At 59.0% G+C, this 56,722-nt stretch carries 60 protein-coding genes (1 of these 60 cut by a window edge); 30 read left to right on the plus strand and 30 right to left on the minus strand.

Annotated features, from left to right (window positions below; genetic code table 11):
- The 16 genes from sdhD to accD form a co-directional block, all read left to right on the plus strand.
- Window positions 1-225: the 3' portion of a succinate dehydrogenase, hydrophobic membrane anchor protein gene (sdhD, locus tag AC097W_RS11545; RefSeq protein WP_479602702.1), read on the plus strand. The gene continues 141 nt to the left of window position 1, outside the view; 225 of the gene's 366 nt are visible here — the last part of the coding sequence; its start codon lies off the left edge, out of view; its stop codon occupies window positions 223-225.
- A gap of 28 nt (window positions 226-253) precedes the next feature.
- Window positions 254-2,041: a succinate dehydrogenase flavoprotein subunit gene (sdhA, locus tag AC097W_RS11550; protein ID WP_479602703.1), complete on the plus strand. Its 1,788-nt coding sequence runs from the start codon at window positions 254-256 to the stop codon at window positions 2,039-2,041.
- 15 nt (window positions 2,042-2,056) lie between these two features.
- Window positions 2,057-2,761, plus strand: coding sequence for a succinate dehydrogenase iron-sulfur subunit (locus AC097W_RS11555; protein ID WP_479602704.1), 705 nt, complete (start codon window positions 2,057-2,059; stop codon window positions 2,759-2,761).
- A 15-nt stretch (window positions 2,762-2,776) separates the two neighbouring features.
- A complete protein-coding gene (locus AC097W_RS11560) occupies window positions 2,777-3,061 on the plus strand; it encodes an FAD assembly factor SdhE (protein WP_479602705.1) in 285 nt (94 codons plus the stop codon).
- Between the two features lie 10 nt (window positions 3,062-3,071).
- Complete coding sequence (gltA, locus tag AC097W_RS11565; RefSeq protein ID WP_479602706.1) at window positions 3,072-4,382, plus strand: citrate synthase; 1,311 nt, start codon at window positions 3,072-3,074, stop codon at window positions 4,380-4,382.
- A gap of 119 nt (window positions 4,383-4,501) precedes the next feature.
- Complete coding sequence (leuC, locus tag AC097W_RS11570; RefSeq protein WP_479602707.1) at window positions 4,502-5,965, plus strand: 3-isopropylmalate dehydratase large subunit; 1,464 nt, start codon at window positions 4,502-4,504, stop codon at window positions 5,963-5,965.
- Between the two features lie 25 nt (window positions 5,966-5,990).
- Window positions 5,991-6,122, plus strand: a complete 132-nt coding sequence (locus AC097W_RS11575; RefSeq protein ID WP_479602708.1) for an entericidin A/B family lipoprotein — start codon at window positions 5,991-5,993, stop codon at window positions 6,120-6,122.
- Window positions 6,119-6,769 (plus strand): 3-isopropylmalate dehydratase small subunit, encoded by a 651-nt coding sequence (gene leuD / locus AC097W_RS11580; protein WP_479602709.1) that lies wholly within the window; start codon window positions 6,119-6,121, stop codon window positions 6,767-6,769. Before AC097W_RS11575 ends, leuD begins: the two co-directional genes overlap by 4 nt.
- A gap of 34 nt (window positions 6,770-6,803) precedes the next feature.
- Window positions 6,804-7,871 carry a 3-isopropylmalate dehydrogenase gene (gene leuB, locus AC097W_RS11585; protein WP_479602710.1) on the plus strand — a complete coding sequence of 356 codons (1,068 nt, stop codon included), beginning with the start codon at window positions 6,804-6,806 and terminating at the stop codon, window positions 7,869-7,871.
- 224 nt (window positions 7,872-8,095) lie between these two features.
- Window positions 8,096-9,232, plus strand: a complete 1,137-nt coding sequence (asd, locus tag AC097W_RS11590; RefSeq protein ID WP_479602711.1) for an aspartate-semialdehyde dehydrogenase — start codon at window positions 8,096-8,098, stop codon at window positions 9,230-9,232.
- Window positions 9,233-9,476: 244 nt separating this feature from the next.
- A complete protein-coding gene (locus tag AC097W_RS11595; RefSeq protein WP_479602712.1) occupies window positions 9,477-12,011 on the plus strand; it encodes a motility hub landmark protein FimV in 2,535 nt (844 codons plus the stop codon).
- Between the two features lie 45 nt (window positions 12,012-12,056).
- Window positions 12,057-12,839: a tRNA pseudouridine(38-40) synthase TruA gene (gene truA, locus AC097W_RS11600; protein WP_479602713.1), complete on the plus strand. Its 783-nt coding sequence runs from the start codon at window positions 12,057-12,059 to the stop codon at window positions 12,837-12,839.
- Window positions 12,836-13,531, plus strand: coding sequence for a phosphoribosylanthranilate isomerase (locus tag AC097W_RS11605; RefSeq protein WP_479602714.1), 696 nt, complete (start codon window positions 12,836-12,838; stop codon window positions 13,529-13,531). The genes truA and AC097W_RS11605 overlap by 4 nt, the downstream gene beginning before the upstream one ends.
- A gap of 8 nt (window positions 13,532-13,539) precedes the next feature.
- Window positions 13,540-14,847 (plus strand): tryptophan synthase subunit beta, encoded by a 1,308-nt coding sequence (trpB, locus tag AC097W_RS11610; protein ID WP_479602715.1) that lies wholly within the window; start codon window positions 13,540-13,542, stop codon window positions 14,845-14,847.
- Complete coding sequence (trpA, locus tag AC097W_RS11615; protein WP_479602716.1) at window positions 14,844-15,686, plus strand: tryptophan synthase subunit alpha; 843 nt, start codon at window positions 14,844-14,846, stop codon at window positions 15,684-15,686. Before trpB ends, trpA begins: the two co-directional genes overlap by 4 nt.
- Before the next feature lie 27 nt (window positions 15,687-15,713).
- Entirely contained in the window at window positions 15,714-16,586 is an 873-nt protein-coding gene (gene accD / locus AC097W_RS11620; RefSeq protein WP_479602717.1) for an acetyl-CoA carboxylase, carboxyltransferase subunit beta, read from the plus strand.
- Here the strand turns inward: accD and AC097W_RS11625 are convergent, their stop codons facing one another.
- Window positions 16,587-17,153 (minus strand): YggT family protein, encoded by a 567-nt coding sequence (locus AC097W_RS11625; RefSeq protein ID WP_479602718.1) that lies wholly within the window; start codon window positions 17,151-17,153, stop codon window positions 16,587-16,589.
- Between the two features lie 103 nt (window positions 17,154-17,256).
- On the opposite strand from AC097W_RS11625, the gene lysS reads away from it, so the two are divergent.
- From lysS to AC097W_RS11660, 7 genes are all read left to right on the plus strand, one after another.
- The gene (lysS, locus tag AC097W_RS11630; protein WP_479602719.1) at window positions 17,257-18,804 is read left to right on the plus strand and encodes a lysine--tRNA ligase; all 1,548 of its coding nucleotides are present in this window, start codon (window positions 17,257-17,259) and stop codon (window positions 18,802-18,804) included.
- Window positions 18,805-18,846: 42 nt separating this feature from the next.
- Window positions 18,847-19,386, plus strand: coding sequence for a YgjP-like metallopeptidase domain-containing protein (locus AC097W_RS11635; RefSeq protein ID WP_479602720.1), 540 nt, complete (start codon window positions 18,847-18,849; stop codon window positions 19,384-19,386).
- 102 nt (window positions 19,387-19,488) lie between these two features.
- Window positions 19,489-21,252, plus strand: coding sequence for an acetate--CoA ligase (acsA, locus tag AC097W_RS11640; protein WP_479602721.1), 1,764 nt, complete (start codon window positions 19,489-19,491; stop codon window positions 21,250-21,252).
- Window positions 21,249-22,247 carry a pyruvate dehydrogenase (acetyl-transferring) E1 component subunit alpha gene (gene pdhA, locus AC097W_RS11645; protein ID WP_479602722.1) on the plus strand — a complete coding sequence of 333 codons (999 nt, stop codon included), beginning with the start codon at window positions 21,249-21,251 and terminating at the stop codon, window positions 22,245-22,247. The genes acsA and pdhA overlap by 4 nt, the downstream gene beginning before the upstream one ends.
- Complete coding sequence (locus tag AC097W_RS11650; protein ID WP_479602723.1) at window positions 22,244-23,215, plus strand: alpha-ketoacid dehydrogenase subunit beta; 972 nt, start codon at window positions 22,244-22,246, stop codon at window positions 23,213-23,215. The genes pdhA and AC097W_RS11650 overlap by 4 nt, the downstream gene beginning before the upstream one ends.
- Complete coding sequence (locus AC097W_RS11655; protein ID WP_479602724.1) at window positions 23,208-24,320, plus strand: dihydrolipoamide acetyltransferase family protein; 1,113 nt, start codon at window positions 23,208-23,210, stop codon at window positions 24,318-24,320. The genes AC097W_RS11650 and AC097W_RS11655 overlap by 8 nt, the downstream gene beginning before the upstream one ends.
- 39 nt (window positions 24,321-24,359) lie before the next feature.
- Entirely contained in the window at window positions 24,360-24,623 is a 264-nt protein-coding gene (locus tag AC097W_RS11660) for an acyl carrier protein (protein ID WP_479602725.1), read from the plus strand.
- On the opposite strand, the gene AC097W_RS11665 is transcribed toward AC097W_RS11660, so the two are convergent.
- Complete coding sequence (locus tag AC097W_RS11665; RefSeq protein ID WP_479602726.1) at window positions 24,565-24,813, minus strand: DUF3820 family protein; 249 nt, start codon at window positions 24,811-24,813, stop codon at window positions 24,565-24,567. The genes AC097W_RS11660 and AC097W_RS11665 overlap by 59 nt on opposite strands.
- Window positions 24,814-24,926: 113 nt before the next feature.
- Between AC097W_RS11665 and AC097W_RS11670 the strand changes: the two genes are divergently transcribed.
- The 3 genes from AC097W_RS11670 to AC097W_RS11680 are packed head-to-tail and all read left to right on the plus strand — an operon-like array spanning window position 24,927 to window position 27,546.
- On the plus strand, window positions 24,927-25,154 hold the full coding sequence (locus tag AC097W_RS11670; protein WP_479602727.1) for a hypothetical protein: 228 nt from the start codon (window positions 24,927-24,929) through the stop codon (window positions 25,152-25,154).
- 58 nt (window positions 25,155-25,212) lie between these two features.
- Window positions 25,213-25,545, plus strand: coding sequence for a hypothetical protein (locus tag AC097W_RS11675; RefSeq protein WP_479602728.1), 333 nt, complete (start codon window positions 25,213-25,215; stop codon window positions 25,543-25,545).
- A gap of 12 nt (window positions 25,546-25,557) precedes the next feature.
- Window positions 25,558-27,546 (plus strand): S8 family serine peptidase, encoded by a 1,989-nt coding sequence (locus tag AC097W_RS11680; protein WP_479602729.1) that lies wholly within the window; start codon window positions 25,558-25,560, stop codon window positions 27,544-27,546.
- On the opposite strand, the gene rrtA is transcribed toward AC097W_RS11680, so the two are convergent.
- The 16 genes from rrtA to fabF form a co-directional block, all read right to left on the minus strand.
- A complete protein-coding gene (gene rrtA / locus AC097W_RS11685; RefSeq protein WP_479602730.1) occupies window positions 27,478-28,125 on the minus strand; it encodes a rhombosortase in 648 nt (215 codons plus the stop codon). The genes AC097W_RS11680 and rrtA overlap by 69 nt on opposite strands.
- Window position 28,126: 1 nt before the next feature.
- Entirely contained in the window at window positions 28,127-29,233 is a 1,107-nt protein-coding gene (nagZ, locus tag AC097W_RS11690) for a beta-N-acetylhexosaminidase (protein WP_479602731.1), read from the minus strand.
- A gap of 77 nt (window positions 29,234-29,310) precedes the next feature.
- The gene (gene acpS, locus AC097W_RS11695; protein WP_479602732.1) at window positions 29,311-29,721 is read right to left on the minus strand and encodes a holo-ACP synthase; all 411 of its coding nucleotides are present in this window, start codon (window positions 29,719-29,721) and stop codon (window positions 29,311-29,313) included.
- Window positions 29,718-30,467 (minus strand): pyridoxine 5'-phosphate synthase, encoded by a 750-nt coding sequence (locus AC097W_RS11700; RefSeq protein WP_479602733.1) that lies wholly within the window; start codon window positions 30,465-30,467, stop codon window positions 29,718-29,720. Before AC097W_RS11700 ends, acpS begins: the two co-directional genes overlap by 4 nt.
- The gene (recO, locus tag AC097W_RS11705) at window positions 30,464-31,213 is read right to left on the minus strand and encodes a DNA repair protein RecO (RefSeq protein ID WP_479602734.1); all 750 of its coding nucleotides are present in this window, start codon (window positions 31,211-31,213) and stop codon (window positions 30,464-30,466) included. The genes AC097W_RS11700 and recO overlap by 4 nt, the downstream gene beginning before the upstream one ends.
- A gap of 18 nt (window positions 31,214-31,231) precedes the next feature.
- Complete coding sequence (era, locus tag AC097W_RS11710; protein ID WP_479602794.1) at window positions 31,232-32,191, minus strand: GTPase Era; 960 nt, start codon at window positions 32,189-32,191, stop codon at window positions 31,232-31,234.
- An 80-nt stretch (window positions 32,192-32,271) separates the two neighbouring features.
- The gene (gene rnc / locus AC097W_RS11715) at window positions 32,272-32,958 is read right to left on the minus strand and encodes a ribonuclease III (protein WP_479602735.1); all 687 of its coding nucleotides are present in this window, start codon (window positions 32,956-32,958) and stop codon (window positions 32,272-32,274) included.
- A gap of 1 nt (window position 32,959) precedes the next feature.
- Entirely contained in the window at window positions 32,960-33,313 is a 354-nt protein-coding gene (locus AC097W_RS11720; protein WP_479602736.1) for a DUF4845 domain-containing protein, read from the minus strand.
- A gap of 13 nt (window positions 33,314-33,326) precedes the next feature.
- Complete coding sequence (lepB, locus tag AC097W_RS11725; protein WP_479602737.1) at window positions 33,327-34,292, minus strand: signal peptidase I; 966 nt, start codon at window positions 34,290-34,292, stop codon at window positions 33,327-33,329.
- Window positions 34,292-36,103 (minus strand): translation elongation factor 4, encoded by a 1,812-nt coding sequence (gene lepA, locus AC097W_RS11730; protein ID WP_479602738.1) that lies wholly within the window; start codon window positions 36,101-36,103, stop codon window positions 34,292-34,294. Before lepA ends, lepB begins: the two co-directional genes overlap by 1 nt.
- 485 nt (window positions 36,104-36,588) lie before the next feature.
- Window positions 36,589-38,037 carry a DegQ family serine endoprotease gene (locus tag AC097W_RS11735; protein WP_479602739.1) on the minus strand — a complete coding sequence of 483 codons (1,449 nt, stop codon included), beginning with the start codon at window positions 38,035-38,037 and terminating at the stop codon, window positions 36,589-36,591.
- Between the two features lie 61 nt (window positions 38,038-38,098).
- Complete coding sequence (locus AC097W_RS11740; protein WP_479602740.1) at window positions 38,099-39,094, minus strand: MucB/RseB C-terminal domain-containing protein; 996 nt, start codon at window positions 39,092-39,094, stop codon at window positions 38,099-38,101.
- 8 nt (window positions 39,095-39,102) lie between these two features.
- Complete coding sequence (locus tag AC097W_RS11745; RefSeq protein WP_479602741.1) at window positions 39,103-39,729, minus strand: sigma-E factor negative regulatory protein; 627 nt, start codon at window positions 39,727-39,729, stop codon at window positions 39,103-39,105.
- A gap of 11 nt (window positions 39,730-39,740) precedes the next feature.
- Complete coding sequence (gene rpoE, locus AC097W_RS11750) at window positions 39,741-40,361, minus strand: RNA polymerase sigma factor RpoE (RefSeq protein WP_479602795.1); 621 nt, start codon at window positions 40,359-40,361, stop codon at window positions 39,741-39,743.
- Window positions 40,361-40,693: a hypothetical protein gene (locus AC097W_RS11755; protein ID WP_479602742.1), complete on the minus strand. Its 333-nt coding sequence runs from the start codon at window positions 40,691-40,693 to the stop codon at window positions 40,361-40,363. The genes rpoE and AC097W_RS11755 overlap by 1 nt, the downstream gene beginning before the upstream one ends.
- A gap of 163 nt (window positions 40,694-40,856) precedes the next feature.
- The gene (gene fabF / locus AC097W_RS11760; protein ID WP_479602743.1) at window positions 40,857-42,101 is read right to left on the minus strand and encodes a beta-ketoacyl-ACP synthase II; all 1,245 of its coding nucleotides are present in this window, start codon (window positions 42,099-42,101) and stop codon (window positions 40,857-40,859) included.
- Here fabF and AC097W_RS11765 point away from each other — a divergent pair.
- A complete protein-coding gene (locus tag AC097W_RS11765) occupies window positions 42,100-42,231 on the plus strand; it encodes a hypothetical protein (protein WP_479602744.1) in 132 nt (43 codons plus the stop codon). The two genes, fabF and AC097W_RS11765, sit on opposite strands and share 2 nt — an antisense overlap.
- On the opposite strand, the gene acpP is transcribed toward AC097W_RS11765, so the two are convergent.
- The 7 genes from acpP to AC097W_RS11800 form a co-directional block, all read right to left on the minus strand.
- Complete coding sequence (acpP, locus tag AC097W_RS11770) at window positions 42,232-42,471, minus strand: acyl carrier protein (RefSeq protein WP_087496857.1); 240 nt, start codon at window positions 42,469-42,471, stop codon at window positions 42,232-42,234. It lies immediately after the preceding gene.
- Between the two features lie 103 nt (window positions 42,472-42,574).
- Window positions 42,575-43,321: a 3-oxoacyl-ACP reductase FabG gene (gene fabG, locus AC097W_RS11775; RefSeq protein ID WP_479602745.1), complete on the minus strand. Its 747-nt coding sequence runs from the start codon at window positions 43,319-43,321 to the stop codon at window positions 42,575-42,577.
- On the minus strand, window positions 43,318-44,268 hold the full coding sequence (gene fabD, locus AC097W_RS11780) for an ACP S-malonyltransferase (RefSeq protein ID WP_479602746.1): 951 nt from the start codon (window positions 44,266-44,268) through the stop codon (window positions 43,318-43,320). The genes fabG and fabD overlap by 4 nt, the downstream gene beginning before the upstream one ends.
- A 54-nt stretch (window positions 44,269-44,322) precedes the next feature.
- Complete coding sequence (locus tag AC097W_RS11785) at window positions 44,323-45,300, minus strand: beta-ketoacyl-ACP synthase III (RefSeq protein WP_479602747.1); 978 nt, start codon at window positions 45,298-45,300, stop codon at window positions 44,323-44,325.
- A 27-nt stretch (window positions 45,301-45,327) separates the two neighbouring features.
- Complete coding sequence (gene plsX, locus AC097W_RS11790; protein ID WP_479602748.1) at window positions 45,328-46,353, minus strand: phosphate acyltransferase PlsX; 1,026 nt, start codon at window positions 46,351-46,353, stop codon at window positions 45,328-45,330.
- 110 nt (window positions 46,354-46,463) lie between these two features.
- Entirely contained in the window at window positions 46,464-46,646 is a 183-nt protein-coding gene (rpmF, locus tag AC097W_RS11795; RefSeq protein WP_105259923.1) for a 50S ribosomal protein L32, read from the minus strand.
- Between the two features lie 112 nt (window positions 46,647-46,758).
- Window positions 46,759-47,301: a YceD family protein gene (locus tag AC097W_RS11800; RefSeq protein ID WP_479602749.1), complete on the minus strand. Its 543-nt coding sequence runs from the start codon at window positions 47,299-47,301 to the stop codon at window positions 46,759-46,761.
- Window positions 47,302-47,326: 25 nt separating this feature from the next.
- Here AC097W_RS11800 and AC097W_RS11805 point away from each other — a divergent pair, with 25 nt between their 5' ends.
- Entirely contained in the window at window positions 47,327-47,941 is a 615-nt protein-coding gene (locus tag AC097W_RS11805) for a Maf family nucleotide pyrophosphatase (protein ID WP_479602750.1), read from the plus strand.
- A complete protein-coding gene (locus AC097W_RS11810) occupies window positions 47,938-48,732 on the plus strand; it encodes an SAM-dependent methyltransferase (RefSeq protein ID WP_479602751.1) in 795 nt (264 codons plus the stop codon). The genes AC097W_RS11805 and AC097W_RS11810 overlap by 4 nt, the downstream gene beginning before the upstream one ends.
- A 30-nt stretch (window positions 48,733-48,762) precedes the next feature.
- On the opposite strand, the gene AC097W_RS11815 is transcribed toward AC097W_RS11810, so the two are convergent.
- The 4 genes from AC097W_RS11815 to AC097W_RS11830 are packed head-to-tail and all read right to left on the minus strand — an operon-like array spanning window position 48,763 to window position 52,023.
- Window positions 48,763-49,803: a S49 family peptidase gene (locus tag AC097W_RS11815; protein ID WP_479602752.1), complete on the minus strand. Its 1,041-nt coding sequence runs from the start codon at window positions 49,801-49,803 to the stop codon at window positions 48,763-48,765.
- A gap of 1 nt (window position 49,804) precedes the next feature.
- The gene (locus AC097W_RS11820; RefSeq protein WP_479602753.1) at window positions 49,805-50,179 is read right to left on the minus strand and encodes a Rieske (2Fe-2S) protein; all 375 of its coding nucleotides are present in this window, start codon (window positions 50,177-50,179) and stop codon (window positions 49,805-49,807) included.
- A 20-nt stretch (window positions 50,180-50,199) separates the two neighbouring features.
- Window positions 50,200-50,880 (minus strand): HAD family hydrolase, encoded by a 681-nt coding sequence (locus AC097W_RS11825; RefSeq protein WP_479602754.1) that lies wholly within the window; start codon window positions 50,878-50,880, stop codon window positions 50,200-50,202.
- 30 nt (window positions 50,881-50,910) lie between these two features.
- Entirely contained in the window at window positions 50,911-52,023 is a 1,113-nt protein-coding gene (locus AC097W_RS11830) for an RluA family pseudouridine synthase (RefSeq protein WP_479602755.1), read from the minus strand.
- A gap of 495 nt (window positions 52,024-52,518) precedes the next feature.
- Between AC097W_RS11830 and AC097W_RS11835 the strand changes: the two genes are divergently transcribed.
- Window positions 52,519-55,569, plus strand: a complete 3,051-nt coding sequence (locus tag AC097W_RS11835; RefSeq protein ID WP_479602756.1) for an Rne/Rng family ribonuclease — start codon at window positions 52,519-52,521, stop codon at window positions 55,567-55,569.
- Between the two features lie 76 nt (window positions 55,570-55,645).
- On the opposite strand, the gene AC097W_RS11840 is transcribed toward AC097W_RS11835, so the two are convergent.
- Window positions 55,646-56,722, minus strand: a complete 1,077-nt coding sequence (locus tag AC097W_RS11840; protein ID WP_479602757.1) for a GGDEF domain-containing protein — start codon at window positions 56,720-56,722, stop codon at window positions 55,646-55,648.

Genomic DNA, 56,722 nt, shown 5'->3' on the forward strand with positions numbered 1-56,722 from the left:
CCCATCGGCTACGACAAATGGGCAGGAATTTTTTCGGCTCAATGGATGAAGGTGATCACCCTGTGCGTGATCATCGCCCTCCTTTACCACGCATGGATTGGCATCCGCGACATCTGGATGGACTACATCAAGCCCGTCTCCGTGCGTCTGTCACTACAAGTTTTTTCCATTGTCTGGCTCGTGGGTTGCGCGGGTTGGGCCATTCAAGTCCTGTGGCGCCTTTGAAACCACTGCACGATTGAGGCTTTAATTCATGACTTATTCCGTTACTAAAAGAAAATTTGACGTCGTTATCGTGGGCGCTGGTGGCTCCGGTATGCGCGCATCACTGCAACTGGCACGCGCCGGTCTCAATGTTGCCGTGCTGAGCAAAGTGTTTCCCACGCGCTCGCACACCGTTGCAGCGCAGGGGGGCATCGGAGCCTCACTGGGCAACATGAACGACGACAACTGGCATTACCACTTCTACGATACCGTCAAAGGATCCGACTGGCTGGGCGACCAAGATGCCATCGAATTCATGTGCCGTGAAGCACCCAAGGTCGTCTATGACCTGGAGCATATGGGCATGCCGTTTGACCGCAACCCGGACGGCACCATTTATCAGCGCCCGTTCGGGGGTCACACCGCAAACTATGGTGAAAAAGCAGTGGAGCGTGCGTGCGCCGCGGCAGACCGTACGGGTCACGCCATGCTGCATACCCTGTATCAGAAAAACGTGGAGGCTAAAACCAGCTTCTTTGTCGAATGGATGGCGCTGGACCTGATCCGTGATGCAGAGGGTGATGTCGTCGGCGTAACGGCCCTTGAAATGGAAACGGGCGACTTGCACGTGCTGCACGCAAAAACTGTTTTACTCGCGACAGGCGGTGCGGGTCGCATTTTTGCAGCCTCGACCAACGCTTTCATCAATACTGGCGACGGCTTGGGCATGGCGGCACGCGCCGGCATCCCGCTGGAAGACATGGAGTTCTGGCAATTCCACCCGACCGGCGTCGCCGGTGCTGGCGTGCTGCTGACCGAAGGATGCCGAGGCGAAGGTGCAATTTTGCGCAACAGCAATGGCGAGCGCTTTATGGAGCGCTATGCGCCAGCCTACAAGGATTTGGCGCCACGCGATTTTGTTTCACGCTGCATGGACCAGGAAATCAAGGAAGGCCGTGGTTGCGGCCCTAACAAGGACTACATCAACCTGGACATGACCCACCTGGGCGTCGACACCATCAAAAAACGTCTGCCGTCGGTGTTCGAGATTGGCCATAATTTCGCCAATGTCGACATCACCAAGGAGCCGATTCCCGTGGTGCCTACCATCCATTACCAAATGGGCGGCATTCCCACCAACATCCATGGCCAGGTGGTCACGCAAGACGCCGACAACAAGAGCCAGGTGGTCAATGGTCTCTACGCCGTGGGCGAATGCTCCTGCGTCAGCGTGCACGGCGCAAACCGTTTGGGAACCAACTCCCTGCTGGATCTGTTGGTATTCGGCCGCGCAGCAGGTAACCATATCGTTGAATTCAACAAGAGCACCAGCTTCAAGGAATTGCCGGCCGACGCTGCCGACAAGACCCAGGCTCGCCTGGCGCGGCTGGACAATGCAACGGACGGCGAATACGCGCAGGACGTGGCCAATGATTTACGCGCGGCCATGCAGCAGTATGCCGGCGTGTTCCGCACCCAGGACACCATGAACGAAGGGGTGAAGAAGATTGCCGCCTTGCGCGACCGCGTCAACAAGATTGGACTGAAGGACAAATCCAAGATATTCAACACCGCGCGCATTGAGGCGCTGGAGGTCGAAAACCTGATCGAGTCTGCGCAAGCCACCATCGTGTCGGCTGCCGCCCGCAAGGAGAGCCGTGGTGCGCACTCCGTGAATGATTACGGCGATACACCGGAACATCCGAACGGACGCAACGACACCGACTGGCACAAGCACACGCTCTGGTACAGCGAGGGCAGCCGCCTGTCGTACAAGCCCGTGCAGATGAAGCCATTGACTGTTGATTCCGTGCCACTGAAAACCCGTACCTTCTAAAGCGAGATACTGAATATGACTCTACGCACTTTCTCCATCTATCGCTACGATCCGGACAAGGATGCCAAGCCCTATATGCAAGACATCGAGGTCGACCTCGATGGACACGAGCGCATGTTGCTGGACGCCCTGATGAAGCTCAAAGCCGTGGACCCGACCATCTCCTTCCGTCGCTCCTGTCGCGAAGGGGTTTGTGGCTCCGACGCCATGAACATCAATGGCAAGAACGGCTTGGCCTGTTTGACCAATATGCTGACCTTGCCCGGCAAGATTGTGCTCAAGCCTCTGCCTGGCCTGCCAGTGATCCGCGATTTGATTGTGGACATGACCCAGTTCTTCAAGCAGTACAACTCGATCAAACCCTATCTGATCAACGACACAGTACCGCCTGAAAAGGAACGCCTGCAAAGCCCCGAAGAGCGCGAAGAGCTCAATGGCTTGTATGAGTGCATTTTGTGCGCCAGTTGTTCTACGAGTTGCCCAAGCTTCTGGTGGAATCCTGACAAATTTGTAGGCCCAGCGGGTCTTCTGCAGGCCTATCGATTCCTGGCGGATAGCCGCGACCAGGCCACCGGTGAACGTTTGGACAACTTGGAAGATCCTTACCGCCTGTTCCGCTGCCACACCATCATGAATTGCGTGGATGTCTGTCCGAAAGGGCTGAACCCCACCAAGGCCATTGGCAAGATCAAGGAAATGATGGTTTTGCGCACAGTCTGAGAGTCAGGACAATCTATGCAAGCGAACGAAGAGTTACTGGATGAACGAGGCTTGAGCAAGCTGAGATGGCGGTGTCGCCGGGGATTGCTTGAAAACGACCTCTTCATTGAGCGGTTCTTCAATCGGTTCAGTGATTCGTTAACGGTCGGCCAAGCCGCGGCATTGAACGCGCTGATGGATTTGAGTGACAACGACTTGCTGGACGTCAACCTGGCGCGGAAATCGCTTGCACAGGTCGACACCAGTCTGGATCGAGACGATGTCCGAGAAGTTTTAAGTATGTTGAGAGAAACCCGTTGAAAGGTCGAAAATGAAATTAGCAGATAACAAAGCCACCCTGTCGTTCAGCAACGGCAGCCCCAGTGTCGAATTGCCTGTGTACCAGGGCAGCGTCGGACCGGACGTCGTTGACATCCGCAAGCTGTACGCCCAAACCGGCATGTTCACGTATGACCCAGGTTTCTTGTCTACGGCTTCATGCCAATCGGCTATTACCTATATTGACGGCGACAAAGGCGAGTTGTTGTACCGTGGTTACCCCATTGAGCAGCTGGCTACCAACTGCGATTTCATGGAAACCTGCCACCTGCTGCTGTACGGCAACCTGCCAAATGTGGCCTCCAAGACAGCGTTCGTCAAGCGCGTGAGCAATCACACCATGGTGAATGAGCAGATGCAGTTCTTCTTGCGTGGTTTCCGTCGCGATGCCCATCCGATGGCCATCATGACCGGTCTGGTGGGCGCCTTGTCGGCCTTCTACCATGACAGCACGGACATCAATAACCCGGAACACCGTGAAATCTCTGCGATCCGTTTGATAGCCAAGATGCCGACCTTGGTGGCCATGGCATACAAGTACAGCGCCGGTCAGCCTTACATGTACCCCAAGAACAACTTGAGCTACGCGGGCAACTTCCTGCACATGATGTTCGCTACACCATGCGAAGAGTACGTGGTCAACCCCGTAATTGAGCGGGCGTTGGATCGTATTTTCGTGCTCCACGCCGACCACGAACAAAACGCGTCCACGTCTACGGTTCGCCTGTGCGGGAGCTCTGGTACCAACCCCTTCGCCGCCATTGCTGCCGGTGTCGCCTGTTTGTGGGGCCCTGCCCACGGCGGCGCCAATGAAGCCTGCCTTAACATGCTCGAAGACATCCAGAAAATGGGTGGCATCAGCAAGGTGGGCGAGTTTATGGAAAAAGTCAAAGACAAGAACTCCGGCGTCAAGCTGATGGGCTTTGGTCACCGTGTTTACAAAAACTACGATCCTCGCGCCAAGCTCATGCAGGAAACCTGCAAAGAAGTGCTGGCCGCACTGGGTCTGGAAAACGATCCCCTGTTCAAGCTGGCAATGGCTCTGGAAAAGATCGCTCTGGAAGACGACTATTTCGTGTCCCGCAAGCTCTACCCGAATGTGGATTTCTACTCCGGCATTGTGCAGCGCGCGATCGGCATTCCCGTAGGTCTGTTTACCGCAGTCTTCGCGCTGGCCCGCACCGTTGGCTGGATTGCCCAGCTCAACGAAATGATTGGCGACCCAGAATACAAGATCGGTCGTCCGCGTCAGTTGTTTACCGGATCGGTTCGCCGTGACGTGCAGCCTATTTCGCAGCGCTGAGTTGCACTAAACCATATCGCCCGCCTGACGGCAACGTCGGCGGGCGTTTTGTTTGCATCGCAACCCGGGCGCAAGGCGCATAAAATCAAGGATTGCCAAGGAATTACCGAATGGGACACATGGAATCACAATCGAGCGGGCGCACCTTATACGACAAACTGTGGGAAGAACACGTCGTCCATACGGAAGACGACGGAACGGCCGTTTTATATATAGACCGCCATCTGGTTCATGAAGTGACCAGCCCGCAAGCTTTTGAAGGCTTGCGTGAGGCGGGTCGCAAGGTTTGGCGTGTGAGTTCAATCGTAGCCACAGCCGACCACAATACGCCTACCACAGGGTGGGATCGCGGATACGACGGCATTACCGACCCGACCAGCAAGGAACAAGTCGTTACGCTCGACAGCAATATCCGTGAGTTTGGTTCGGCGGCCTACTTTCCGTTTTTGTCCAAACGCCAGGGCATCGTCCACGTCATCGGGCCGGAGAACGGGGCTACCTTGCCGGGCATGACGGTGGTTTGCGGGGATTCCCACACCTCCACACACGGAGCCTTTGGCGCCCTTGCCCACGGCATTGGCACCAGCGAGGTGGAGCATGTCATGGCAACCCAAACCCTGTTGGCGAAAAAAGCGAAGAACATGCTGGTGAAAGTGGATGGCGCACTGCAACGTGGCTGTACCGCCAAGGACATTGTGCTTGCCATCATTGGCCGAATCGGCACCGCTGGCGGGACCGGCTACACCATTGAATTTGGTGGCTCAGCGATTCGCGCCCTGAGCATGGAAGGCCGCATGACGGTCTGCAACATGGCCATCGAGGCCGGCGCACGCGCGGGACTGGTCGCCGTGGATGAGAAAACCATTGAATACGTCCGCGGTCGTCCGCTGGCACCGGGCCACAGCGCCGTCAGCGGTGACGCGGCTGCGGTGGAATGGGACCAGGCCGTAGCCCACTGGAAGACCTTGCACTCGGACCCCGGCGCCCATTTCGACGCCGTAGTGGAACTGGACGCGGCACAAATATTGCCGCAAGTGACCTGGGGCACGTCGCCAGAAATGGTGCTGGGCATCGATGGCAAGGTTCCTGATCCCGACAAGGAAAAAGATGCAGGAAAGCGCGGTGCCATTGAGCGGGCCTTGGTCTACATGGGACTCGAACCGGGTAAAGCGCTGGATGACCTGTTCATCGACAAGGTGTTCATTGGATCCTGCACCAACAGCCGCATTGAAGACATGCGCGAAGCGGCCGCCATAGTGAAGAAACTGGGCCAGAAAGTGGCCAAGAACGTGAAGCTGGCGATGGTGGTGCCTGGCTCAGGCCTGGTCAAGGAACAGGCAGAACGCGAGGGTCTGCATGAAATTTTCAAGGCCGCCGGGTTTGAATGGCGCGAGCCTGGTTGCTCCATGTGCCTTGCCATGAACGCTGACCGGCTGGAGCCTGGAGAACGCTGTGCCTCCACCAGCAACCGGAATTTCGAAGGCCGCCAGGGGGCAGGTGGACGCACCCATCTGGTCAGCCCGGCGATGGCGGCGGCGGCTGCCATTCATGGTCACTTTGTTGACGTCCGGAAATTCAGCTGAATCGCACTGGACCAGAGGAATACAAATGAAAATATTGATTGCGCTGATGGCCCTGTCCAGCGTGTTTTTGCTTGCCGCCTGCAACACCGTCAAAGGTATGGGGCAAGACCTGCACAAAGCCGGTGAAAAAATAGAAGAAGTGGTGAAGAAGAAATGAACAAATTCACAGTACACAAGGGTCTGGTTGCGCCAATGGACCGTGAAAACGTCGATACGGACGCCATCATCCCCAAACAGTTTCTCAAATCCATCCGACGCACGGGGTTTGGCCAGAATCTGTTTGACGAATGGCGCTATCTGGATGCAGGCTTTCCCGGTCAGGACCCCGCGAGTCGCAAGCCCAATCCGGACTTCGTCCTGAATCAGTCCCGCTACCAGGGTGCCTCCATTCTGTTGGCGCGCAAAAACTTCGGCTGTGGATCGTCACGGGAACATGCGCCGTGGGCGTTGGAGCAATATGGCTTTCGGGCCCTGATTGCCCCCAGTTACGCCGATATTTTTTTCAATAACAGTTTCAAAAATGGCATTCTGCCCATCGTGCTCAGCGAGGCACAGGTGGACCAGCTTTTCAACGAGGCGCTGGCTTTCCCGGGATATACCCTGACCATCGATCTGGAGCGCCAGGTGGTCGTCAAACCCCAAGGCGAAGAAATTGCCTTTGAAGTCCAGGCTTTTCGCAAATTCTGCCTCCTCAACGGTTTTGATGATATTGGCCTGACCCTGCGGCATGCCGACAAAATCAAAGCCTTCGAGGCCGAGCGTTTGGCACAAAAACCGTGGCTGGCCCACACGATGCTTGCGTAAGCAGCTATCAACTTTATAGCAAGTCAAGGACAAAATGAAAATTGCAGTATTGCCAGGCGACGGCATTGGGACAGAAATTGTGGCGGAAGCCGTCAAAGTGTTGAACGTGCTGGGACTTCCGATCGAGATGGAGACCGCCCTGGTGGGCGGCGCGGCTTACGAAGCCCATGGACACCCGCTACCCGAATCCACCCTGAAACTGGCAAAAGAAGCCGACGCCGTGCTGTTCGGCGCAGTGGGTGACTGGAAGTACGACACGCTGGATCGCCCCCTGCGGCCCGAGCAAGCCATTCTCGGTCTGCGTAAAAACCTCGGTCTGTTCGCCAACTTCCGTCCCGCCATTTGCTATGAGCAGCTAGTGGATGCTTCCAGCCTGAAGCCTGAGCTGATTGCCGGGCTGGACATTCTCATCATCCGCGAGCTGACTGGTGACATTTACTTCGGGCAGCCGCGGGGTCGCCGCACGGCGGTGGATGGCCACTTTCCCGGTGCCGAGGAAGCGTTTGACACCATGCGCTACTCACGCCCCGAAATCGAACGCATCGCCCATGTGGCCTTCCAGGCAGCGCGCAAACGCAGCAAACGCGTGACCAGCGTGGACAAGTCCAATGTGCTCGAGACTTTTCAGTTCTGGAAAGACGTGGTCACCGAAGTGGGCCAGCAGTACCCGGATGTGGAACTGGACCACATGTATGTGGACAACGCCGCGATGCAATTGGTGCGCGCGCCCAAGAAGTTTGACGTGGTCGTCACCGGCAATATGTTTGGCGACATCCTCTCGGATGAAGCCGCCATGCTGACCGGTTCCATCGGTATGCTGCCCTCTGCCAGCCTGAACGCCAGCAACCAGGGTCTCTACGAGCCAAGCCATGGCAGCGCGCCGGACATTGCGGGCAAAGGAATCGCCAACCCGCTGGCGACTATTCTCAGCGCCGCGATGATGCTGCGTTTCAGCCTGAATCAGGAAGACGCCGCCTTGCGCATCGAGAACGCAGTCAAAAAAGTACTGGCCCAGGGATTGCGCACTGCTGACATTTTCAGCGCGGGCACCCAACGTGTCAGCACCCGCGAAATGGGTGATGCGGTCGTCAGGGCCCTGTAATCGCTTCGCTTACAATTTGCCAATGCACTGTGCACTGTCCTACGGCTTCAACTGCCCGCCTTCGGGGGGGCTTGGCGCGTTGGCTGCCTATGTATGGGTGCAGTCCTTGACCACCACTACGACAACCATTAAAGACTGACACAGTCTGGTTCGTCGTGCCCTCCCGGCCAGACGAGCCGGACAGATGAAATTTTCACAATTTACACATCTTGAAGGGCAACATCATGAAAACAGGAAACCTGGTAGGCCTTGTAGGCTGGCGCGGTATGGTCGGCTCGGTTCTCATGGACCGCATGCAGGCAGAGGGTGACTTTGCCCTGATTGAACCCGTTTTTTTCTCCACATCCAATGCCGGCGGCAAGGCCCCCGCATGGGCCAAAAACGAAACTACGCTCCAAGATGCGTTCAATATTGATGCCCTGAAACGCTGCGACATCGTCATCAGCGCCCAGGGTGGCGACTACACCACAGAAGTGTTCCCCAAGCTGCGGGCCGCGGGATGGAATGGCCACTGGATTGATGCGGCATCGACTCTGCGCATGAACGACGATGCGGTCATCATCCTGGACCCGGTCAATATGCCGGTGATCAAGAATGCGCTGACCCAAGGCGGCAACAACTGGATCGGTGGAAACTGCACCGTGAGCTGCATGCTGATGGGTGTGGGTGCACTGTACAAAGCTGGACTCGTAGAGTGGATGACCAGCATGACCTACCAGGCGGCTTCTGGCGGCGGCGCCCAGCACATGCGCGAGTTGCTGACCCAGTTTGGCACGATCAACGCAGAAGTCCGCGCCTTGCTGGACGATCCCAAATCGGCGATTCTGGAGATTGACCGCAAAGTGCTGGCCAAGCAGCAATCCCTGACCACCGCAGAAACCGCCAACTTCGGTGTACCTCTGGGCGGGAGCCTCATTCCCTGGATTGACAAGGATTTGGGCGATGGCATGAGCCGGGAAGAATGGAAAGCCGGCGCAGAAACCAACAAGATACTGGGTCAAGGCCCGGCATTTGGCACCGTCGCAACACCCGTTGACGGCTTCTGCGTCCGCATCGGTGCCATGCGCTGCCATAGCCAGGCCCTTACGTTCAAGTTGAAGAAGGACGTGCCCCTGGCGGACATTGAGACGTTGATCGCCGGCGACAACGCATGGGTCAAACTGGTCCCCAACAACCGCGAGGCCAGCATGCGCGACCTGACGCCCGTGGCCGTTACTGGCACATTGGGCATCCCGGTCGGTCGCGTGCGCAAGCTGGCAATGGGCCCTGAGTACGTTGGAGCCTTCACGATTGGCGATCAATTGCTGTGGGGTGCCGCAGAACCATTGCGCCGGATGCTTCGGGTTTTGCTGGAGGCCTAAGGGCAACTGACCGCGTTATGCAGCCTGGCACGAGGCAAAGGCAAGGTGACTCGCAACGTTGTCGTTTGGCAACAAAGCGCCTTTGCTGGTAGCGCAGGAACAAGGCCTTACAAGTTAAAACCTTTCTTAGCTTGTCAGGCTAAGACATTGATGTTAAGGTACTTTTTAGGTTTTTTTGGTTGGGTTTTTGCCATCCAAAAGCAAGAAGTAATTGTGGCTCGCGTGAGCACCGGAGGCTTATAAATTGATTGCTAAGTCACATCGTTGGCAAAAAACCGCCCTTGCGGCGGCGGCCATTACGCTACTTGGACTATCCGGAACCGGTGCACTGGCGTTATCGCTCGGACGCATCACGGTTCAATCCGCCTTGGGTGAGCCCTTGCGCGCCGAAATCGACGTTCCCGATATCAATGCGGAGGAAGCCGCATCGCTGAAAACTTCGGTTGCGGGACCCGAGGCATTTACTGCTGCAGGTCTGGAGTACAACCCAGCCATGTCCGGGCTGCAGGCCAGCTTGCAACGCCGACCTGATGGCAGGGCATACATCCGGATAAGCACGGATCGAGCGATCAACGACCCGTTTGTTGACATGATTCTTGAGGCCAGTTGGTCTTCAGGACGGATCGTGCGTGACTACACCATGCTTTTTGATCCGCCGGCGCTGCGCAGAGCGGCCGTGGCACCCACCCTGCCCCAGATCGTCGCAGCGCCAGCGACAAGCAACCGAGCACCGTCTGCGCAGTCGCCCGTCCCGGCAAGTGAACCAAGCCGAAGCGCTGCCATAGCCAAACCTTCCAAATCTGTTGCCACAGCGCCAGCCAAAGCACCGGTCGACTCGACCAAGCAGGTCGTGGTGAAAAATGGCGATACGGCCAGCAAGATCGCAGCAAATACGAAGCCAGCGGGCGTTTCACTTGATCAAATGCTCGTAGCCCTTCTGCGCGCAAACCCGGACGCTTTCGTCAACAGCAACATCAATCGCATCCGCTCAGGCTCGGTGATGAGTGTGCCGAGTGCTGAGCAAGCACAATCCATCCCGACAGGGGAAGCGTCCCAAACCGTTGTGGCGCAGAGCAAGGATTTCAATGAATTCCGCCGCAGCCTTGCCTCCAACGCACCGGTCGAGGCCGTTGGCGCAGCGGATCGCAAGTCGGGTGGCTCCATTGATGCCAAGGTGGAGGACAAGAAGCCTGCTGCAGTCACTCCAGACAAATTGACACTTTCCAAAGGTGCACTCCAGAGCAAGGCTGAAGATGAAAAGATCGCAAAGGAGCGTGCTGACAAGGATGCTGCAGCGCGTGCAGCCGAAATTGCCAAGAATGTCGCCGACCTGAAAAAAATCGGAGCAGCAACGGCACCTACCCCCGCGGCTGTGCCGACTGTGGCGGCTTCAGAGCCCAAAGCCCTGCCAACACCCGCTCCGGTTGTTGCAACGGCCCCGATGGCGCCGACTGCCTCCGCCCCTGCCCCGATAGCATCCGCTCCTATGGCGTCCGCATCGGCTCCGGCTAAGCCAAAGGCTGTCCCAGTGGTCCCTGCGGTTGAACCTCCAGGCATTGTGGACGACCTGCTTGAGAATCCGCTGCTACCGGCAGGCGCCGGTGGCCTGCTTGCGCTTCTGGGAGGTTTTGCCTTCTGGCGGATGCGCCAGCGTCAGAAGGACATGTCGCACACCGACAGTTCCTTCCTGGAAAGTCGGCTGCAACCAGACTCTTTCTTCGGAGCCAGCGGTGGGCAGCGGGTTGACACGAACAATGATGGTGGTGCAACCGGCTCTTCCATGGTTTACTCTGCCAGCCAGCTTGATGCGGCTGACGACGTCGATCCAGTGGCAGAAGCGGACGTTTATCTGGCCTATGGCCGCGACCTCCAGGCCGAGGAAATCCTCAAAGAGGCCATGATTACGAATCCCGGTCGGCTGGCGATTCATACCAAGCTGCTGGAGATTTTCGCCAAACGCCGCGACACCAAGGGCTTCGAAGCATCGGCCGCGCAAGCCTACAAGCTCACCGGCAGCAATAGCCCTGAATGGACGCGCATTTGTGAAATGGGCTTGGGCATTGATCCCTCAAACCCCATGTATCAACCCGGTGGCGCCCCTACTCCATTCAGTGCTGAAGCCCCAGTAGCGGCAGCCGCTGTGGTTTCCGCTTTTGGCAGCAGCACCATAGCGCAATCGGTTCGCGCAGACCTCAGTGAACCCACTCCCGCCTCTGATCTGGACCTGGACCTGGACTTCTCGCTGGACGACGAGCCTGCCAGCGCGATCAGCGATGTCACAGGCGGAACCGCGAGCGCCAGCACAAATATCGAAACCGTCAAGATGGAGGCTCCTGTCCAGGAGGCATCCATACCCCTTGACTTCGACATTTCAGCGCCCGCTGAATTGAGCGCATCCGCTGACCTGCCGGAAATCTCCCTGGCCATGGACGGAATTGATTTCACTAGCGGTGATGACCTGCACCGCCCTGATTTCGAGTCCACTGACACGATGGCGGTAGAGCCGGTGGCTGCTGCGCCAATAACCAAGAGCGACGCCGGCATGCTGGAATTTGATCTTGACTCGCTGTCACTTGATCTGGATACCCCGGAGGATGAACTGGCACAGGCGCCCGAAAGCGTCAGCGCCGATCCCCTGGAAACCAAATTGGCCCTCGCAGAAGAATTCATCTCTATCGGGGATGAAGACGGTGCGCGGGCGCTGATCGAAGAAGTGGTTTCCGAGTCCAGTGGCGAAATGCGGGTGAAAGCCCAACGCGCGCTGGCCAACCTCAGCTAACTTCTTGCAGGTGAGCCGGGTTCTTGATACCAGTCTGACGTTGTTGTGAGGGTAGCCTTAGGGGTCAGCTACAACGGTCAGTCGTACCAAGGCTGGCAGAGTCAACTCTCGGGTCAAACCGTTCAGGACAAACTCGAAGCTGCCCTCGGCAAGTTCACGGCGCAACGAATGTCCACTGTCTGCGCGGGGCGCACCGACGCGGGGGTTCATGCATTGATGCAGGTTGTGCACTTTGACACCGATCGCCAGCGTGACGTGCATGCATGGACCCGCGGCACCAACTCCCATTTGCCGCGGGACATTGCTGTGGAGTGGGCAGTAGCCACCACAGATGCCTTTCATTGCCGTGCCTGCGCCACATCCCGACGCTACGCGTATGTGCTGTACGAGTCGCCCATTCGCCCCAGCATTGAAGCAGGGCGCGTCGGCTGGTCATTTCGGCCGCTGGATGAGGACGCTATGCGCGAGGCCGCCAATTGCCTGCTGGGTGAGCACGACTTCACGTCATTTCGCGCCTCTGCGTGCCAGGCCCTGAGCCCCGTGAAAAACATGCTTGCCATCGATATTTCGCGGCGTGGCGCTTACTGGCGTGTGGAGTTTGAAGCCAGCGCATTTTTGCACCACATGATCCGTAACATCATGGGCTGTCTGGTGACCATTGCACAGGGCAAAAAGCCCCCGGCCTGGATGCTGGACGTACTGGCCGCACGCGACCGAAAGATCGCCGCACCGACCTTTTCACCCGATGGGCTCTACTTTCTGGGCCCCCGGTACGATTCCCATTGGGGCATGCCTGAGCGGACGCCTGCGTATGATGCCTTGCCATGAACACACGCACCAGAATCAAGATTTGCGGATTGACCCGGGAGCAGGACGTCGATGCGGCCGTTTCGGCGGGCGCTGATGCCATCGGCTTCGTACTGTATGCCGCGAGCCCCCGCGCTGTAACCGTCCAGCGAGCGGCAGAACTCGCCAAAAGATTGCCCCCTTTTGTGACTCCTGTTCTTTTGTTCGTCAATGCACCTGCTATTGAAATCATAGCTGCCTGCGCAATGATAGCGGGGGCTACAGTCCAATTTCATGGTGATGAAGAGCCGCAAGACTGCCAGCAGGCAACGGGTCATGGCGCCCGCCCCTACCTGCGCGCGGCGCGAATTCCCCTGGGCGACGAAGGCTTGCGCTTCGACCTCGTAAAATACGCTAACGATTTCTCCAACGCCCAGGCCATCCTGCTCGACGCCCATGTGGACGGGTACGGTGGTTCTGGCAAAGCATTCAATTGGTCACTTCTTCCTCCAAACGTCAACGCTCACCTCGTCTTGAGTGGTGGACTCACTGCTGCAAACGTGGCCGACGGCATTACACAGGTACGGCCGCGCTGTAAAACGCTGGCCGTGGACGTGAGCTCGGGCGTGGAAGCCACGGGCTCCGACGGAAAGCCCCAGCGGGGCATCAAAGACCCCGAGAAAATCAACCAGTTTGTTGCCGCCGTGCGTGCGGCAGACCAACCATTGAACTGACCCAGACCATGTACGAATACCAACAACCCGACACGAGTGGCCACTTCGGCCAATACGGGGGCAGCTTTGTCTCTGAAACGCTGACCCACGCCATCAACGAACTGAAGGATGCGTATGCCAAATACAAGGATGACCCCGCTTTCATAGCCGAGTACCACTACGAGCTGGCGCACTTTGTGGGTCGCCCCTCCCCCATCTACCATGCAGCCCGCATGAGCCGCGAAATGGGCGGTGCACAAATTTATCTGAAGCGCGAAGACCTGAACCACACCGGCGCCCACAAGATCAACAACACCATTGGCCAGGCCATGCTGGCCAAGCGCATGGGCAAGCCCCGCGTGATTGCTGAAACGGGAGCCGGTCAGCACGGTGTGGCTACAGCCACCATCTGTGCGCGCTATGGACTGGAATGCGTCGTCTACATGGGCAGTGAAGACGTCAAGCGCCAAAGTCCCAACGTCTACCGCATGAAGTTGCTGGGTGCCACGGTAGTGCCAGTCGAGAGCGGCAGCAAGACACTGAAAGATGCGCTCAACGAAGCCATGCGCGACTGGGTTGCCAATGTGGACAACACTTTCTACATCATCGGCACCGTGGCGGGCCCTCACCCCTACCCCATGATGGTGCGGGACTTCCAGCGCGTCATTGGTGACGAATGCATCGTGCAAATGCCGGAGATGCTGGCCGAGAACGGCGTACTGAACTCCCAACCCGATGCGGTCATTGCCTGCGTCGGTGGTGGCAGCAACGCCATGGGTATTTTTTACCCCTACATCGGGTACGAGAACACCCGCCTGATTGGCGTGGAAGCAGCCGGTGAAGGAATGGACTCCGGCAAGCACTCGGCCTCCATCCAGCGCGGCAGCCCCGGCGTGCTGCACGGCAACCGCACCTATGTGCTGCAGGACGACAACGGCCAGGTTACCGAGACCCACAGTGTGAGTGCCGGGCTGGATTACCCAGGCGTCGGCCCCGAGCATGCGTTTTTGCATGACATCGGCCGCGCAGAATATGTCGGCATTACCGACAAGGAAGCCCTGGAAGCCTTCCATTACCTGTGCCGCACCGAGGGCATCATCCCTGCGCTGGAATCCAGCCATGCGATCGCCTACGCCATGAAGCTGGCCAAAACCATGCGTGCCGACCAGTCCATTCTGGTCAACCTCTCAGGGCGTGGTGACAAAGACATCGGTACCGTTGCGGATTTGAGCAATGCCGACTTCTTTTGCCGGCCCAGCTGCACCGGTCAGTCAGTCAAAGGTGGGCTGGCTACCGAGCAGGTGATGACGATGCCAGTCACGGGAGCCTCCAAATGAGCCGGATCGCCACTACCTTTGCCGCCCTCAAAGCCCAGAACCGCAAGGCGCTGATTCCCTTTGTGACGGCGGGCTACCCCTTCGCAGACGTCACCCCCGAGTTGATGCATGCGTTTGTAGCCGGCGGGGCAGACGTCATCGAGCTGGGCGTACCGTTTTCAGATCCCAGTGCCGACGGCCCGGTCATCCAGAAGGCAGGCGACAAGGCGCTGGCTTTTGGAATCGGCTTGGTCCAGATTCTGGATATGGTGCGAACCTTTCGTGCACGTGACACCACCACCCCGGTCGTACTGATGGGTTATGCAAACCCGGTGGAGCGTTATGACCAGAAACACGCCACAACCGGTGGACCTGGTGAGGCGGTTACAGCGGGCAGCCCGTTCGTGCGCGATGCCGCGGCGGCAGGTGTGGATGGCGTGCTGATCGTGGACTACCCGCCAGAGGAGTGCGAAGTGTTCGCCGCCGACTTGCGTGCCCACAACATGGACCTGATCTTCCTGCTGGCTCCCACCAGCACGGACGCGCGCATGCAACAGGTTGCGCGGGTTGCCAGTGGCTATGTGTATTACGTGTCGCTCAAAGGGGTGACGGGGTCTGGCGCGCTGGACACCGATGCGGTGGAGGCCATGTTGCCGCGTATCCGCCAGCACATCCAGGTACCCGTGGGCGTGGGTTTTGGTATTCGGGACGCTGCCACCGCGCGCACCATCTCCCGTGTGGCCGACGCCGTGGTGATTGGCAGCAAGATCATTCAGCTGATCGAGAACCAGCCCCGCAACCAGGTGGCTGCCACGGCGCAAAGTTTCCTGCAGGAAATTCGCACCGCTTTGGATTCATAATCGCGTCCTGACCGTTGGAGACCCCCTATGAGCTGGCTTGAAAAACTGCTACCCCCCAAAATTCAGCAAACTGACCCTGCGGAACGCCGCAGTGTGCCGGAAGGCCTGTGGATCAAATGCCCCAGCTGCGAAACGGTGCTCTACAAGACCGATCTGGAGCAAAACCAGAACGTGTGCCCCAGCTGCAGCCACCACCATCGCATCGGCGCGCGGGCACGGCTCAACGTATTTCTGGACAACGAGGGGCGTTTCGAGATCGGCCAGGAAGTGCTGCCGGTCGACGCACTCAAGTTCAAGGACAGCCGAAAATACGCCGAGCGCCTTAAAGAGGCCCTGGAGAACACGGGTGAAACCGATGCTCTGGTGGTGATGGGCGGCGCGGTGCAGGGCATCAGCCTGGTGGCTGCCTGCTTTGAATTTGGTTTCATGGGTGGCAGCATGGGCTCGGTGGTGGGCGAGCGTTTTGTGCGCGGCGTGGAAACTGCAGTTGAGCAAAAAGTACCCTTTTTGTGCTTCACGGCAACCGGCGGCGCCCGCATGCAGGAAGGTCTGCTCTCGCTCATGCAAATGGCCAAAACCAATGCGGCACTGACGCGCCTGGCCAAAAAGGGCCTGCCCTATATCAGCGTGTTGACCGACCCGACCATGGGCGGCGTCAGCGCTGGTTTTGCATTTCTGGGTGACGTGGTGATTGCGGAGCCCAAGGCCTTGATCGGTTTTGCGGGCCCCCGTGTCATTGAGTCCACGGTGCGGGTCACCCTGCCTGAGGGTTTTCAGCGATCCGAGTTTTTGCTGACCAAGGGTGCCATTGACCTGATCTGCGATCGGCGCGAGCTACGCAAGACGGTCTCCAGCACGCTGGCCATGCTGCAGCGTCAGCCAGCAGACGCGGTTATCTGATCAGACAGCCACCAGTACGGTGGCTTGAATGGATCCCAGGACGATAGCGGCGATCTGCAGCAACAGCAGCAGGACCAGTGGCGACAGGTCGACACCGCCCACCAGTGGAACGATGCGTCGGATGGGGATCAACACCGGCATCACCAGACGCTCCAGCAGATCCGACACCATCGACCGGGTCTGCACCCATGACAGCACGGCATACACAATAACCAGACCCGTCAGGCCCGAAATGGCCATGCGTACCAGGCCAAACGAGGCCAGCACAACCACGGACAGCAGCCCGGCGGCCATGCCCGTGAGCGCCCACAAAATCAGGAACTGCGCGAGCTGAATCAAAAAGGCGCCGGCCAGGCTGGCCATGTCCCACCTGCCGAGCGCGGGAATCACCCGGCGCAAGGGCAGCACCAACCAATCCGTCAGCGCAAAAACGAAGCGCCCCATCGGGTTACCGGATCGCGAGGACAAGGGAATGCGCTGGTACTGCATGTAGAGGCGCAAAAGACAGGTGCCGCTGATCAATCCAGCGGCGACTTCCAGTAAAAGAGACGTAATTTGGTAGAACATGGTGTGCGGTGAAGTGAGCCAATCCATCATATCCGCAGCGACCCTCTTAGAATCGAGGGTTACGGCCCGACGACTACCCACTGATTTCACACTGCCCATCTCCATGTCTGACTCTCAAGCCTCCGCACCCGCTCCCCAGGACGAAAACCAGCTAATTCTCGAACGCCGGGAAAAGCTCAAGGCCATTCGCCAGCGCCAGACAGAAGGTCACGGGGTCGCGTTCCCCAATGACTTCAAACCCACGTACAAGGCGCAAGACTTGTTTGCGGAGTTTGACGCGCACTCCACCGAGATTCTGGCCTCCATGGCCGTCACGGCCAAGGTAGCCGGCCGCATGATGCTCAAGCGCGTCATGGGCAAGGCCAGCTTCTGCACTTTGCAGGATGCATCCTTTGGCCCCAGCGGGGGTCGTATCCAGATTTACGTCAAGGGCGAGGACGTCGGTGAGGAGTTGTATGCGTCCTTCAAGCACTGGGATCTGGGTGACATCGTGGCAGCCGAAGGCACGGTGTTCAAAACCAAGACCGGCGAACTGTCCCTCCACGCCACCAGCGTGCGCCTGCTGACCAAGAGCCTGCGGCCCATGCCCGACAAGTTTCACGGCATCAACGACCAGGAAGTGAAGTACCGCCAGCGCTACATCGACCTGATGACCGACGAGACCTCGCGCAAGCGCTTTGTGGCCCGCAGCAAGGCGGTCAGCGGCCTGCGCGAGTTCATGGTGCAGCACGGCTTTCTGGAAGTGGAGACGCCCATGCTCCATCCCATTCCGGGTGGTGCCAACGCCAAACCGTTCACCACGCACCACAACGCGCTGGACCAGCAAATGTTCCTGCGCATTGCACCCGAGCTGTATTTGAAACGTCTGCTCGTGGGCGGTTTTGATCGCGTGTTCGAGATCAACCGCAACTTCCGCAATGAAGGCATCTCGGTCCGCCACAACCCCGAGTTCACCATGATGGAGTTCTACGCGGCCTACTGGAACTACCAGGATCTGATGACCTTCACCGAGCAGCTCGTGCGCGATGCGGCCATCAAGGCCGGCGACAGCCTGCAACTCACCTACGGTGGCAAGCCGGTGGATCTGGCCAAACCCTTCGAGCGACTAACCATTGTGCAGGCCATCACCAAGTACACCGGCGCAGGTCCGCACGTGAACGACATGGAATGGCTCCAGCACGCCTTACTCAAGCTAGGTCTGTCGGAGGCCAAGAATCAGTTGTCGACCCGCAGCCTGGCCAGCCTGCAGGTCATGTACTTCGAAGAAACCGTGGAGGAGCAACTGTGGCAACCCACGTTCATCTGCGAGCATCCGGTCGAAATTTCGCCGCTGGCCCGTGCCAGCGACACCAACCCCGGTGTCACCGAACGCTTTGAGCTCTACATCACCGGGCGCGAGTTCGGCAATGGCTTCAGCGAGTTGAACGACGCCGAAGACCAGGCGGCCCGCTTCCACTCCCAGGTGGCCGCCAAGGACAGCGGCGACGACGAAGCCATGTACTTTGACCACGACTTCGTGCGTGCACTGGAATACGGCATGCCCCCGGCCGGTGGCTGCGGTATCGGCATTGACCGCCTGATGATGCTGCTGACCGACAGCCCCAGTATTCGGGACATCATCCTGTTCCCGGCCCTGCGCCGGGAAAACTAGCCAAAAAGGCCGCTAGCCCCCGTAAATATTGCGCAAGCAGCTATGAATTCAATAGCACCATCGCGGCTGAAGTTTCTGCACGGCTACCCTGAGGAGACGCTCGCGCAAGTTCAGGAGATGGTGGACGGCGGCCGCATTGGGGCTTGGTTGCTGAAGAAGTACCCGCAAGGCCATGCCGTCCGCACCGACCGGTCTCTGTACGACTATGTGCAGTCACGCAAACAGGAGCACCTGCGGGGTGCCGAGCCCTTGGCGAAGATCGCCTTTGACAGCAAGCTGCAAATCGTGCAGCACGCGCTGGGCACGCACACCACGGTGTCGCGGGTGCAGGGCTCCAAACTCAAGTCCAAGCGCGAGATCCGCATTGCCAGCCTGTTCAAGGATGCGCCGCTGGAGTTTCTGAACATGATCGTGGTGCACGAACTTGCCCACCTGCGCGAGCGCGGTCACGACAAGGCGTTCTACCAGCTCTGCACCTACATGGAACCCCACTACCACCAGCTGGAGTTTGAACTGCGGGTGTACCTGACCCATCTGGACGCCAGCGGTGTGCGTTTGTGGGGGCAGGACCCCGCCGCCTGAACCCGACCAACGACTTTGGGCTGCAACCCGCACAGGGGTTGACGCATATCAAACCGCCGCGTCAAAGCGCCCCCAAAATGATCCCACTTCAAGGAGCAAGAAGTGGGTCGTCCAGCCAAAATCAGAAAAGATCCTGCCGATTGGTCGGTATTACCGAATCTGCTCGACTACCCCACCACGGTGGCGCATTTTTCCTGGGATGCGGCCCGAAGCGAGTTGACGGGTCTGCCCGGCGGTGGATTGAACATTGCCCATGAGGCGGTAGACCGCCATGCCCAAGGTCCCCGCGCGGACCATGTGGCCTTCCGTTTTCTGGGCGTACAGGGCCAGCGCGACCTGAGTTACCGCGAAGTCTCCCGCCTGACCAACCGTTTTGCCAATGTGCTGAAGGCGCTGGGCGTCACCCGCGGCGAACGGGTGTTTGTGCTGACCGGCCGCATTCCGGAGTTGTACACGGCCGTGCTGGGCAGCTTCAAGAATGGCTGCGTGGTTTCACCCCTGTTTTCGGCGTTCGGGCCCGAGCCACTGGCCACACGTCTGAAGCTCGGAGAGGGCGCGGTGCTGGTCACCACGGATATTTTGTATGCGCGCAAGGTGGCAAAAATACGCGATCAGTTACCAGCCCTGCGCCACGTGCTGTTAGTGGTCGACGAATGCGAGACTACCGCCCTACCCGGTACCCACGACCTGGCCAGCCTGATGGCGCAGGCGTCGGACGCATTTGAAATCGTCGCCACACAAGCCGAAGACCCCGCCCTGCTGCACTTCACCAGCGGCACCACCGGCACGCCAAAGGGCGCCATGCACGTGCACGGTGCCGTGGTGACCCATTGGGCCACCGGCCGCTATGCGCTGGACCTGCATCCAGACGATGTGTTCTGGTGCACTGCCGACCCGGGCTGGGTCACCGGTACATCCTACGGCATCATCGCGCCGCTGCTGCACGGCGTGACGTCCATCATTGACGAGGCCGAGTTTGATGCCGAGCGCTGGTGGCGCATCCTGTACGAGCAGCAGGTCAGCGTCTGGTACACCGCGCCCACCGCCATCCGCATGCTGATGAAGGCGGGGGCCGAGTTGGCACAGCGTCATACCTATCCCACACTGCGCTTCATCGCCAGTGTGGGCGAGCCGCTGAACCCGGAGGCCGTGTGGTGGGGCCAGGACGTGCTGGGGCTGCCGATTCACGACAACTGGTGGCAGACGGAGACCGGCGGCATCATGGTCTCCAACCTGCTGGCCCTGGACATCAAGCCGGGGTCCATGGGCGTGCCGCTGCCGGGCGTAGAGGCCGCCATCGTGCGCCAACTGACCGATGGCACGGTGGAGGTGCTGAACGAGCCCGGCGTGGAAGGCGAACTGGCACTCAAGCGAGGTTGGCCCTCCATGCTGCGCGGCTACCTGAACAACGAAGAACGCTACAAAAAATGCTTTTCCGGCGACTGGTATCTGACGGGCGATCTGGCCCGACGTGACGCCGATGGTTACTACTGGTTTGTCGGCCGCATGGACGATGTCATCAAGTCAGCCGGACACCTGATTGGCCCTTTCGAAGTGGAGAGCGCGCTGATGGAACACCCGGCCGTTGCCGAGGCGGGCGTCATCGGCAAGCCCGACGCCATGGTGGGTGAAGTAGTCAAAGCCTTTGTTTCCCTGAAAGCCGGTTATGAGCCCAACGAAGCCCTGCGAATGGAACTGCTGGGGCATGCACGCAAGAAGCTGGGCGCAGCCGTGGCCCCCAAGGAGATTGCCTTTTTGCCCACACTGCCGCGCACGCGCAGCGGCAAGATCATGCGCCGCCTGCTCAAGGCGCGCGAATTGGGCTTACCCGAGGGTGACACCTCCACACTGGAGGCCGGAGCATGAATCCCAAGACAAAGACCCAGATCAAAGAGACCCAAGTGGCGTCGCTGAAGATGCTGGCAGACATGCTGCGCATCCGACACATGGAAGAAAAGTGCGCTGAAGTCTATGGCGCCGGCAAGATTCGCGGGTTTTTGCACCTCTACATCGGCGAGGAAGCTTGTCCCGTGGGCGCATTGAGCGCGCTGGCTGCAGAAGACAACGTACTCGCCACTTACCGCGAACACGCGCACGCCCTCATGCGCGGCGTGCCCATGCGCGCCATCATGGCCGAAATGTACGGCAAGGCGGCAGGCTGCTGCCGCGGCCACGGCGGATCCATGCATTTGTTTGATGCAGGCCGGCGCTTTTATGGCGGTAATGCCATCGTGGGCGGGGGCTTGCCGCTGTCCGTGGGCCTGGCACTGGCCGACAAGATGCAAGGCATCCAGCGTGTGACAGCGTGTTTTTTTGGCGAGGGCGCGATGGCCGAAGGTGCCTTCCATGAGTCCATTAATCTGGCTGCACTGTGGCAGCTTCCCGTACTGTTTTGCTGCGAGAACAACCTGTACGCCATGGGCACGGCGCTGGCGCGCTCCGAATCGCAAACCGACCTGTGCGCCAAGGCGGCAAGCTACAAGGTTCCAGCCGTCAAGGTGGACGGCATGGACGTGCGCGCAGTGCACGAAACCACCCTGCAGGCCGCGCAGAAGGTGCGCGCCAATGGCGGCCCGGCATTCGTGGAATACGCCACCTACCGTTACCGTGCCCACTCCATGTTTGACCCCGACCTGTACCGCGACAAGGCTGAAATAGCGCAATGGAAACAGCGGGGGCCCATCCACAGCTTCACCACCCAACTCAAGGCTGCAGGCCAATTGACCGAAGCCGATTTCCTGGTCCTTGACGCACGTGCCGAGGCGGAAGTAGCCGATGCCGTGGCCTTTGCGGAAGCCGCCGACTTGGAGCCGGCGTCCGAGTTGTTACGCGATGTCTGCACCCCGGCGGAGGCGTTATGAAAATCACCTACCGCGAGGCCTTGCGACTGGCGCTGCATGAGGCCATGACGGCCGATCCGCGCGTCTTCCTGATGGGCGAAGACGTGGGCAGCTATGGTGGCAGCTACGCCGTATCCAAGGGTTTGCTGGATGCGTTCGGTCCTGAGCGCATACGAGACACCCCCCTGTCGGAATTGGGCTTTGTCGGCGCAGGCGTGGGCGCTGCATTGGGCGGCATGCGGCCGATTGTGGAAGTGATGACGGTGAACTTCAGCCTGCTGGCGCTGGATGCAATTGTCAACACCGCAGCAACCCTGCGCCACATGTCGGGCGGACAATTCTCGGTGCCACTGGTGGTGCGCATGGCCACCGGCGCCGGTCGCCAGCTGGCGGCCCAGCATTCGCACAGTCTGGAAAACTCGTACGCGCATGTACCCGGCATTCGCGTGCTGGCACCCGCAACGGTGGCCGACGCGCGGGGCATGCTGGGCCCCGCTCTGGCCGACCCGGACCCGGTGATTATTTTTGAGCATGCCCAGCTGTACAACATGGAGGATGCGTTGCCCTCCGACTGGCATTGCGACATTACCCATGCCGCCGTCCGGCGCCCCGGTACACAGCTGACCCTGATCACCTATGGCGGGAGTTTGCCCAAGGCACTGCAGGCGGCGCAAGAGTTATCTGGCGAAGGCATTGAGGTGGAGGTGATTGACCTGCGCGTGCTGCGGCCGCTGGACACCGACACCATCAACCGATCGGTGCGCAAGACACAACACGCGGTCATCGTCGATGAAGGCTGGAAGACCGGCAGCCTTGCGGCAGAAATCATGGCGCAGATTATGGAAAATTGCTTCTTTGAGCTGGACGCGCCCGTGGCCCGCGTCTGCAGCGAAGAGGTGCCCATCCCCTACGCCAAACATCTGGAGGAAGCCGCATTGCCCCAGGTTCCAAGAATTGTGGCCGCGATCAAGGAGGTGCTCCATGTTTGAGTTCAAACTGCCTTCTTTGGGTGCCGACATGGACGAGGGCACGCTGGTGGAGTGGAAGGTGAAGCCGGGCGAGGCCGTGCACAAGGGGCAGGTGGTAGCCGTTGTTGACACCTCCAAAGCCGCAATCGACATTGAAATATGGCAGGACGGAACGCTGCAGAACGTGTTGGTGGAACCTGGTACCAAGGTGCCGGTGGGTGCGGTACTGGCAATGCTGCTGACACCCGGCGAAAGCCCAACGGCACCTGCCGCCAAAGTGGAGCCATCCGCGGCGCCCGCACGCCAGCGGGTGTCCCCTGCTGCACGCAAAAAGGCACAGGCCTTGGGCGTCGACTTGGCCGCGCTCAAGGGCAGCGGACCGGAAGGCGCGGTCACGCTGGCAGACATTGAACCTGGGGCGGCGGCATCCGCCGTGGCTCCCGCACTGGCAGACAACCGTCCGTCGGACATGCGCCAGGCCATTGCTGCGGCCATGAGCCGGTCCAACCGCGAAATTCCACATTACTATCTGCTGGAAACCATCTCTCTGGAGCGCGCATGGCAGTGGCTGGAGCATGAGAACACCGGCCGTCCCATCACCGAGCGGCTGTTGATGGCCGTACTGCAACTCAAGGCTGTTGCGCTGACCCTGAAGAAGTACCCGGAATTCAATGGCGTGTACCAGGATGGCCAGTTCAAACCCGCAACCCATGCGCACATCGGCGTCGCCATTGCCCTGCGACAAGGCGGCCTGATTGCCCCGGCGCTGCACGACGTGGACAGCAAGCCGCTGGGCCAGTTGATGCCCGAGCTGGCCGATCTCGTCAAACGGTGTCGAGCGGGTTCGTTGCGCAGTTCGGAAATGTCGGATGCCTGCATCACGGTTACCAACCTGGGGGATCAGGGCGTGGAAGCGGTGATGGGCGTCATCTATCCGCCACAGGTGGCCTTGGTCGGCTTTGGCAAGGTGGCCAAACGACCCTGGGTGGACGCAAGCGGAGGGCTCTGCGTGGTGCCCACGGTCACTGCAAGTCTGGCCGCTGACCACCGGGTTTCAGATGGCCACCGCGGCGCCCTCTTTCTGGCGGAGCTGCGTGAATGCCTTCAGCAACCCCAGGACCTGTAGAACCGCATCGCTGCGCCAAAACCACCGGAGAGCCCATCCATGAATGCGTCAGAACTGCGAAGCACCGTGATTGAGATATTGCAATCCATCGCGCCTGAACTGGATGAGGCCTTGTTGCGCGACAACCGACCGCTGCGCCTGCAGGTTGATCTGGATTCGATGGACTGGCTCAACTTCCTGATTGGCCTGAGTCAGCGGCTGAAAGTGGCCATTGCCGAGTCGGACTACGGGCAACTCGTCACGCTCAACGACGTGCTGGCCTACCTGCAGGCGAGACTGCCGAAGGGCCACGCAGGGGCTTGAGCAAGTCCGACAAGCCGTTGTGATCAATCTCGTGCATCAGGGCCAGCAAACGACCCAGTTCGGTCTTGGGAAAACCTTCGCGCGCAAACCAGTTGAGGTAGTCGCCCGGCAAATCGGCAATCAGGCGCCCCTGGTATTTTCCGAACGGCATGGTGCGGGTGACAAGCAGTTGCAGGTTCTCGGGGTTCATGCCCGATTATCTCCAAACCTTTCAGGCCTGAAGGGTCATGGGTTTGCGAAAGATTGCCTTCGGTCGCTGTGCCACAATGACCATCAGATCAACCGCGCACCAGGAATTTAGACATGTCCCGTCAAAGTGTTTGGGCGACCAAGGTTGCAGCCCTCGTGCAGGGCGGCAACAGCCAGGCGGCTTTGGCACAAATCAAGGTGGCGCCCACCGTCAAAGACCTGCAACAATTGCGCGAAATGCTGAGCGCCGGCAAGCTGCTGGCACGCCACCCCAATGTGGACTCGGCAACGCGCGACCAGATCGTGGCGCTGTCGTCACCGCGTCTGCACCGTTCCCCCTGATTTCCCTTTTTTCGTCCATGGCAAGGACGGAACCGGCCACTCCAACCAGGAGGTTTTCTTGATGTTTCGCAGCGTTGCCATGGTCTGGGTATCGGTTTGCAGTGTGTTGGCCTGTGCACAAAGTCCAGCAGACGTTTCTTCCCGGGCTTCGCCCCTGCGGGTCATCCTTCAGTTCAACACGCCGGGGCCCTATAGTGACACCGCTTTTCTGAACGAGCTGCAAACCCGGTCTCACGCGCAGGTGCGCTACATCGCTGCAGTGTCCGGCGACACCCACGTCTACAGCGTTCAACCGGATGCAGGGCAAAACCAGACCGTCGTTTTGCAGCGACTGGGTCGCATGCCCATCGTCATACACGTGGAAGTGGACCAAAAGGCCACGGCGCAATAGGTAGTGCCCAGCATGTCTTGCCGAAAAACACTCTCTGCAGTGGCGCTGATGCTGGCGACAACCAGTGTATCGCTAGTCGCTTCCGCCCAGATCATGATGCAGGCTGAGGCACAGCGCATGGGCCAAAGCCGCTCACCGGGACGGGCATTTCCCGGATCCCCAACGCCAGCTGCGGCCACACCCGTCCGAATGAGTCGGCTGATCATCAAATTCAAGGATGACGCCGCTGCGGGAGTCGGCACCCGAGTCAGCCCCCAGGCCACCTTGTCGGGACACGAGCGCATTGCCGCACTCAACGCAAGCGGCAAACTGGCCTACCTCAAGTCCGTCACCCGCCAAACCCATATAGCGCTGACCCGCCATCCCCTCACCCGCGCGGAAATGGTGTCCCTCACCCGACAACTGGCGCAAGACCCACGTGTGGAATACGCAGAGGTGGACGAGAAAGCCTATCCGCACGTTGCCATCAACGACCCCTTGTACAACACCGCCACCATGTGGAACCTTCAGGCCCCAGGCCTGTACGCGGGTGGCGCCAACCTGACCAATGCCTGGAATCGGATGGTCGGAGGAACCCCTGTCAGCGGTGCTGGCGCGGTGATTGCGGTGCTGGACACGGGCTACCTGCCCCATGCCGATTTGATCGCCAACGTCGTTTCGGGATACGACTTTGTCACCGACCCCGCTGACCATGACCCGGTTCCGGGGCGAGACGGAGATGCAAGAGACCCCGGCAACTGGAATGCCGACGCAACCATTGCCGACTGCCCAGTACAGGACTCAACATGGCACGGCACCCGCGTGGCAGGCATTGTCAGCGCTACTGCGAACAACAACACCGGCATTATTGGCGCGGCCTACGGTGCAAAGGTTTTGCCAGTGCGCGTGCTGGGCGCGTGCGGCGGCTATATATCCGACATTGCAGCTGGTATGTACTGGGCGGCGGGGCTGCACGTCGACGGCGTTCCTGACAACACCGCCCACATCGCCAAGGTGATCAACCTGAGTCTGGGTGCCAGTGGAGCATGCTCGAGCACGTTTCAAAGTGCCGTCACGGCCGTGCGAGGCGCCGGTAGCGTGGTCGTAGCATCCACCGGCAATGATGGATCCCCGGACACCATTACCCAGCCCGCCAACTGTGCTGGCGTCATTGCAGTCACCGCCCATACATCGACTGGCGAGAGCCCTTCTTACGCCAACGTTGGCCCGGGCACCACCCTCAGCGCTCCGGGTGGAATCAGCTACCCAATCGGCCCCACAGACGGCAATGCGATCTTCGCCACTGCCAACACGGGCACGACTGTCCCTGTTGCGGATGCGTACTCCTATGGCAGCGGTACCAGTTTCGCAGCGCCGCACGTAGCGGCTGTAGCGGCCTTGTTGTTCCAGACCAAACCCACTATCACCCCCGACGAGTTGCAATCGCGCCTGGCCAGTTCGGCACGGGCATTTCCGACGGGAATCTATTCCTATTGCAGTGGCAAGACCACGTGTGGCGCAGGCCTGCTCGATGCGGATGCAGCCATCGCGCTGGTACAGGCGGACACGGCGCCTTACACGCAGGCATCCGCGAACAGGCCCAATCCGGTGGCGCGAGGTATCTCAGTGCAGCTGACCGGAGTAGCAACGCCAGGCGCCGGGAGCAGTGTGGGCACGACCATTTCAAGCGTAGCCTGGACACAAATTGCGGGCCCTGCGGTAGTCATCACAGGCGGCAACACCACGGTTGCGTCCTTCACCACACCGGCCATCGCAACGGCTTCAGACCTTCTGGTCTTCCGTTTCAGGGCAACCAGTGCGGACCCCGTGAGCCTGGTCACCATGGCATCGGACAGTCTGGTCTTTGTTACTCTGGCGCCTTTCACTGCGCCGCCACCGTCCACTGGCGGTGGTGGGGGCGGCGCCCTGCAATGGGGCGAGTTGCTGGCCCTGCTAACCCTTTGCTCCCCTGTTTGGTTCATGCGCAGACAGTCGGGAACGACGCCACGCCAACGCCAATAGCACGGCAACAGCCCCGCCTGCTGCGCCAGCCTGGTGTGCCGGGTGGTAGGTTGTGAAGCCCAGCCAGCTGACCGCCGAAGAATCTTCGGAGACGCTTTGCACCATCAGCTTGGCGATTAAACCCGCCAACAACACGACGGCCCCAAGACGCAAGAGCTGGCTCCGCTCTCCCACTGGGTGACGCTCCGCCAGTAAAAGCGCAACCACGTTGCCAGCGAAAAAGCCGTGCAAAGCACCCGATGCCCCAGCGTAGTAACTGCATGTGGAATCCAGCGCCACAACCAGCGCCACACCGACGTAGCCACCCACCAACGCCACGAGCTGGATACGCGCATCGACCAGTCGCTCGAACGTAACCAGCATGAGCGCCATGGCAACAGCGTTCACGGCCGCATGGAGAAAATTGAAGTGAACCCACTGCGAGGTGACCAATTGCCACCACGCTCCGGCTGCAAATGTGCTGCGAGCAAACTGCCAGCCTCCGGTTGCGTCTGACGCGAACTGGGAACAGAGGGTTAAAAATGCGAATCCCAGCGACCACCGCCCTGCCGATCCCGCCAACGTGTGGCGAGGGGGCATATCAGGCGATCCAGTCCAGCGCGTGCATGTAGGCGGGCTGAACCATCAGGTCATCCCATTCCACAGCAGGGGTTTGGGGCAGCAACGCCCGGCGCCGCGCTTCGCTGGCCGGGTCTGCTTGCCACTGGCCCTTCACCTCGGCCTCGGTCAGGCCGTCGATGAGTTCATCCAGCGCCTGTCCGCCGCCGTCATTGTTAGCGGTGGACTGGTTGCACAACAGCACCATGTCGCAACCCGCGTTGAGCGCAGCCACAGCCGCCTGCGTATAACTGACCTCGTGGCCGTCAATCAAGCGGGCACCAGCCATCGACAGATCGTCACTGAAGATGGCTCCGCCAAAGCCCATCTGGCCTCTGAGAATGTCACCCAGCCATTTGCTGGAGAAACCTGCCGGACGGGCATCCACCTTGGGGTAAATCACATGGGCGGGCATGACGCTACCCATGGCCGTGTTGAGCCAGCGGTACGGTGCCGCATCGTCGGCCAGAATGGCTTTGAGGCTGCGATTGTCCACGGGAATGTCGGTGTGCGAGTCGGCCTTCACAAAACCGTGACCCGGAAAGTGCTTGCCACAGTTGCCCATGCCGCTGATCTGCAAGCCGTGCATCAGGCTTTTGGCCAGCAGGCTCACCACGCGCGGATCGCGGGCAAAAGCGCGGTCGCCAATGACACTGCTCTCGCCATAATCCAGATCCAGCACCGGTGTGAAGCTCAGGTCTACTCCACAGGCGCGTAGCTCGGCGCCCAGTACATAGCCGCAGGCAGTGGCGGCGTTGGTGGCATCCATCGGGCCCGCCTTCTGGTTCACCTGTTTGCCCGTTGCAGGCTCAGCCATCCACATCTCGCCCAGCGCCCGCATCGGTGGCAGGTGCGTGAAGCCGTCGGTCTTGAAGCGCTGCACCCGCCCGCCTTCATGGTCCACGCAAATCAGCAGATCCGGGCGGACTTTCTTGATGTCGCGGCACAACGCCGTGAGTTGGGCACGGTCCTGCCAGTTGCGCGCGAACAGAATCAGGCCGCCCACCAGGGGATGCTTGAGGCGCTGACGGTCAATTTTGGTCAGGGCAAGGCCAGCGATATCGATGATGAGCGGAGCGTGAAAGGTCATGGTGATGAGGTTCTCAGATATTTTTGCTATGAATTCAATAGCTACCTGCGCATATTCTACGGGGGCTAATGACCGTTTTAATCTAAAGTTTCCACCACGCAGAAGCTGGCGGCGTAATCCGTCTCGTCCGTCACACTGATGTGCACTTTGAGCTTGCGCTGCGAGAACCAGTCTTTGAGGACACCGTGCAGCACCACCACCGGCTGCCCTGCTTGGGGGTGACCCTTGGGTTGGTTGGCAATTTCGCACAGCCGCCAGGTCATTGGCATGCGCATGCCAATGCCAATAGCTTTGCTGAAGGCTTCTTTGGCGCTGAAGCGGGTGGCCAGGTAGCGCTCGCCGCGCTCGGGCCAGCGTGCGCCTCTGGCCTTCCAGACGGCCAGTTCGCTCTCGCACAACACCTTGGCCGCAAAACGCTCACCGTGGCGCGCCAAACTGGCGCGGACGCGGCGCACGTCGCAAATGTCGGTGCCGATGCCGTAAATCACGGTGCTAGGCAGTCCAGATACGCCTGCACAGTGGCCGCGTAACCCAACTCCAGCGCGTCAGCAATCAGGGCATGACCAATGGACACCTCTTGCACCCCTGGCACCTGTTGCACAAAGGCGGCCAGATTGTCACGATTCAGATCATGTCCGGCGTTAATACCCAGGCCCGCATCCAGTGCCGCCTGCGCGGCCCGCGCAAAGCGCTGCAACTGCGCATCTTGCTCAGCCGTGCCCCACGCTGCCGCATACGGCTCGGTATAAAGCTCAACCCGGTCGGCACCCACCGCCTTGGCCGCAGACATGGCCGCCGGGTCAGCGTCCATGAACAGGCTCACGCGCAGGCCCAAGGCATGGGCCTCTGCAATCCGCGGCTGCAGGCCCGCGGCGTCTTGCGGAAACATCCAGCCATGGTCGCTGGTGAACTGGCCTTCGGAGTCGGGAACAAAGGTCACCTGGTGCACCGGTAGCTGACGCTCCCGCAGGTCGCGCACGCAATCCATCAGGTTGTGATGCGGGTTGCCTTCGACGTTGAATTCGCGGTCTGGCCAGTCCTTGAGCAGTGCCGCCAGCTCGCGTACATCGTCGGCCCGAATGTGCCGGGCATCCGGGCGCGGGTGCACCGTAATTCCGCCTGCGCCGGCCTGCAGACACAAGGTGGCTGCGCGCGTGACGCTGGGAATGCCCAGGTGGCGGGTGTTGCGCACCAAAGCCACCTTGTTGAGGTTGACGGAGAGAGATATTTTCATAGCGATTGGATGTCCAGCATCATCTGCCGGGTTCGCAGGGTTTTGACACCGCAATGGTAGTGCAACAAGGTGCGCAGCTGGGGTTTGAGTTCGCTCATCACCGCCGCACAGGCGCGCAGCGTGGTGGTGAAGGGTGTGCGATCCTCCAGCGCAGCCTGCAGGCTGGTCCACTGTGCACCGCTGAGGCTGGCACGGTCGTCCGCATGGGCCTGGCGCAGCCCACCCTCAGGCACCAGGCTGTAACGGTCATCCGGGCGGAGTGCGCCCAATGTCATGGTTTGCACGTCAAGCTGGGGGAGCAGGCCAATTTCGCGCAGCAGCAGCAACTCGTAAGTGCGCAGCGTGGCTTGCAAGGCTTCGCCGTGCTCGCTGGCCAAAACCTGCACCACATTGGCATACACATCAAACAGTCCAGGGTGCGGATCGTCACGCGCCAACAGGGTCAGCAGCAATTCGTTGAGGTACAGACCGGAAAGCAATGCATCGCCCGTGGGCATGACATGGCCGCCCTGCCATTCAGCGCTTTTGAGTGTGCGGATTTCTGCATCGCCGCCAAAAGCCACATGCAGCATCTGCAAGGGCAATAAAACCGGGCGAAAACTGGAGCTGGGTCGTTTGGCACCTTTGGCCACCAGGGCGATACGGCCGTGGTGGCGGGTGAAAACTTCCAGAATCAGGCTGGACTCGCTCCAGTCATATCGGTGCAGGACGTACGCGGGCTCGTCAGAGATGCGTTTGGTGGCCACTACTCAAGGGTCAACAGGTCACTCGTACCCGAACGACCGGACGCGCGCTGCGTCATCGGCCCAACCGGAGCGCACCTTCACCCACAGTTCGATGAACACCTTGGCGTCGGCCAGCTTCTCCAACTCGACACGGGTTTCCATGCCAATGCGCTTGATGCGCTCACCCTTGTCGCCAATCACCATGGCCTTGTGCGTGTCGCGCTCCACCACGATGGTGGCCGCAATGCGCAGCAGGCGCTTCTGGCCTTTGCGCTGGGGTGGCTCTTCTTCAAACTTGTCGATGACCACCGTGGAGGTGTAGGGCAGCTCATCGCCCGTCAGGCGAAAGAGCTTCTCGCGCACCAGTTCACTGGCGAGAAACTTTTCGCTGCGGTCGGTCAGCTCATCCTCGGCATACCACCAGGCTTGCTCGGGCAGGTATTTCTCACAGACGCCGAGCAGACGCTCCACGTCTTTGGCATTGGTGGCCGACATCGGAATATATTCGGCAAAACTGTGTTTGCCCTGCATGGTCTGCAGCCAGGGAGCAATGTCACCTCGACGATGGATGTTGTCGAACTTGTTGGCAATCAGCAGCGTGGGAATGTCCTTGCCCAGCAAGGCCAGCACGCGGGCGTCGGCCGGAGTGAAGCTACCCGCCTCCACCACGAACAGGATCAAATCCACGTCCGCCACGGCGCCCTGCACCGCCTTGTTCAAGGATTTGTTCAGTGCGTTGGCGTGCAGGGTCTGAAACCCGGGCGTATCCACAAACACAAACTGCGTGTTACCCGCGGTGTGCATGCCGGTAATGCGGTGGCGCGTGGTCTGGGCCTTGCGCGAGGTGATGCTGATTTTTTGCCCCACCAGCGCGTTGAGCAAGGTGGACTTGCCCACGTTGGGCTTACCCACAATGGCCACCAGACCGCAGCGCTGGCCATCCGATGCGGTACCGGGCTGCGCCAGCTTGGGCGTATTTTTCAGCAAGCCCTCCAGCATGGAGTCCAGATCAGCTTGAGGGTCATCTTTGCCGCTAGCCCCCGTGGAATCTGCGTGGGCAGCTATTTTTTTAGGAGCAGTCATGATTTGATTTTTGCCTTGATTGTTTGCAGCATTGCGGTCGCTGCGGCCTGTTCGCCGGATCGGCGTGACACGCCAATGCCACGCTCCGACAGCCGCAGTTCGGGTATTTCGCATTCCACGTCAAAGGTTTGCTTGTGCGCAGCGCCCATGGTCCCCACCACCTTGTAGAACGGGAGCTTCATTTTGCGGCCCTGCAGCCACTCTTGCAACTCGGTTTTGGGGTCTTTTCCAATGGCATCCATCTGGGGGTTGATCTCCACCGCTTTGAAAAGCCGGTGGACCAGCGCCTGCGCCGTAGCAAACCCCGCGTCCAGATAGACCGCCCCAATAACGGCTTCCAGCGTGTCGGCCAGAATGGAGGGCCGCTTCTGACCACCGGAACGGACCTCGCCTTCACCGAGGCGCATGACATCGGGCAAACACAGTTCTACGGCAAGTTGATGAAGAGTTTCCTGCTTGACCAGATTAGCGCGTACTCGGGACAGATCACCCTCGGGCAAGGACCCCAGCCGGGCATATAAAAGATCCGACACCGCCAAATTGAGGACGGAATCGCCCAAAAATTCCAGGCGCTCGTAGTGGTCGCTTGAAAAGCTGCGGTGGGTCAGCGCCTGGGTCAGCAGGGAAACATTGGAAAATTGATGTTGCAAACGCTGCTGCAACTCGGCCAGACCATTCGCCACCTTACTTGGATCTACCGGCGTATTTGAGTGTCAACCAGGCAGGACCGGTCAAGTGGATTTCGCGCTCGTAGTCAAAGCTAACCACCACCTTGTCGCCTTCCTTGGTGACCGTGATGTCTTTGCCACTGATGGACTTGATGTCGTCAATCGCTGCGGCCTTGTCAAAAAGCGAACGAATTTCTGCAACGGAAGCGCCCTCTGTCGACTTGTTGACGGCTTTCTTTATGGACTGGTACTCCACAAACGTCGGGAATATCTGTGCCGCCACAACGCCACCCATGGCCAGCACTGCGCCGACAAAAATCAGACCAATGAAAGAGATACCGCGCTGTGTGGACTTACGTTGCACTGTCATGTTTTTTCCCTTGTCAATCAAAAGACCCAATACGCTTGGGGTTGCCAAAGTTCATCCAGACAAAGAAGGCTTTGCCAACGATGTTGCGCTCGGGCACAAACCCCCAATACCGGGAGTCCAGCGAATTATCGCGATTGTCACCCATCATGAAATAGTGCCCCTCAGGCACTTTGCAGGTCACGCCTTCGACGGTATAGCTGCAGCCTCCCCGACCCGCGAAATTATCCGCTCCCGGCACGAAAGCGGGACGATCGTCGTCATTGAGCAAGCGGTGTTTTTTGTTACCCAATGTTTCTTCGAACTGCTTGAAGTAGCGCATGGCGTCTTCGTCAAAGAACTCCGGGACAGTCGTTGTCGCCACAGCCTGACCGTTGATAGTCAATCGCTTGTTGAGATACGCGACCGTATCGCCAGGCACACCGACTACCCGCTTGATGTAATCCAGGCTCGGTTTTGGCGGGTAGCGAAACACCATCACGTCACCGCGCTGGGGCTTGTTGCCCTCGGTAATTTTCGTGTTGATGACTGGCAGGCGCAGACCGTAGGTGAACTTGTTCACCAGAATCAGGTCGCCTACCAGCAGGGTCGGAATCATGGAGCCCGATGGAATCTTGAAGGGCTCAAACAAAAACGAGCGTAGAAAAAATACCGCAATGATCACGGGGAACAGCCCGGCCGTCCAGTCCAGCCACCAGGGCTGCATCAGCAAACGGACTTTGGCCTCTGCGATGTTTCCATCCACCTGGCTGATGCCCATCTTGCCCAGGTCTTCGCGGCGTTTAAGGTCGTTGCTTTCCAGCACGGCTGCGGCACTTTGGCGTTGCGGTGCAAAGTAGAAGCGCTCCGCCAGCCAGTAGACGCCGGTAACCACTGTTGCCAGAAACAAAAGGAGCGCGAAGTTACCCTCGACCAGGCCGAAGTACCACGAACCAGCGTAGAGGGCGAATGCAGCCAGAATGGCGGATGTGAGAACTTGCATCAATCTTCCACCTGCAAAATGGCCAGGAAGGCCTCTTGTGGAACTTCCACGGAACCGATTTGCTTCATGCGTTTCTTGCCTGCTTTTTGCTTTTCAAGGAGTTTCTTCTTGCGCGAAATATCGCCGCCATAACACTTGGCCAACACGTTCTTGCGAAGGGCTTTGATTGTCTCACGCGAAATAATGGTGGCACCAATGGCGGCCTGGATGGCGACGTCAAACATTTGGCGGCTGATGATCTCGCGCATCTTTGCCACCACGGCACGGCCTCGGTATATCGACTGGCTTCGGTGAACGATAACGGACAAGGCATCCACCTTCTCCCCATTCAGCAGAATGTCGATCTTCACGACATCAGACGCCCTGAATTCCTTGAACTCATAGTCCATCGACGCGTAGCCACGGCTCACACTTTTCAGCTTGTCGAAAAAGTCCAGCACGATCTCGCCCAGCGGAATTTCGTAGGTCAGCACGACTTGGCGGCCCTTGTAGGCCATGTTCATCTGCACGCCACGCTTCTGGTTGGCCAGCGTCATGACCACACCGACGTATTCCTGCGGCATATACAGGTGCACCGTCACAATCGGCTCGCGAATTTCCGCCGTGCGGCCAATTTCCGGCATTTTGGACGGGTTCTCGACCATGACCACTTCACCGTCCACTTTGACCACCTGGTACACCACGCTGGGGGCGGTGGTGATCAGGTCCTGGTCAAATTCCCGCTCCAGGCGTTCCTGCACGATTTCCATGTGCAACAGCCCCAGAAAGCCACATCGGAATCCGAAGCCCAGCGCTTGTGAAACTTCAGCTTCGTAATGCAATGACGCGTCATTGAGCTTGAGCTTTTCCAGGCTGTCGCGCAGCGAGTCGTACTCACTGGCTTCCGTCGGGTACAAGCCGGCAAAGACCTGTGGCTGAATTTCCTTGAAACCGGGCAGCGCCTCGGTGGCGGTAAACGCGGCGCCGCCAGTGCCAGGCTTGATCAGCGTGACCGTATCCCCCACCTTCGCCGCCTGCAGTTCCTTGATGCCCGCGATGATGTAACCCACCTCGCCCGCTTCAAGCGACTGGCGCGGCTCATTCGCCGGAGTGAAAACACCCAGGTTGTCGGCGTTGTAGGTTGCGCCCGAGGCCATCATCTTGATTCGCTCGCCTTTGGCCAGTCGGCCATCAACGACCCGCACCAGCATCACGACGCCTACATAGCTGTCAAACCAGCTATCAACAATCATGGCGCGCAGGGGCCCATTGGCATTGCCCCGGGGTGGCGGGATTTTCGCCACGATGGCTTCAAGGATTTCGTCAATGCCGACACCGGTTTTGGCGGAGCAAGGAATTGCGTCCGTCGCGTCGATGCCAATCACGTCTTCAATTTCAGTCCTGGCATTGTCGAGGTCCGCATTGGGCAGATCGATCTTGTTCAGCACTGGCAGTACTTCCACGCCGAGGTCCAGCGCGGTGTAGCAGTTGGCGACGGTTTGCGCTTCAACACCCTGACTGGCATCTACAACCAGAAGCGCGCCTTCGCACGCCGAAAGCGAACGACTGACTTCATAAGAGAAGTCAACGTGCCCCGGTGTATCGATGAGATTGAGGTTGTAAACCTGTCCATCCTTTGCTTTGTATTTCAGCGCGGCAGTCTGTGCCTTGATGGTTATCCCACGTTCTTTTTCGATGTCCATCGAATCCAGAACCTGTGCCTGCATCTCACGTGCTTCAAGTCCGCCACAACGCTGAATCAAACGGTCTGCGAGTGTGGATTTGCCATGATCAATGTGCGCAATGATCGAAAAATTTCTGATGTGATTCATCAACGAAAACACTTAAGTGGTTGAATTAATTTGAGATGGGCAAGAAAAAAGGGCGCGTCTCGTAGCGACGCGCCCTGAACCAACAATCTTTGGCAACTGCGAAGGTTGGAGCTTCATTGTAGGCAAAAAGTCTGGGGAATAAAGCCCAAAAAGTTGAACTCGGACGTCGTTGCAAGTCAGCAACAGTAAATTTATACACAGGTTATCAACAATTCTAAAGGTGAAGCACTGGACAACATGTGGGTGATCTGTGGATCAACTGTGGGTTCTTTGAGCCATTCCATATCATGGATTTTTTATCGATCCATATATCCATAATGGAACCCAGTTCCTCCGTATTCTAACCAAAACCCAAAACGCAACCGGGAAGTTAGCGCATGCCAACATTCCCATTGTTCGGATTCATTCATTTTGAATCGTGATCGCCTTAGCAAAAAATGCGAAAAACCCTAAGTCAAAAAGGGGTTTTTTGCTTCATTTGGCGATCAGCGGCTGACGCGAATGACGGCGTACTGGGTCCACTCGCCACGGCGAAACAGCACATTCAGGGCTTTACTCTTGTCTTGCCTAGACAGAATCGCCTCGAATTCCTTGACCGACAGCACCTCTGTATTGGCAAGCGAAAGGATCACGTCACCCTCTCGCAGACCGGCGCGCGCGGCAGCATCAACAGTCGCGTCCACCTTGACGCCTCCCTTGATTTTGAGCTCTTTCTTTTGCGCATCGGAAAGGTCACTGACGGCTAGGCCAAAGAACTGACCGGCAGAAGACGATTTGGGTTTCTCTTCGCGGTTTGCTGGCTTGACTGCAGGTTTGTCTGCTTCAACCTCCGCGATCACCACACTCAATTCTTTGGATGCACCGCGACGAAACACCGTGATCGTGCTCCTGGTGCCGGGCTTCACGCCACCTACCATGCGCGGCAAATCGCTGGACTTGTCGATCGTCTTGCCATCAAACTTGACAATGATGTCCCCCGCTTCCACCCCGGCTTTTTCAGCGGGTGAACCCGACTCCACCCCCCGGACCAGCGCGCCAACCGGCTTTCCCAATCCAATCGACTCCGCCACCTCTTTGCTGACTTGATCAATCTGGACGCCGATTCGCCCGCGCGAGACCCGACCGACACTACGCAACTGATCGCTCACGCGAACCGCCTCGTCAATAGGAATGGAAAACGAGATGCCCATGTAGCCGCCAGAGCGCGAATAAATCTGGCTGTTGATGCCCACCACTTCACCGCGCATGTTGATCAATGGTCCGCCGGAATTCCCGGGGTTGATCGCCACATCCGTCTGAATGAAGGGCAGATATTCGCCCGTGTCACGCTGTTTCGCACTGACAATGCCGGCGGTTACGGAATTCTCCAGACCGAACGGAGAGCCAATGGCCATGACCCATTCACCAACCTTCAAGCGATTTAAATCACCAATCTTCACAGCGGGCAGGCCAGTAGCTTCAATCTTCACCACAGCCACATCGCTTCGCTTGTCGGCACCAATAATTTTGGCTTTGAATTCACGTTTATCCGTGAGCGTCACAAGCACTTCATCCGCGCCATCAACCACATGCGCATTGGTCATGATGAAGCCATCTGCAGTAAGAACGAAACCGGATCCCACACCGCGCGGCTGATCTTCGTCCTGCTGGGGACGCCCCGGTCGGGGTGACTGCTTTGGAATATTGGGAATCGGCAGGCCAAAGCGTTTAAAAAACTCGAGCATTTCTTCTTCCCCCGGGGCGCCTTGCGCTGAACGGGCCATGACTTTCTCCAGCGTGCGGATGTTGACCACGGAGGGTCCCACCTGATCCACCAGATCCGTGAAGTCCGGCAGAGCGCGAACCTGCGCCACTGCCGACTGCAAAGGAGAACTTGCAATAAAGACCATGCCGGTCAGCGCCATCGCCATGAAGAAGGATCGTAAAGGCCGCATTGCAATTGCAGTAGTTGTCATCATGCTTTTCCCGTTTGAAGTCAGACCAATATGGGTCATATCATTTCTTCCGCTCAAGCCCTTGCGCGAACGCATTCAACGTAGACAGCGGAACTTCGCCGACAGCGGTGACCCACCAGTCGCTGATCCGACGGGTAAGCGTATGGGTAGCACCGCCAAGCTCGGTTGCACCCTCTCGCGCGTGTCGACGGCTGTCATACGGTTCCACGAACAAGGACACCATCGCCAGTCCGTCGGAGAACACCCACTGCATGGCATTTCCAGTCTGCCCCGCACTGCCAGCCAAAACGCCCATCGGGCGCAGGTAACACCCCATGGGTTTGAAACCCGTGACGGCCTTGCGCAAAACCCACCCCTGCGCATCTGCAGTGGTTTTCTGCAGATCGGTTCGCTCCACCCGGTACCCCTCGGTGTGTTCCATCATCTGCGTCAACTTGCCCATGCTGACCGGCGAATCCAGCTGCAGTTCCGAAAAAGCCGCCTGCTCCAGCACATGGCCGTCCAGATCAAGCGTTTGAAGCTGAATCACCAGCCCAGTCCGCCTCTCACTCCAGACGCGGTATCCGTATCGCAACGGGTCTTTGGGCACCAGATGAACCACTTCCGCATCGAACCCGGCAATGCGCTCGCCCGGTTGCTGCCGGAGTTGGTAAAAGTCATCAATAGCGGAATCATTCGATTTGAGCAAATTGGGAAATAGACCCAACGACTCACGCCTCTCTGCCACAGCAACTTTGGAATCTGGAAAAAACGTGACCACCTGATCATTGCGCCGGAATGTAGAGCGCGGCGTCCCGGTCAGCGTTTCCACACGCTCCACTTGCTGATTGCCATCGCAGACATGCCAGATTTTGGCGCTGGCCATGTTGCCGCCTGCCGATACGACAAAGGTTCCTGAATAGGCGCGTTGCCGCGAGGCCTCGTGAACGCGCATCAACCAGGCATTGAGCGGGGTATTCCCTGCAGTCTGCGCCAAGGACTGTGCGTGCACGCCCAGCAGCGAAAGGATGAGTGCCAAAGCAGGCCCGATACGCACCAGACACTTCACCGCGCGCGCCCCGCATAGGTTGCATTGCGCAAAAAGCCCGCTGGCATCTGCAAGGCAGAATGTCCGCCCAACTGTTGGTGTGCGGCCATCAGCGCATCGAGTTGCGGATCCCGAATCATGATACCGGCGCCCGCTTCAGGAACAGTGATCTGAGGTGCAGGAAACGCATTGGTGGACAGTGCCGCCAACTGCGCTGCGCCGGGCGGCGAAGATTGGGTCCACAGCCCCAGTCCGACCACACCTACCAAAGCAGTGAAGGAAAATCCAGCGAGCGCCTTCCATCGAAAAACGGACGCATTGGCACTGGAGATAACAACGTCCGGGAACGGCATCGCCAGCAAGCCGACTTGATCGGTACCATTGGCCTCGGCGATCGCAACCGGTCGCGCAGGTTCCAGGGCCAGTCTGCCCTCCAAGCGCTGCAAAAAGGCAAAACCATCGTCCGACGGCGCCAGCTCTGAACTGCGCAATACATCACCTACGACATGGAAAGCGTGCCATGTTTGCAGGGACTGCGGATGGGACAGTACATCCTCCACAACCCGCGCAAGATCATCACCCTGCAGGCATCCGTCCACCAACGCAGAAATGTGTTCACCGGGTTCGGGAATCGTTTCATTCATATGTTTTTCTCTCACCAGCGTTTGCCCGTCTGCTTGTCCAGAAGCGGCTTCACTTTTGCCGAAATCGCCTCACGGGCCCGGAAAATACGTGAGCGCACCGTGCCAATAGGACAGTCCATGGCCGTTGCAATTTCTTCATAGCTCAAACCCTCAATCTCCCGCAAGGTGACCGCCTGCTTCAAATCATCCGGCAAGTCGTCCATTGCCGCATTGACAACGGCGGCAATCTCCTTGGCCGCGAGCACGGACTCAGGTGTCTCGTCTGTACTTGGTTCGCTTTTTCGCCAGGAAGTTTCATCCTCTTCGTCCGTTGCATGAAAACTATCCGATACCGTCGGATTGCGCTTGAGGTCCAGCAGGGACTTCTTGGCCGTGTTCACCGCAATCCGGTAAAGCCAGGTGTAGAACTGGGCATCACCACGAAACTGGTGCAAGGCACGATAGGCCCGGATGAATGTTTCCTGGGCGATGTCTTCCACCAGATCGACGTCACGCACCATGCGGCCAATCAATCGCTGAATACGTCTTTGGTACTTCAACACCAGCAGTCCGTAGGCCCGCTGATCTCCGGCGACGGTTCTCTGGACGAGTTCCAGATCTGAATCCTGCGGTGTGGTCGGTGGCGCGTTGATCACGGCAAACCTCCGTCAGCCAAGGAGCCACTGGAAGCACTCTCGGCATCGGACGATCGCCTGCTATCCACGATTGCCCGGCGCAGGGCGATCCACCGGACGTCGCCCGGCATCGCTTCCAGCCAAAGGCGCACGGCCCTTTTTTTTGTCTTGTCCGTGACGGAGACCAGGAGCAGTTTCTGGAAATCCAGTTGCAGGACCAGATGACATAACGCGTCTTCATCAAAACCGGACCAGTGCCAGTCCTGGCCATCCCATCGCAGGGTACCCACTGAAGCATGGCGCCACCCGAGGAGTGCAATCAGACCGGCTGCAAGTACGGATAAAGACACCGCAACCACACCAGAAAGTGCCTGATTTTCAGCAAATGCCCACGCGACAGGCAGTCCCGACAGCCAGACAATAGCCAACAGTCGCAGATGCCACTGCGATCGGATTACAGAAAAACGGACCGCGGGGGGTCGGTGCATGTCCTGGATGGGTGACTTGCGCCCGTCAGATGCGCTTGAAAACCAGGCTTCCGTTGGTTCCACCAAAGCCAAAGTTGTTCTTGACCGCCACGTCGATGCGCATGTCGCGCGCCACGTTGGCGCAATAGTCAAGATCACACTCTGGATCCTGGTTGAAAATATTGATGGTGGGTGGACTCTTCTGGTTATAGAGCGCCAGAACCGTGAAAATCGACTCAATGCCCCCGGCACCTCCCAGCAAGTGACCCGTCATGGATTTGGTGGAGTTGACAACGATTTTCTTGGCATGATCACCCAACGCCGCCTTGATGGCATTGGTTTCATTGAGGTCACCCAGGGGAGTAGATGTGCCGTGGGCGTTCAGATAATCAACCTGATCCGCATTGACGCCGGCATTACGCAGTGCGCTCAGCATGGCACGGCGAGGGCCATCCATATTGGGAGCCGTCATGTGCCCGGCATCGGCACTCATGCCAAAACCCGCCAATTCGGCATAAATCTTTGCACCACGCGCTTTGGCATGCTCGTACTCTTCGAGGACCATGACGCCGCCCCCCTCACCCAGTACAAAGCCATCCCGGTCCTTGTCCCAGGGCCGGGATGCAGTAGCCGGATCGTCATTGCGTGTGCTCAATGCCCGCATGGCAGCGAATCCACCGATGCCCAATGGCGACACAGTGGCTTCCGAGCCACCCGCCACCATAACGTCGGCATCACCGTATTCGATCATGCGGCCCGCCGCACCAATGCAGTGCAAACCGGTCGTGCACGCCGTGACGATGGCAATGTTAGGGCCCTTGAAACCGAAGCGCATGGAAACATGGCCTGCGGTCATGTTGATGATGGTCGCAGGCACAAAGAACGGAGATATCCGGCGTGGACCCCGATTCGTGTATTCGGTATGCATGCCCTCAATCATGGGCAAGCCGCCAATGCCCGAGCCGATGACGCAACCAATGCGCGTCGACTCTTCATCTCCCAAGGCATCCCCCGTCGGCAAGCCGGCGTCTGCCACCGCTTGCACTGCGGCTGCGATGCCATAGTGAATAAAGGTATCCATTGCCCGTGCATCTTTTGCACTGATATAGGACTCCAGATCGAAATTGCGAACCTCTCCAGCAATCTTGCAGGAGAAGGCGGACGCATCAAATTTGGTGATCAGATCAATGCCGGACTTGCCAGCGAGCAGATTCGACCAAGCCTCCGTCACCGTATTACCTACGGGACTGACGCAACCTAAACCAGTGACAACAACGCGACGACGGGACATGGCAATCAGTTTTCAGCAGTTTGTCAAAAAAAAGACCGTTGTTAGCGGCGAAATTCCGGACCAGCAGGCGGGTGGCATGGCCGCCTTGCCTGCTGGTCCACGCGACACCCGAGGTGCCGCAAAAGGCTAATTAGGCCTTTTTGTGCGTATTGGCGTAATCAATCGCGTTTTGCACGGTGGTGATTTTTTCCGCGTCTTCGTCAGGAATTTCAATTCCAAACTCGTCTTCCAACGCCATCACCAGCTCCACGGTGTCGAGAGAATCAGCACCCAGATCAGCCACGAAAGCTTTTTCGTTGGTGACTTGAGACTCTTCCACTCCGAGTTGCTCGGCAATGATTTTTTTGACGCGGACTTCGATATCGCTCATGGCTTCCCTCTAAGGGTTGTAAAAGAATCCGTAATTTTACCCGCGCTTAGAGAATGAACTCTAACCGGGTAGCCGAACGGAGAAATCGGCTGATTTTTGGTCGTTACATGTACATGCCACCATTGACGTGCAGTTCCTGCCCCGTCACGTAGCTGGCTTCAGGAGCCGCCAAGTATGCAACAGCATGCGCTATGTCCGCCGGTTTGCCGAGGTGCCCCAGCGGAATCTGGCCCAACAAAGCCTTTTGCTGGTCTTCATGGAGACTGGCGGTCATATCAGTCTCGATAAACCCGGGCGCAATACAGTTGACAGTGATGTTGCGCGAACCCAGTTCACGCGCCAGCGCCCGCGTCATGCCCGCCACGCCGGCTTTGGCCGCTGCGTAATTTGCTTGCCCAGCGTTGCCGGACGCCCCCACCACCGAGGTGATATTGATGATGCGTCCATAGCGCTGCTTCATCATGGTGCGCATGACCGACCGGCTCATGCGGAATACGCCTTTGAGGTTGGTCTCCATTACGGCATCCCAATCCTCGTCTTTCATGCGCATGGCCAGGTTATCGCGGGTAATGCCCGCGTTGTTCACCAGCACCTGCAAACCACCGTACTCTTTGACAATGGCATCCACAAGCGCATCTCCAGCCGCTGCCTGAGTCACATCCAGCGTGCGGCCAGAGCAGCCCTCAAAGGCGGACAAGGCTTCAGCAATCTTCGCTGCGCCAGCTTCCGTGGTTGCGGTGCCAATCACTTTCAGCCCCTGACGAGCCAGATCCAGGGCAATGGCGGCACCAATACCGCGAGACGCCCCGGTGACCAACGCAACCTGACCTTCAAATTTCATGTGATTCATGCCAATGCACCTTTGGTATCTTGCAGGCTCGCAGGATCAAAAAGCGCCAAGCCAGTCAACTCCGGGTCGATCCGCTTGACCAGTCCAGCCAATACCTTTCCCGGACCGCATTCCACAAGGTTCGTCAAACCCCGGGCCTTGATGGCCTGAACGCACTCCACCCAGCGCACAGGACCAAAAGCCTGACGGTACAAGGCGTCACGAATGCGGTCGGCATCAACTTCCACAGCTACGTCGATATTGTTGATCAGCACAATCTGCGGGGATTCAAATTCGATGGACTCCAGACGCTCTTTCAACTTTTCAGCGGCGGGCTGCATCAAACGGGAATGAAAAGGGGCCGATACCGGCAGCGGCAACGCCCGCTTTGCACCGTTGGCCTTGAGCACCTCGCACGCCTTTTCCACCGCAGCCTTGCTTCCGGCAATAACAGTTTGGCCCGGGTCGTTGAAATTGACCGCTTCGACTACTTCACTGGAATCCGGACCAAAAGATTGGGTGACTTCGGCACAACCGGCCAGAACACGGGCGGCGTCCATACCCAGAATGGCAGCCATCGCGCCAACGCCAACGGGCACCGCCTCCTGCATGGCCTGCGCGCGCAACCTCACCAGGGGCGCGGCCTGCGCCAGGGTCAGCGCGCCCGCCGCGACCAGGGCCGTATATTCACCCAGCGAGTGGCCGGCCACCGCCATCGGTGCAATACCCACTTCTGACATCCAGACCCGGTAGGCGGCCACACCGGCAACCAGCATGACGGGCTGGGTGTTGGTCGTCAGGGCCAGCGCTTCCTTCGGACCGTTATGAATCAGCCCGCCAATGTCTTCACCCAATGCGTCGGACGCCTCAAGCAAGGTCTCGGCCACCACGGGATGATCACCCCACGCATCGAGCATTCCAACCGATTGCGATCCCTGCCCAGGAAATACAAAAGCAAACTGTTTCATAATAAAATTTATAGGTAAAAAGGCCTGCAGCCCCCGTCAAACCTGCGCAAGCAGCTACAAAATAAGGAGCAATGCACCCCAGGTGAAACCGCCGCCCACGCCCTCGAGGAGGAGCGTCTCACCCGTCTTCACTTGCCCAGAGCGCACGGCTGCGTCCAGCGCCAACGGAATGGATGCAGCCGACGTGTTGCCATGCTGATCCACTGTCACCACCACTTTGTCCATGGACATCTTGAGCTTGCGGGCCGTGCTCTGCATGATGCGAATATTGGCCTGATGCGGAACCAGCCAGTCAATATCTGCTTCCGTCAAATGCGCTTTTGCAAGCGTCGCGCGAGCCGCATCTTCCAGCAGTCCCACTGCCAGTTTGAAGACGGCTTGCCCGTCCATTTTCAGCAGGGGATTACCCGATATGCCTCCACCCGACACATGCCCTGGAACGCACAGTATGTCCACATACTTGCCGTCCGCATGCAAATCGCTGGCCAAAATGCCGGGCGTCTCGGACGCTTCCAGCACCACGGCGCCCGCTCCATCACCAAACAACACACACGTGGTGCGATCGGTGAAATCCAGAATGCGGGAAAAAACCTCTGCACCAATCACCAAGGCACGGGTGGCTGCACCCGACTTGATCATGGCATCGGCAATGGTCAGCGCATAGACAAAACCACTGCAAACCGCCTGGACATCAAATGCCGCACAGCCATTGGCACCCAGCTTGTTTTGCAGAATACACGCGGTCGACGGAAAAACCATGTCAGGCGTGGAAGTGGCAACAATGATGAGATCAATATCCTGCGCAGTACAACCGGCCGCCTGCAGTGCGTTTTTTGCGGCTTCCAGCCCCAGGTCGCTGCTGAAAACACCTTCGTCGGCGAAATGGCGGGCGCGGATGCCTGTGCGGGCCACGATCCACTCATCGGAGCTTTCAACGCCTTTGCATGCCAGCTCTGCAACCAGATCGGCATTGGTCAACCGACGTGGCGGAAGATAACTGCCTGTGCCTGTAATACGCGAATATCGTTTCATGGTGGGGAGTAGTAGCGCCCGTTGAGGCTATTGCTGGTTGTCAGCTGCCGCCAGAGGCGGTGCTGCGTGCGCAATGCGAACCTGAACGCGGTCGACCAAGTTATTACGGGCTGCATCATACGCCCGACTCAAAGCATTCCCGAACGCAAGCACATCGGCCGAGCCGTGGCTCTTGAACACCAGTCCACGCAGACCCAAAAGCGCGGCACCGTTGTAACGACGGTGGTCAACGCGATTTTTAAGTGCATTTAAAACGGAGTAAGCAGCAATTGCCGCCAGTTTCGTGAAGATGTTGCGCGAAAACTCGGCCTTGAGAAAATTCCCGATCATGGAAGCCAGGCCTTCACTGGTCTTCAGGGCCACATTCCCGACAAATCCGTCGCAAACCACGATATCCACAGTCCCCTTGAATATATCGTTGCCTTCGACGTTCCCAAAAAAGTTCAAATCACCCGATTTGCCGGCAGATCGCAACAACTCACCCGCTTTTTTGATCACTTCGTTACCTTTGATCGCTTCTTCGCCAATGTTGAGCAAACCCACAGTGGGCGACTCTTTTCCATTGAGCACAGAAACCAGGGCCGAACCCATCACGGCAAACTGCAACAAATGCTGAGCCGAGCAGTCCACGTTGGCACCCAAATCCAGCACGGTGGTTGCGCCACCCGTGGCATTGGGAATTTGCCCGGCAATGGCCGGTCGCTCGATACCGTCGATCGTTTTCAGGATATAACGGGAGATAGCCATCAGGGCACCCGTATTGCCGGCAGATACCGCCGCTTGCGCACTCCCATCCTTCACCTGCTGGATGGCAACACGCATAGACGAGTCTTTCTTCTTGCGCAGTGCAATTTCCAGAGGGTCGTCCATCGTGACCACTTCGCTGGCTGTCACGATGCGGGCGCGCGGATGAACAAATGCACCTACCTGGTCAGGCAAACCCACGAGAATCAGACCAGCATCGGGATGCTGATCAAGAAAATTTCTGCACGCGGGAAGCGTCACCTGGGGTCCATGGTCGCCCCCCATGCAGTCAACAGCGATTGTGATCATGGGGGAAACACCCAGAAGTGAGGGAAATCAGGCAATGACCAGAGGCCATAAATAGCAAAAGCCCGTCGCTACAGAAACTGTAGCTTCGGGCTTTGGACAAATCAGCGCGTTCAGGCTTCGGATTTGGTCTTCAGCACCTTGCGTCCACGGTAGAAACCAGTGGGGCTGATGTGGTGACGCAAATGCGTTTCGCCTGTGGTGGATTCCACGGCGATGCCGGGAACTACCAAAGCATTGTGTGAACGGTGCATACCGCGCTTGGAAGGTGACTTTTTGTTTTGTTGGACGGCCATGTTCCGCTCCTGGGCAAAGGTGTTGCGCAGGCCGCAACACTGGGGTTAGTAAAAACGCGTCAACTGGTCCACGCGAAGCCTTAGATTATAGCGCAGAGACGGCAGGTCAGTCTCAGCTCTTTTTCTTCAACTGCTCGAGCACCGCAAACGGATTCGGTTTTTCACTGGATTCCTCAACAAAATCAGGGTCTGCCACGCTCAGCTTGACAGGCTCGGGGCACACGTCGTGCTTGGGCACGGCGGGCAAGGCCATCAACAACTCGTCTTCAATCAACTCCAGCAGATTGAAGTCCCGGCTCAAGACCAGCACATCCTCTTCCGATGCCTCGTCTTCCACTGCGGCCGCTTCTTCGGTTGACACAAAGCGAAATTCCCTCTCAAAAGAAACCGGCACGTCCACCGGGCCCAGGCATCGCTGGCAGATCATGGGCAAAGCAACCTCGGCCGATAGCTGCAGCCAGACTTGCGTGCTGGGGGCGCCGTCCGGGCGCGTCAGGCCAGTCGCCGCGAAATGCAATGGCACCTCACCAGCTTCGCCCTGGGCTTCTTCCATCAGGCGGTCAAAGCGCGCCAGATGCTCCTCTCCTTCGATTATTCCGGCCGATCGGGCGAAGGCATCCATATTCAAGTGCTGGGCGTCGTAGTCATGTTTCATGCGCGCAGTGTAAGAGAATCAGGGCATGCCCGACATTACCAACAGAAAACTCATCCTGGGATCCACCTCCGCTTATCGGCGGGAGTTGCTGGAGCGACTGCGCGTCCCCTTTTCCATCGAATCGCCCCATGTCGATGAATCTCCATTGCCCGGCGAGTGGCCTGCCGACCTGGCCCGCCGTCTGGCATTGGCCAAGGCGCAGGCGGTTGCGGCGCGTTTCCCCGATTGCGTGGTGATTGGATCGGACCAGGTCGCTGACCTCGATGGACAGTCCTTGGGTAAACCCGGCACCCATGAGCGCGCCGTTGCTCAGCTGCGTCAAATGCGCGGCAGAACGGTCATTTTTCAAACCGCAGTCGCCGTGGTGTGTCTGCAAAGTGGCTTTTGCCAGCAGGCACTGGCGCCGGTTCGTGTGACATTTCGCGCGCTCACTGACGAAGAAATCGAGAGCTACCTTGTGACCGAGGAGCCTTACGACTGCGCAGGCAGCGCTAAAAGCGAAGGGCTGGGCATCACGCTTCTGGAGCAAATAGACAACGACGATCCGACTGCACTGGTCGGTTTGCCACTCATTCGTACCAGCCAGATGCTGCGGGCAGCCGGTATCCGCTTGCTACAACCCGTGACGAGAACCGCATGAATACCCCGACACTCCCCACCACGGCACGCGGCGCAACGCCGGGAACCCTGTATCTGGTGCCCGCTCCGCTGGACTTTGGCTGCAGCAGTCAGGTGCCCCTGGACCAGGTCATGCCCTCAGGAACCCTGGAAATCGCTGCAACGCTGAAACACTGGGTGTGTGAAAACGCCAAGTCCACCCGCGCATACCTGAAACGCATCGGTGAAACGCACCCACTCTGTGTGCCGCTGCAATCGATGCAACTGCAGGAATTGCCGCATGAGGTTCACAAGAAGGGAGATCACCAGGGGCACTTTGACGCGCGCCACCTGCTTCAAGCTGCATTGCAGGGTGAGGACGTGGGACTGGTCAGTGAGGCCGGGATGCCCGCCGTTGCCGACCCGGGTTCGTCAGTGGTGCGCGCGGCACACGATCTGGGAATTCGGGTGGTGCCCCTGGTGGGACCCGTTTCGCTCTTGCTGGCACTGGCCGCCAGCGGCCTCAGCGGCCAGAATTTTGCGTTCGTCGGCTACGTGCCCAGCACACCGGCAGAACGCAACCAGCGTATTCGCGAGCTGGAGTCACTGGCGCTCAAGACCGGGCAAACCCAGTTGTTTATTGAAACACCCTACCGCAATGCGGCCTTGCTGCAAGCCCTGCTGCAAAGCCTGCAGCACAACACCCGGCTGGCTACGGCCAGCGGCTTGACGTTGGTGCAGAGCACTTGCCACAGCGACTTGGTCAAGCACTGGAAGCAAAAACCGTGGACTGTGGACAACTCCACTCCCACGGTATTTGCCATCGGCCGCTGAAAGAGGCCCTAGTGGCTGCAGAGGCCGGGTTTAGCGAAGCGCTGGCAACGATCGAATGGCGTGAACGGCGCCCTCGCCCATGGAGGCGCCGAAGCGCTTGACCAGCCGCTCGGCCACGTTATCGCGGCGAGTGTAATCGACCAGATCCTCGGCCTTGACCACTTCCCGTGCCACAAAGTCCAGGTTGCCCAACTGGTCAGCCAGACCCATGTCGATCGCCTGCTGGCCCGTCCAGAACAAGCCGCTGAATGTCTCAGGTGTTTCCTTGAGGCGGCTGCCGCGACCGGCCTTCACCACACTGATAAATTGCTGGTGAATCTGGTCCAGCATGGCTTGGGCGAACACGCGCTGCTTATCAGTCTGCGGGCTGAACGGGTCCATAAACCCCTTGTTTTCACCAGCGGTCATGAGGCGACGCTCAACGCCCAGCTTGTCCATCAAGCCAGTGAATCCGAAACCATCCATCAGCACGCCAATACTGCCCACCACACTGGCTTTATCCACAAATATCTTGTCCGCACCCACGGCGATGTAATAGGCAGCAGAAGCACAGGTTTCTTCCACCACCGCATACAGCGGCTTCTTGTGCAACGCCTTCAGGCGGATAATTTCATCATTGATGATGCCGGCCTGCACCGGGCTGCCGCCGGGCGAGTTAATCAGCAGCACAACCGCCTGCGCACCCTTGTCTTCAAAAGCGCCACGCATGGCGGCGACGATCAGCTCGGCACTGGCCTCGGAGCCGGATGCAATTTCCCCCTGAATTTTGACCACCGCCGTGTGGGGCGTGGTGATGTCCGCACTCGTGCCTCCACGCTCCATGCCAACCCACACCAACAGTGCCAGAAACACCAGCCAGGCCAGGCGAATGCCGTTGCGCCACCGGCGCGCTTGACGCTGCTCGGTGATCCCCGCCATGGCCAACCTTTCCAGGGTTGCGCGCTCCCAGCCAGCTGCTTCGGACACTTCCGAATTTGCTACATTTTTTGTAGCTGCCTGCGCAACACCCATGGGGGCTTGGGGCATATTTGATGCTGAATCAGCAGAAGGGGGCGTATTGAAGTCGGTCATTTCAGAATTCGAGTGGTTTCAGGTTGTGGGCAGTATGCCAGTGGACGACGCCGTCCTGTTCCGTCAGGGCTATCTTGACCAGCCCGCCGCGGCAGGGGCCGCCCCGGCATTCACCCGTGTCTGGGCGGTACATTGCGCCGTGGGTGGCGCACATCAGGCTTCGGCCCGTGCTGTCAAAAAAGCGGTTGGGCTGGTAATCCATTTCCATCGGGACGTGGGCACACTGGTTCAAATAGGCGTGAACACGGCCCTCGAACCGGATGGCAAACCCGCGCGCCGTGCGCCCACAGTACCGGACATCAAAGGGAACGGCGTCCCCACTGTCGATCAAGTCGCGGGAATTGCACAGGGGAATGGCAGCCTGTAGTTCGTTCATGCTTTTTGCCGCTCCCGCACTCAGGCGTTGGCCAATAACCAGGCGTGCAACTCGGCAACCGAGTGCGCGACAAACCGGGGATCCAGCGGTTCAAACGCCGCTGGCTCATGGGCACCGTAGCTCACACCGATACTGGGGCAGCCCGCATTCAATGCCATCTGCAGGTCGTGCGTGGTGTCGCCGATCATCAGGACCCGGTGCGCCTCCACCCCCAATTCCTGCATCAACTCCTGCAGCATCAAAGGGTGGGGCTTGCCTGCCGTTTCATCCGCAGTGCGCGAACTGTCAAACACGCCGTGCAGTTCTACCGCCAGCAAGGTGTCGTCCAGCCCGCGCCGACTCTTTCCGGTAGCCACGGCCAGCAAATGGTTGCGCGTCTTCAAGTCAGCCAGCATGGGCAACACGCCGGCAAACAGGCTGATGTCGTTCTGATGGGCCATGTAATGGTGCTTGTAGCGTTGCCCCAATTCCGGGTACTTGCTGGAAGGCACATCGGGTGCTGCGTGGGCCAGTGCCTGCATCAGACCCAAGCCAATGACGTATGAGGCATCCTGGTCACTGGGCTGCTTGCCGCCCACATCCACCACCGCTAGCTGGATGCAGCGGGTGATGATGGCGGTGGAGTCAAACAGGGTGCCGTCCCAATCAAAGGCAATCAGATCAAATTGGCGGGAACGGTCAGGCGATCGAATGGCTTGCATGGTGTGTGAAGGAATAGAAAAGGTGAAAATTCAGGCCGGGGTGCCCGCTGGCGCTGCTTGCGGCAACACCCGGGTGAGAAATTGCGCCAGCTCGTCAGGCAAGTCTGCCAGCAACTCCATTCGGACGCCCGTGGCGGGATGGTTGCACTGCAGACGCCAGGCATGCAAAAACATGCGTTTGAGCGACACCGCCACACCGGTGCGCGCCAGCGCCTTGTTGTGTTCAAAGTCACCATATTTGTCATCGCCCGCAATCGGCATACCCTCGGACGCCAGGTGCACCCGAATCTGGTGGGTGCGGCCGGTTTTGATGGTCACCTCCAGCAGGGAATAGCCGCGCCTGGGAGGTTCTGCGGGCTTGGTCGCACCCTTGGGGGCTGCTCCATCCACGTCACTGGCCGCGCGGACTTTGACCAGTGTCAAGGACTGCATGCCATCCGGATCGTCTTTGGATACCACCTTGACCCGGCGCTCGCCATCGGGCAACAGGTATTTGTGCAGCGGCTTATCCAGCACCTTTTTGTTGGCAGGCCATTGCCCCAGTACCAATGCCAAGTAGGTTTTGCCCGTTTCACGGTCGCGAAACTGGTCCTGCAGGTTGATCAGGGCACTGCGTTTTTTGGCCACCAGCAAAATACCGCTGGTCTCCCGGTCCAGCCGGTGCACCAGTTCCAGAAACTTGGCTTGGGGGCGTGCCATGCGCAGTTGTTCAATGACGCCAAAGCTTACGCCCGAGCCGCCATGCACGGCTACCCCGGCGGGCTTGTTGATGGCCAGGAAAGACTCGTCTTCGAACAAGATAACAAAATTACGTGCCGGGGCATGGCTGGCAACCTGCTCCGCCATGGCCTGGGCTTTTTCGGCGACGCGCTCCGATATGCGAACCGGTGGCAGGCGCACGACGTCACCCGCGTTCAGGCGCGTATCGGCACTGGCGCGCCCTTTGTTAACCCGTACTTCCCCACTGCGAATGATCCGGTACACGTGGGTCTTGGGCACGCCCTTGAGCTGGCGCATCAAAAAATTATCCAGCCGCTGCCCGGCGCCGTTCTCGTCAACGGTCACCGATTGCACTTGGGGAAGCGGGGTTGGGGTTTGCGTGGGGGTGGCCCGAAGGGGTTTGACCCCTATAATGTGTTTCACTAGCGACGCGCTGTAAGTGGTTGATTTGTCTGGAGTTTAGTCCACACGCCAATGACAGCCGCGCTGGAAGGTCGATGCCGCCGCGTTACACCGCATGCAAATCACACGCCAGATGCCTGTGATGGCATGCACAAGACGCGGTCAAGCCGACGAATTGAAACACTGATACGGAATACCCACAGTTTGCAGACTCTTCGTCTGCAAACGGAATGAAGCGAGATGTTTGTGTTGATGAGCCTGATGAACCTGTGCCTCCGGAGCGTTTACGCCCCGGTTTTTGGCATGAATCAGCCATTAGCCCCCGTTAAACGGGCGCAACCAGCTATTAATTTGATAGCAAATTCACAAACACACCCTCTCGCTCCCCTCCACGCGCCAACGCTTCGCTCACGCATGTGAGTGGAAGTTCTCCGGCAATTCCTCCTCATTTCAGTTCGTCAGTTCAGGTATCAAAAGCCCGCATTGGGCATGTACAACTGATGAAGGACGCACTCCATGAAACGGATGCTTATCAACGCCACGCAGGCTGAAGAACGCCGCCTGGCCATTGTCGACGGACAAAAACTCCTCGACTACGAGATCGAAATCGAAGGGCGCGAACAGCGCAAGGGCAACATCTACAAGGCCGTCGTCACCCGCGTCGAGCCGTCGCTGGAAGCCTGCTTCGTCGACTACGGCGAAGACCGCCACGGCTTCCTGCCGTTCAAGGAAATCTCGAAGATGTATTTCCAGCAGGGTGTGTCGGCTTCTCAAGCCCGCATCCAGGACGCCATCCGCGAAGGCCAGGAACTGCTGGTTCAAGTCGAAAAAGAAGAGCGCGGCAACAAGGGCGCAGCCCTGACCACCTTTGTCTCGCTGGCAGGCCGCTACGTCGTGCTGATGCCCAACAACCCCCGTGGCGGTGGCGTCAGCCGCCGCATCGAGGGTGAAGACCGCGCCGAGCTCAAGGAAAACATGGACCAGTTGGAATACCCCAACGGCATGTCCATCATCGCCCGCACCGCCGGTATCGGCCGCAGCGCACCTGAGTTGCAGTGGGACTTGAACTACCTCTTGAAGCTCTGGACCGCCATCGATGGCGCAGCCAAGGGTGGCAAGGGCGCTTACCTGATTTATCAGGAGTCGAGCCTGGTGATTCGTGCGATTCGTGATTACTTCAACCACGACATCGGTGACATCCTGATCGACACCGACGACGTGTACGAGCAGGCCCAGCAGTTCATGGCCCACGTCATGCCTGAGCACGCGGCCCGCGTGAAGCGCTACCGCGACGACGCACCGCTGTTCAGCCGCTTCCAGATCGAGCACCAGATCGAATCGGCCTACGCCCGCACCGTGCAGTTGCCGTCCGGCGGCGCCATCGTGATTGACCACACCGAAGCACTGGTGTCGGTGGACGTGAACTCGGCTCGCGCCATCAAGGGCAGCGACATCGAAGAGACCGCTACCCGCACCAACCTGGAAGCCGCTGAAGAAGTGGCCCGCCAGATGCGTCTGCGCGACTTGGGTGGCCTGATCGTGATCGACTTTATCGACATGGAAGAAAGCCGCAACCGCCGTGACGTGGAAAACCGCTTGCGCGATGCGCTGCGCCAGGACCGCGCCCGCGTGCAGTTCGGCACCATCAGCAAGTTCGGTCTGATGGAAATGAGCCGCCAGCGCCTGCGCCCGGCTCTCTCCGAAGGTGCCTCCATTCCTTGCCCACGCTGCGGTGGTTCCGGCCACATCCGTGACACGGAATCCAGTGCGCTGCAGATTTTGCGCATCATCCAGGAAGAGTCCCTCAAGGACAGCACGGCCTCCGTGTTGTGCCAGGTTCCGGTCGACGTCGCTTCGTTCCTATTGAACGAAAAACGCTCCGAGATCGCCAAGATTGAGCTCAAGCAGCGCATCAACGTGCTGCTGGTGCCCAACAAGACGCTGGAGACGCCCAACTACCGCCTGGAACGCCTCAAGCATGACGATCCGCGGCTGGACAACATCGAAGCCAGCTACAAGATGGCGGACGAGATTGAAGACCCGACGGGTGTGACCCGTCGCTCGCAAGAGCCAACCAACAAGCAAACGCCCATCATCAAGGGCGTGTTGCCTGATGCGCCGGCTCCGCAAGCGGCGCCGCGCCCTGTGGCTGCGCCGCAGCCGGTCGCTCATGCACCGCAGGCCGCACCGCACCGCGCGGCTCCCGCTGCCGCCGTCAAGGCGCCAGCTGCGCAGGAAAAAGGCTTCTTCGGCTGGATCAAAAATCTGTTTGCAGGCGAGGCAGAAGCACCGGTCAAGCCAGCGCCTGTGGCGCCTGCTGCCAAGCCAGGCGATGCACGCGAAGGACGCAACAACCAGGGTGGCAACCGCACCGGTGGCCGTTCTGCAGAAGGCCAAGGTCGCGCGGATGGCCGTCCGGAAGGCCGTGGCGAGGGTCGTGGTCCCCGTCCTGAAGGTCGCGGCGATGGCCGTGGCGAAGGACGCAACAGCCGCGGTGGCCGCGGTGGCCGGGGTGGCGAACGCCAGGGCGGCGCCCAGCGCGAGCGTTTTGACGCTGAAGGCAAGCCAATGGCTCCTGAAGCGGGAATGCAGGCGATGGCACCCACGGGTGGTGCGCAGGAACCCACACGCCAGGAACAGCGTCCAGACCGCGGTCCCCGCCCTGAACGCGGTGAGCGTGGCAACCGCTCCGGTCGTGGTGGAGAACGCAACGAAGGCGGTGAACGCAATGAGCCGCGTACCGACGGCGGCCGTGCAGACAATGCACCCGCAACAGAAGGTGGCGTACCAGACGGCCGCAACGAAGGGCAGCCGCGTGAGGGGCGCAATGGCCGTGGCGGACGCGGCGGACGCGGTCCGCGCCAGGACGACGGCGCCCGCATGGCGACTGGCGAAGGTCAGCAGCCGCAAATGGGCTTTGCCGATGCCAACACCGCATCGGGCGACATGCCACGGGAGCAACAGCCCGCCATGGACGCAAACGCCCAGCCTGCAGCACCAGGGGCTGAGAACGGCGAGCCCCGTGAAAAGCGGCCACGTGACCGTTACGGCCGTGAGCGCGGCCCACGCGGCGAACGCGAAGAGCGTCCAGACCTGCGCATTCCTTTGCAAAAGGCAGCCATCGTGCCGTCAGACGCAATGGAAGCGCCCGCTGCAGAAGTGCCACCTGTGCCCATGGCAGCACCCGTTGCAGCGCTAGCCGTGGCGGCTGCCGCGCCAGTCGTTGCAGTTGCACCGGCACCTGTAGCGCCACCGGTCGTCCGGACGCCGCCAGCCGCAGCGCCCAAAGCAGCACCGCAAGGCCGCATGCCGGAAGTGACCTCCTATGCATTGCCAACCGATGCATTGGTTCAGGTAGCCCAGGGTTCCGGTTTGCAATGGGTCAATTCTGACTCCGAGCGGATCGCCGCGGTGCAAGCCGCCATTGCCGCCGAGCCCAAGCCGGTCCATGTGCCGCGCGAGCGTCCAGCGCCGGTGTCCATTGACGCGGGACCGCTGGTATTGGTGGAAACCAAGCGTGATCTGGGCAACATGACGCTGCCTTTTGAGCAAACACCAACCGTCTGATCGGGTCAAACCCCTGCTAGCAGGGGTTCAAAGAAAAAGGGGCATCGATGCCCCTTTTTTCATGGAGAAGCCGACGTCAAAACAGATCGACCGCTCCCACTTTTTGCGAGGTACCGAAGAATCCTTTGCGGACCAATTCGCCGTGGCTGATGACCTTGTTGCGGCCATGTTGCTGGGCATAGTCGACCGCACGCTCTGCGCGCTCCAGCGTGGTGCTGGGTGAATCATCGGCCGTAACGCGGGTGAAGCCGGCACACGCAGTAACACGGCCCACCTGCGGAAAATTGAACTTCTCCATATTGGCGCGAAAACGCTCAAAGGCGGCCAGTACCAGTGCCTCGTCCGGGCAATGCATCAAGACGGCAAACTGCTCGCCGCCCAAGCGGTAAATCCGGTCGTAGGTACGAAACGTGTTGTTCATGATTCGCGCGACCAGCAGCAGCACTTCTTCAGCGATCAGGTGACCGTTTTTGTCGTTGATGACGCCGAAGTCATCCACGCTCACGGTTCCGAGCCAGTAATTGGGGGGCACACGATGGCGGCGCTCCTGCCCCGGCGCAACCGGGGCCTCCAGCTCCCTGGTTTTCGCCTGTGCACCTTCATCCAGCTCTTCCAGCACAGCACTGTAAAACGTGTCGTCCAGCGACTTGCGGTTGAGCAATCCGGTCAGCGCATCGCGGTCGCTGTAGGCCAGCAGGTTGTACATATTGAGGAACACATGGTGCACCACGCCGAAAACCTGCATCTGGTCCTCCGTCAGGGCAGATCCCGAATGGATCTCCACCACGCCTTCGTCTTCATTGCGGGAGTCCGCGAACAGCGGCAGGTAGGTAATGCGCGGCCCGTCTTCGCCAGCCCATGCGATCTCGACACGGGTTCGGTTCTGGATGCAATAGAAACGGTCTTTGGAATCTTCAATCGGTCGCAAGGACTGGAAGTCCACCCGCAGGGGATCCACGACCTTGCCGCCACCCCGGGCGTCCAGGGTTGCGAACTCCAGCCAGCGTTTGACGCCCTCTTCGCTGACCACCCGCGCTATGACGACGCGATCAATCGGAAGCAAGTCAATGAGTGCCTTGGATAGGGTGAGTTCCAGAAGATTTCGCTCCCGGTGGTCGGTCAACTTGACGAGGTGTTCTATGAGTGTAGCCAT

The organism is Rhodoferax sp. GT1R46 (genome assembly GCF_056521285.1).

Excerpts from the sequence above, each read along its gene's own strand:
- sdhA (WP_479602703.1), top strand. The coding sequence starts at position 254 with ATGACTTATTCCGTTACTAAAAGAAAATTTGACGTCGTTATCGTGGGC.
- AC097W_RS11555 (WP_479602704.1), top strand. The coding sequence starts at position 2,057 with ATGACTCTACGCACTTTCTCCATCTATCGCTACGATCCGGACAAGGAT.
- AC097W_RS11560 (WP_479602705.1), top strand. The coding sequence starts at position 2,777 with ATGCAAGCGAACGAAGAGTTACTGGATGAACGAGGCTTGAGCAAGCTG.
- gltA (WP_479602706.1), top strand. The coding sequence starts at position 3,072 with ATGAAATTAGCAGATAACAAAGCCACCCTGTCGTTCAGCAACGGCAGC.
- leuC (WP_479602707.1), top strand. The coding sequence starts at position 4,502 with ATGGAATCACAATCGAGCGGGCGCACCTTATACGACAAACTGTGGGAA.
- AC097W_RS11575 (WP_479602708.1), top strand. The coding sequence starts at position 5,991 with ATGAAAATATTGATTGCGCTGATGGCCCTGTCCAGCGTGTTTTTGCTT.
- leuD (WP_479602709.1), top strand. The coding sequence starts at position 6,119 with ATGAACAAATTCACAGTACACAAGGGTCTGGTTGCGCCAATGGACCGT.
- leuB (WP_479602710.1), top strand. The coding sequence starts at position 6,804 with ATGAAAATTGCAGTATTGCCAGGCGACGGCATTGGGACAGAAATTGTG.
- asd (WP_479602711.1), top strand. The coding sequence starts at position 8,096 with ATGAAAACAGGAAACCTGGTAGGCCTTGTAGGCTGGCGCGGTATGGTC.
- AC097W_RS11605 (WP_479602714.1), top strand. The coding sequence starts at position 12,836 with ATGAACACACGCACCAGAATCAAGATTTGCGGATTGACCCGGGAGCAG.
- trpB (WP_479602715.1), top strand. The coding sequence starts at position 13,540 with ATGTACGAATACCAACAACCCGACACGAGTGGCCACTTCGGCCAATAC.
- trpA (WP_479602716.1), top strand. The coding sequence starts at position 14,844 with ATGAGCCGGATCGCCACTACCTTTGCCGCCCTCAAAGCCCAGAACCGC.
- accD (WP_479602717.1), top strand. The coding sequence starts at position 15,714 with ATGAGCTGGCTTGAAAAACTGCTACCCCCCAAAATTCAGCAAACTGAC.
- AC097W_RS11625 (WP_479602718.1), bottom strand. The coding sequence starts at position 17,153 with ATGTTCTACCAAATTACGTCTCTTTTACTGGAAGTCGCCGCTGGATTG.
- lysS (WP_479602719.1), top strand. The coding sequence starts at position 17,257 with ATGTCTGACTCTCAAGCCTCCGCACCCGCTCCCCAGGACGAAAACCAG.
- AC097W_RS11635 (WP_479602720.1), top strand. The coding sequence starts at position 18,847 with ATGAATTCAATAGCACCATCGCGGCTGAAGTTTCTGCACGGCTACCCT.
- pdhA (WP_479602722.1), top strand. The coding sequence starts at position 21,249 with ATGAATCCCAAGACAAAGACCCAGATCAAAGAGACCCAAGTGGCGTCG.
- AC097W_RS11650 (WP_479602723.1), top strand. The coding sequence starts at position 22,244 with ATGAAAATCACCTACCGCGAGGCCTTGCGACTGGCGCTGCATGAGGCC.
- AC097W_RS11655 (WP_479602724.1), top strand. The coding sequence starts at position 23,208 with ATGTTTGAGTTCAAACTGCCTTCTTTGGGTGCCGACATGGACGAGGGC.
- AC097W_RS11660 (WP_479602725.1), top strand. The coding sequence starts at position 24,360 with ATGAATGCGTCAGAACTGCGAAGCACCGTGATTGAGATATTGCAATCC.
- AC097W_RS11665 (WP_479602726.1), bottom strand. The coding sequence starts at position 24,813 with ATGAACCCCGAGAACCTGCAACTGCTTGTCACCCGCACCATGCCGTTC.
- AC097W_RS11670 (WP_479602727.1), top strand. The coding sequence starts at position 24,927 with ATGTCCCGTCAAAGTGTTTGGGCGACCAAGGTTGCAGCCCTCGTGCAG.
- AC097W_RS11680 (WP_479602729.1), top strand. The coding sequence starts at position 25,558 with ATGTCTTGCCGAAAAACACTCTCTGCAGTGGCGCTGATGCTGGCGACA.
- rrtA (WP_479602730.1), bottom strand. The coding sequence starts at position 28,125 with ATGCCCCCTCGCCACACGTTGGCGGGATCGGCAGGGCGGTGGTCGCTG.
- nagZ (WP_479602731.1), bottom strand. The coding sequence starts at position 29,233 with ATGACCTTTCACGCTCCGCTCATCATCGATATCGCTGGCCTTGCCCTG.
- AC097W_RS11700 (WP_479602733.1), bottom strand. The coding sequence starts at position 30,467 with ATGAAAATATCTCTCTCCGTCAACCTCAACAAGGTGGCTTTGGTGCGC.
- era (WP_479602794.1), bottom strand. The coding sequence starts at position 32,191 with ATGCTGGAGGGCTTGCTGAAAAATACGCCCAAGCTGGCGCAGCCCGGT.
- AC097W_RS11720 (WP_479602736.1), bottom strand. The coding sequence starts at position 33,313 with ATGACAGTGCAACGTAAGTCCACACAGCGCGGTATCTCTTTCATTGGT.
- lepB (WP_479602737.1), bottom strand. The coding sequence starts at position 34,292 with ATGCAAGTTCTCACATCCGCCATTCTGGCTGCATTCGCCCTCTACGCT.
- lepA (WP_479602738.1), bottom strand. The coding sequence starts at position 36,103 with ATGAATCACATCAGAAATTTTTCGATCATTGCGCACATTGATCATGGC.
- AC097W_RS11735 (WP_479602739.1), bottom strand. The coding sequence starts at position 38,037 with ATGCGGCCTTTACGATCCTTCTTCATGGCGATGGCGCTGACCGGCATG.
- AC097W_RS11745 (WP_479602741.1), bottom strand. The coding sequence starts at position 39,729 with ATGAATGAAACGATTCCCGAACCCGGTGAACACATTTCTGCGTTGGTG.
- AC097W_RS11765 (WP_479602744.1), top strand. The coding sequence starts at position 42,100 with ATGGCAATCAGTTTTCAGCAGTTTGTCAAAAAAAAGACCGTTGTTAGC.
- fabF (WP_479602743.1), bottom strand. The coding sequence starts at position 42,101 with ATGTCCCGTCGTCGCGTTGTTGTCACTGGTTTAGGTTGCGTCAGTCCC.
- acpP (WP_087496857.1), bottom strand. The coding sequence starts at position 42,471 with ATGAGCGATATCGAAGTCCGCGTCAAAAAAATCATTGCCGAGCAACTC.
- fabG (WP_479602745.1), bottom strand. The coding sequence starts at position 43,321 with ATGAATCACATGAAATTTGAAGGTCAGGTTGCGTTGGTCACCGGGGCG.
- fabD (WP_479602746.1), bottom strand. The coding sequence starts at position 44,268 with ATGAAACAGTTTGCTTTTGTATTTCCTGGGCAGGGATCGCAATCGGTT.
- AC097W_RS11785 (WP_479602747.1), bottom strand. The coding sequence starts at position 45,300 with ATGAAACGATATTCGCGTATTACAGGCACAGGCAGTTATCTTCCGCCA.
- plsX (WP_479602748.1), bottom strand. The coding sequence starts at position 46,353 with ATGATCACAATCGCTGTTGACTGCATGGGGGGCGACCATGGACCCCAG.
- rpmF (WP_105259923.1), bottom strand. The coding sequence starts at position 46,646 with ATGGCCGTCCAACAAAACAAAAAGTCACCTTCCAAGCGCGGTATGCAC.
- AC097W_RS11800 (WP_479602749.1), bottom strand. The coding sequence starts at position 47,301 with ATGAAACATGACTACGACGCCCAGCACTTGAATATGGATGCCTTCGCC.
- AC097W_RS11805 (WP_479602750.1), top strand. The coding sequence starts at position 47,327 with ATGCCCGACATTACCAACAGAAAACTCATCCTGGGATCCACCTCCGCT.
- AC097W_RS11810 (WP_479602751.1), top strand. The coding sequence starts at position 47,938 with ATGAATACCCCGACACTCCCCACCACGGCACGCGGCGCAACGCCGGGA.
- AC097W_RS11815 (WP_479602752.1), bottom strand. The coding sequence starts at position 49,803 with ATGACCGACTTCAATACGCCCCCTTCTGCTGATTCAGCATCAAATATG.
- AC097W_RS11820 (WP_479602753.1), bottom strand. The coding sequence starts at position 50,179 with ATGAACGAACTACAGGCTGCCATTCCCCTGTGCAATTCCCGCGACTTG.
- AC097W_RS11825 (WP_479602754.1), bottom strand. The coding sequence starts at position 50,880 with ATGCAAGCCATTCGATCGCCTGACCGTTCCCGCCAATTTGATCTGATT.
- AC097W_RS11835 (WP_479602756.1), top strand. The coding sequence starts at position 52,519 with ATGAAACGGATGCTTATCAACGCCACGCAGGCTGAAGAACGCCGCCTG.
- AC097W_RS11840 (WP_479602757.1), bottom strand. The coding sequence starts at position 56,722 with ATGGCTACACTCATAGAACACCTCGTCAAGTTGACCGACCACCGGGAG.